54 protein-coding genes and 1 riboswitch (2 of these 55 running past the window's edge) are annotated in these 56,641 nt (G+C 73.1%); of the genes, 31 read left to right on the top strand and 23 right to left on the bottom strand.

All coding sequences use genetic code 11. The features are described from left to right. On the top strand, positions 1-470 hold the 3' portion of the coding sequence (gene serB, locus OIE51_RS23315; RefSeq protein WP_326599745.1) for a phosphoserine phosphatase SerB. The gene continues 751 nt to the left of window position 1, outside the view; only the last 470 of its 1,221 coding nucleotides appear in the window; its start codon lies off the left edge, out of view; its stop codon occupies positions 468-470. 27 nt (positions 471-497) lie between these two features. Here serB and OIE51_RS23310 read toward each other — a convergent pair whose 3' ends face one another. From OIE51_RS23310 to OIE51_RS23290, 5 genes are all read right to left on the bottom strand, one after another. Next, positions 498-1,016, bottom strand: a complete 519-nt coding sequence (locus OIE51_RS23310; RefSeq protein WP_326599744.1) for a SixA phosphatase family protein — start codon at positions 1,014-1,016, stop codon at positions 498-500. A 73-nt stretch (positions 1,017-1,089) separates the two neighbouring features. Next, the gene (locus OIE51_RS23305) at positions 1,090-1,275 is read right to left on the bottom strand and encodes a hypothetical protein (RefSeq protein WP_326599743.1); all 186 of its coding nucleotides are present in this window, start codon (positions 1,273-1,275) and stop codon (positions 1,090-1,092) included. Between the two features lie 164 nt (positions 1,276-1,439). Next, positions 1,440-1,556 (bottom strand): SGM_5486 family transporter-associated protein, encoded by a 117-nt coding sequence (locus tag OIE51_RS23300; RefSeq protein WP_326599742.1) that lies wholly within the window; start codon positions 1,554-1,556, stop codon positions 1,440-1,442. Between the two features lie 17 nt (positions 1,557-1,573). Beyond that, positions 1,574-1,897: a hypothetical protein gene (locus OIE51_RS23295; RefSeq protein WP_326599741.1), complete on the bottom strand. Its 324-nt coding sequence runs from the start codon at positions 1,895-1,897 to the stop codon at positions 1,574-1,576. A gap of 16 nt (positions 1,898-1,913) precedes the next feature. Then, the gene (locus OIE51_RS23290; RefSeq protein WP_326599740.1) at positions 1,914-2,156 is read right to left on the bottom strand and encodes a hypothetical protein; all 243 of its coding nucleotides are present in this window, start codon (positions 2,154-2,156) and stop codon (positions 1,914-1,916) included. A gap of 149 nt (positions 2,157-2,305) precedes the next feature. On the opposite strand from OIE51_RS23290, the gene OIE51_RS23285 reads away from it, so the two are divergent. Beyond that, positions 2,306-2,992: a FadR/GntR family transcriptional regulator gene (locus tag OIE51_RS23285; protein WP_326599739.1), complete on the top strand. Its 687-nt coding sequence runs from the start codon at positions 2,306-2,308 to the stop codon at positions 2,990-2,992. Positions 2,993-3,079: 87 nt separating this feature from the next. Here OIE51_RS23285 and fabI read toward each other — a convergent pair whose 3' ends face one another. Together fabI and fabG are read right to left on the bottom strand one after the other, a co-directional pair. Beyond that, entirely contained in the window at positions 3,080-3,859 is a 780-nt protein-coding gene (gene fabI, locus OIE51_RS23280) for an enoyl-ACP reductase FabI (RefSeq protein WP_326599738.1), read from the bottom strand. A 2-nt stretch (positions 3,860-3,861) separates the two neighbouring features. Next, positions 3,862-4,581 (bottom strand): 3-oxoacyl-[acyl-carrier-protein] reductase, encoded by a 720-nt coding sequence (gene fabG, locus OIE51_RS23275; RefSeq protein ID WP_326599737.1) that lies wholly within the window; start codon positions 4,579-4,581, stop codon positions 3,862-3,864. Between the two features lie 703 nt (positions 4,582-5,284). Here fabG and rph point away from each other — a divergent pair. After that, positions 5,285-7,897, top strand: a complete 2,613-nt coding sequence (rph, locus tag OIE51_RS23270) for a rifamycin-inactivating phosphotransferase (RefSeq protein ID WP_326599735.1) — start codon at positions 5,285-5,287, stop codon at positions 7,895-7,897. 340 nt (positions 7,898-8,237) lie between these two features. Here rph and OIE51_RS23265 read toward each other — a convergent pair whose 3' ends face one another. Continuing rightward, on the bottom strand, positions 8,238-9,131 hold the full coding sequence (locus tag OIE51_RS23265) for a phosphorylase family protein (RefSeq protein WP_326599734.1): 894 nt from the start codon (positions 9,129-9,131) through the stop codon (positions 8,238-8,240). A 1,438-nt stretch (positions 9,132-10,569) separates the two neighbouring features. On the opposite strand from OIE51_RS23265, the gene OIE51_RS23260 reads away from it, so the two are divergent. From OIE51_RS23260 to OIE51_RS23250, 3 genes are all read left to right on the top strand, one after another. Next, entirely contained in the window at positions 10,570-12,093 is a 1,524-nt protein-coding gene (locus tag OIE51_RS23260) for a TldD/PmbA family protein (protein WP_326599733.1), read from the top strand. Continuing rightward, entirely contained in the window at positions 12,090-13,487 is a 1,398-nt protein-coding gene (locus OIE51_RS23255) for a metallopeptidase TldD-related protein (RefSeq protein ID WP_326599732.1), read from the top strand. The genes OIE51_RS23260 and OIE51_RS23255 overlap by 4 nt, the downstream gene beginning before the upstream one ends. A 140-nt stretch (positions 13,488-13,627) precedes the next feature. Next, positions 13,628-14,362: a hypothetical protein gene (locus OIE51_RS23250; RefSeq protein WP_326599731.1), complete on the top strand. Its 735-nt coding sequence runs from the start codon at positions 13,628-13,630 to the stop codon at positions 14,360-14,362. A gap of 149 nt (positions 14,363-14,511) precedes the next feature. Here the strand turns inward: OIE51_RS23250 and OIE51_RS23245 are convergent, their stop codons facing one another. Next, positions 14,512-15,492, bottom strand: coding sequence for a threonine ammonia-lyase (locus OIE51_RS23245; protein WP_326599729.1), 981 nt, complete (start codon positions 15,490-15,492; stop codon positions 14,512-14,514). Positions 15,493-15,752: 260 nt separating this feature from the next. On the opposite strand from OIE51_RS23245, the gene OIE51_RS23240 reads away from it, so the two are divergent. The 3 genes from OIE51_RS23240 to OIE51_RS23230 all read left to right on the top strand — a co-directional run bounded on the left by OIE51_RS23240 (position 15,753) and on the right by OIE51_RS23230 (position 16,958). After that, positions 15,753-16,139: a hypothetical protein gene (locus OIE51_RS23240; RefSeq protein ID WP_442812002.1), complete on the top strand. Its 387-nt coding sequence runs from the start codon at positions 15,753-15,755 to the stop codon at positions 16,137-16,139. Further along, a complete protein-coding gene (locus tag OIE51_RS23235; RefSeq protein ID WP_326599728.1) occupies positions 16,136-16,468 on the top strand; it encodes a DUF3099 domain-containing protein in 333 nt (110 codons plus the stop codon). The genes OIE51_RS23240 and OIE51_RS23235 overlap by 4 nt, the downstream gene beginning before the upstream one ends. 226 nt (positions 16,469-16,694) lie before the next feature. Then, entirely contained in the window at positions 16,695-16,958 is a 264-nt protein-coding gene (locus tag OIE51_RS23230) for a hypothetical protein (protein ID WP_442812001.1), read from the top strand. Here OIE51_RS23230 and moaA read toward each other — a convergent pair. After that, entirely contained in the window at positions 16,941-17,930 is a 990-nt protein-coding gene (gene moaA, locus OIE51_RS23225; protein WP_326599726.1) for a GTP 3',8-cyclase MoaA, read from the bottom strand. The two genes, OIE51_RS23230 and moaA, sit on opposite strands and share 18 nt — an antisense overlap. A 147-nt stretch (positions 17,931-18,077) precedes the next feature. On the opposite strand from moaA, the gene OIE51_RS23220 reads away from it, so the two are divergent. After that, positions 18,078-19,112 (top strand): DEDDh family exonuclease, encoded by a 1,035-nt coding sequence (locus tag OIE51_RS23220; protein WP_326599725.1) that lies wholly within the window; start codon positions 18,078-18,080, stop codon positions 19,110-19,112. 25 nt (positions 19,113-19,137) lie between these two features. Next, positions 19,138-19,953, top strand: coding sequence for an SURF1 family cytochrome oxidase biogenesis protein (locus OIE51_RS23215; RefSeq protein WP_326599724.1), 816 nt, complete (start codon positions 19,138-19,140; stop codon positions 19,951-19,953). 28 nt (positions 19,954-19,981) lie between these two features. On the opposite strand, the gene amaP is transcribed toward OIE51_RS23215, so the two are convergent. From amaP to OIE51_RS23190, 5 genes are read right to left on the bottom strand one after another with little or no spacing between them, the layout of a single operon-like run. Then, positions 19,982-20,578, bottom strand: a complete 597-nt coding sequence (gene amaP / locus OIE51_RS23210; protein WP_326599723.1) for an alkaline shock response membrane anchor protein AmaP — start codon at positions 20,576-20,578, stop codon at positions 19,982-19,984. Between the two features lie 40 nt (positions 20,579-20,618). Beyond that, the gene (locus OIE51_RS23205) at positions 20,619-21,332 is read right to left on the bottom strand and encodes a DUF6286 domain-containing protein (RefSeq protein WP_442812000.1); all 714 of its coding nucleotides are present in this window, start codon (positions 21,330-21,332) and stop codon (positions 20,619-20,621) included. Further along, entirely contained in the window at positions 21,329-21,733 is a 405-nt protein-coding gene (locus tag OIE51_RS23200) for a hypothetical protein (RefSeq protein ID WP_326599722.1), read from the bottom strand. Before OIE51_RS23200 ends, OIE51_RS23205 begins: the two co-directional genes overlap by 4 nt. Beyond that, on the bottom strand, positions 21,730-21,927 hold the full coding sequence (locus tag OIE51_RS23195; protein ID WP_326599721.1) for a hypothetical protein: 198 nt from the start codon (positions 21,925-21,927) through the stop codon (positions 21,730-21,732). Before OIE51_RS23195 ends, OIE51_RS23200 begins: the two co-directional genes overlap by 4 nt. A gap of 27 nt (positions 21,928-21,954) precedes the next feature. After that, positions 21,955-22,431 carry an Asp23/Gls24 family envelope stress response protein gene (locus OIE51_RS23190; protein ID WP_442811999.1) on the bottom strand — a complete coding sequence of 159 codons (477 nt, stop codon included), beginning with the start codon at positions 22,429-22,431 and terminating at the stop codon, positions 21,955-21,957. A gap of 206 nt (positions 22,432-22,637) precedes the next feature. Between OIE51_RS23190 and OIE51_RS23185 the strand changes: the two genes are divergently transcribed. After that, on the top strand, positions 22,638-23,357 hold the full coding sequence (locus tag OIE51_RS23185; RefSeq protein ID WP_326599720.1) for a nucleopolyhedrovirus P10 family protein: 720 nt from the start codon (positions 22,638-22,640) through the stop codon (positions 23,355-23,357). Between the two features lie 234 nt (positions 23,358-23,591). Here the strand turns inward: OIE51_RS23185 and OIE51_RS23180 are convergent, their stop codons facing one another. The 6 genes from OIE51_RS23180 to OIE51_RS23155 all read right to left on the bottom strand — a co-directional run bounded on the left by OIE51_RS23180 (position 23,592) and on the right by OIE51_RS23155 (position 30,457). Beyond that, positions 23,592-24,371, bottom strand: coding sequence for an enoyl-CoA hydratase/isomerase family protein (locus OIE51_RS23180; protein WP_326599719.1), 780 nt, complete (start codon positions 24,369-24,371; stop codon positions 23,592-23,594). Between the two features lie 68 nt (positions 24,372-24,439). Next, on the bottom strand, positions 24,440-24,664 hold the full coding sequence (locus OIE51_RS23175; RefSeq protein ID WP_326599718.1) for a helix-turn-helix domain-containing protein: 225 nt from the start codon (positions 24,662-24,664) through the stop codon (positions 24,440-24,442). Positions 24,665-24,965: 301 nt separating this feature from the next. After that, positions 24,966-26,564 (bottom strand): ABC-F family ATP-binding cassette domain-containing protein, encoded by a 1,599-nt coding sequence (locus OIE51_RS23170; protein WP_326599717.1) that lies wholly within the window; start codon positions 26,562-26,564, stop codon positions 24,966-24,968. Between the two features lie 197 nt (positions 26,565-26,761). Then, positions 26,762-28,150, bottom strand: coding sequence for a hypothetical protein (locus OIE51_RS23165; protein WP_442811998.1), 1,389 nt, complete (start codon positions 28,148-28,150; stop codon positions 26,762-26,764). Positions 28,151-28,326: 176 nt separating this feature from the next. Then, positions 28,327-29,472 (bottom strand): alpha/beta hydrolase, encoded by a 1,146-nt coding sequence (locus tag OIE51_RS23160; protein WP_326599715.1) that lies wholly within the window; start codon positions 29,470-29,472, stop codon positions 28,327-28,329. Positions 29,473-29,776: 304 nt separating this feature from the next. Then, positions 29,777-30,457, bottom strand: a complete 681-nt coding sequence (locus OIE51_RS23155) for a class II aldolase/adducin family protein (RefSeq protein ID WP_326599714.1) — start codon at positions 30,455-30,457, stop codon at positions 29,777-29,779. A 70-nt stretch (positions 30,458-30,527) separates the two neighbouring features. Here OIE51_RS23155 and OIE51_RS23150 point away from each other — a divergent pair, with 70 nt between their 5' ends. The 17 genes from OIE51_RS23150 (at position 30,528) to cobC (ending at position 51,775) form a co-directional block, all read left to right on the top strand. Next, positions 30,528-31,796, top strand: coding sequence for an inorganic phosphate transporter (locus OIE51_RS23150; protein WP_326599713.1), 1,269 nt, complete (start codon positions 30,528-30,530; stop codon positions 31,794-31,796). After that, positions 31,793-31,984 (top strand): hypothetical protein, encoded by a 192-nt coding sequence (locus OIE51_RS23145; RefSeq protein WP_326599712.1) that lies wholly within the window; start codon positions 31,793-31,795, stop codon positions 31,982-31,984. Before OIE51_RS23150 ends, OIE51_RS23145 begins: the two co-directional genes overlap by 4 nt. 84 nt (positions 31,985-32,068) lie before the next feature. Continuing rightward, positions 32,069-32,195: riboswitch (cobalamin riboswitch) on the top strand. 133 nt (positions 32,196-32,328) lie between these two features. Further along, positions 32,329-33,264 (top strand): cobalamin biosynthesis protein, encoded by a 936-nt coding sequence (locus OIE51_RS23140; RefSeq protein WP_326599711.1) that lies wholly within the window; start codon positions 32,329-32,331, stop codon positions 33,262-33,264. 212 nt (positions 33,265-33,476) lie between these two features. Continuing rightward, complete coding sequence (locus OIE51_RS23135) at positions 33,477-35,003, top strand: cobyric acid synthase (protein WP_326600757.1); 1,527 nt, start codon at positions 33,477-33,479, stop codon at positions 35,001-35,003. Then, on the top strand, positions 35,000-38,617 hold the full coding sequence (gene cobN / locus OIE51_RS23130; protein ID WP_326599710.1) for a cobaltochelatase subunit CobN: 3,618 nt from the start codon (positions 35,000-35,002) through the stop codon (positions 38,615-38,617). The genes OIE51_RS23135 and cobN overlap by 4 nt, the downstream gene beginning before the upstream one ends. Beyond that, positions 38,614-40,611 (top strand): putative cobaltochelatase, encoded by a 1,998-nt coding sequence (locus OIE51_RS23125; protein ID WP_326599708.1) that lies wholly within the window; start codon positions 38,614-38,616, stop codon positions 40,609-40,611. Before cobN ends, OIE51_RS23125 begins: the two co-directional genes overlap by 4 nt. Next, positions 40,611-41,207, top strand: a complete 597-nt coding sequence (gene cobO / locus OIE51_RS23120; protein ID WP_326599707.1) for a cob(I)yrinic acid a,c-diamide adenosyltransferase — start codon at positions 40,611-40,613, stop codon at positions 41,205-41,207. Before OIE51_RS23125 ends, cobO begins: the two co-directional genes overlap by 1 nt. Positions 41,208-41,211: 4 nt before the next feature. Beyond that, positions 41,212-42,600: a cobyrinate a,c-diamide synthase gene (locus tag OIE51_RS23115; protein ID WP_326599705.1), complete on the top strand. Its 1,389-nt coding sequence runs from the start codon at positions 41,212-41,214 to the stop codon at positions 42,598-42,600. Further along, positions 42,597-43,337 carry a precorrin-2 C(20)-methyltransferase gene (gene cobI, locus OIE51_RS23110; RefSeq protein ID WP_326599704.1) on the top strand — a complete coding sequence of 247 codons (741 nt, stop codon included), beginning with the start codon at positions 42,597-42,599 and terminating at the stop codon, positions 43,335-43,337. Before OIE51_RS23115 ends, cobI begins: the two co-directional genes overlap by 4 nt. A gap of 287 nt (positions 43,338-43,624) precedes the next feature. Then, positions 43,625-44,440, top strand: coding sequence for a precorrin-4 C(11)-methyltransferase (gene cobM / locus OIE51_RS23105; RefSeq protein WP_326599703.1), 816 nt, complete (start codon positions 43,625-43,627; stop codon positions 44,438-44,440). Further along, positions 44,433-45,605: a cobalt-precorrin-5B (C(1))-methyltransferase gene (locus tag OIE51_RS23100; protein ID WP_326599702.1), complete on the top strand. Its 1,173-nt coding sequence runs from the start codon at positions 44,433-44,435 to the stop codon at positions 45,603-45,605. Before cobM ends, OIE51_RS23100 begins: the two co-directional genes overlap by 8 nt. After that, positions 45,602-47,170 (top strand): precorrin-6y C5,15-methyltransferase (decarboxylating) subunit CbiE, encoded by a 1,569-nt coding sequence (gene cbiE, locus OIE51_RS23095; RefSeq protein ID WP_326599701.1) that lies wholly within the window; start codon positions 45,602-45,604, stop codon positions 47,168-47,170. Before OIE51_RS23100 ends, cbiE begins: the two co-directional genes overlap by 4 nt. Next, the gene (gene cobJ, locus OIE51_RS23090; protein WP_326599700.1) at positions 47,167-48,855 is read left to right on the top strand and encodes a precorrin-3B C(17)-methyltransferase; all 1,689 of its coding nucleotides are present in this window, start codon (positions 47,167-47,169) and stop codon (positions 48,853-48,855) included. Before cbiE ends, cobJ begins: the two co-directional genes overlap by 4 nt. Then, positions 48,843-49,112 carry an indolepyruvate ferredoxin oxidoreductase subunit alpha gene (locus tag OIE51_RS23085; RefSeq protein ID WP_326599699.1) on the top strand — a complete coding sequence of 90 codons (270 nt, stop codon included), beginning with the start codon at positions 48,843-48,845 and terminating at the stop codon, positions 49,110-49,112. Before cobJ ends, OIE51_RS23085 begins: the two co-directional genes overlap by 13 nt. Then, positions 49,109-49,729, top strand: coding sequence for a precorrin-8X methylmutase (locus tag OIE51_RS23080; RefSeq protein ID WP_326599698.1), 621 nt, complete (start codon positions 49,109-49,111; stop codon positions 49,727-49,729). Before OIE51_RS23085 ends, OIE51_RS23080 begins: the two co-directional genes overlap by 4 nt. Further along, positions 49,726-50,664: a sirohydrochlorin chelatase gene (locus tag OIE51_RS23075; RefSeq protein WP_326599697.1), complete on the top strand. Its 939-nt coding sequence runs from the start codon at positions 49,726-49,728 to the stop codon at positions 50,662-50,664. Before OIE51_RS23080 ends, OIE51_RS23075 begins: the two co-directional genes overlap by 4 nt. Beyond that, positions 50,648-51,775, top strand: coding sequence for an Rv2231c family pyridoxal phosphate-dependent protein CobC (cobC, locus tag OIE51_RS23070; protein WP_326599696.1), 1,128 nt, complete (start codon positions 50,648-50,650; stop codon positions 51,773-51,775). The genes OIE51_RS23075 and cobC overlap by 17 nt, the downstream gene beginning before the upstream one ends. Positions 51,776-51,894: 119 nt before the next feature. On the opposite strand, the gene OIE51_RS23065 is transcribed toward cobC, so the two are convergent. Beyond that, complete coding sequence (locus OIE51_RS23065; protein WP_326599695.1) at positions 51,895-52,926, bottom strand: SCO1860 family LAETG-anchored protein; 1,032 nt, start codon at positions 52,924-52,926, stop codon at positions 51,895-51,897. Positions 52,927-53,109: 183 nt separating this feature from the next. Further along, positions 53,110-54,201: an amidohydrolase family protein gene (locus tag OIE51_RS23060; protein WP_326599694.1), complete on the bottom strand. Its 1,092-nt coding sequence runs from the start codon at positions 54,199-54,201 to the stop codon at positions 53,110-53,112. A gap of 579 nt (positions 54,202-54,780) precedes the next feature. On the opposite strand from OIE51_RS23060, the gene ectA reads away from it, so the two are divergent. Beyond that, positions 54,781-55,323 carry a diaminobutyrate acetyltransferase gene (gene ectA, locus OIE51_RS23055; RefSeq protein WP_326599693.1) on the top strand — a complete coding sequence of 181 codons (543 nt, stop codon included), beginning with the start codon at positions 54,781-54,783 and terminating at the stop codon, positions 55,321-55,323. Between the two features lie 118 nt (positions 55,324-55,441). Next, positions 55,442-56,641, top strand: the 5' portion of a protein-coding gene (ectB, locus tag OIE51_RS23050) for a diaminobutyrate--2-oxoglutarate transaminase (RefSeq protein WP_442812076.1). Its footprint extends 63 nt past the window's final position; 1,200 of the gene's 1,263 nt are visible here — the first part of the coding sequence; its start codon is at positions 55,442-55,444; the stop codon falls past the right edge of the window.

Genomic DNA, 56,641 nt, shown 5'->3' with positions numbered 1-56,641 from the left:
ACAAGGTCCGCGCCGAGGTCCGGCTGACGCCCGGGGCGCGGACCCTGATCCGGACGCTGAAACGGCTCGGCTGTCAGGTCGGCGTCGTCTCCGGCGGCTTCACCCAGGTCACCGACGCGCTGCGGGACCACCTGGGCCTGGACTTCGCCGCCGCCAACACGCTGGAGATCGTCGACGGCAAGCTGACCGGCCGGGTCACCGGGGAGATCGTGGACCGGCCGGGCAAGGCGCGGCTGCTGCGGCGGTTCGCCGCCGAGGCCGGGGTGCCGCTGTCGCGGACGGTGGCGATCGGCGACGGCGCCAACGACATGGACATGCTAAACGCGGCTGGGTTCGGCGTCGCGTTCAACGCCAAGCCCGTGGTGCGGGAGGCGGCGCACACCGCGGTGACCGTTCCGTTCCTGGACACCGTGCTCTATCTGCTGGGAATCACCCGCGAGGAAGTCGAGGCCGCGGACGCGCAGGGTTGAGCCCCGCGCGGCCTCGGGCGTGCGACCTCAGGCGTGCGGCGCCCAGAACGCGGAGAGGTCGGCGACGCCGTGCTCCACGGACTTCCAACCGCCGGTCAGGGTCAGCACCGCGACGGCCGAGGTGGGGAAGCCGCCGCGGGTCATCCGGGCCAGGGCGTCCCCCTCGGCCCGGCCCGCGAGGGCGTCGGCCAGGCCATGGATCGCCGGGTTGTGCCCGACCATCATCACGTCCCGCACCTCGTCCTCGACGTCGTTGATCACGGCGATCAGCTCGCCCACGGACGCCTCGTAGAGCCGCTCGTCGTAGACGGTCCTGGGCCGCCTCGGCAGTTCGGGGGCGCACAGCTTCCAGGTCTCGCGAGCGCGGACCGCGGTGGAACAGAGAGTCAGCTCCGGACTGAGGCCGGCCCCGGCCAGCCAGCGTCCGGCCACGGGGGCGTCCTTCCGGCCCCGCTCGGCGAGCGGCCGGTCGTGGTCGGACACCTCGGGCCACTCGGCCTTGGCGTGTCGGAGGAGAACGATCCTGCGAGGGGCTTCGACGCTCATGTGCCCCAGCTTCGCACGAAAGGTGCCATGGGGCGCGGGGGGTTGGGGCATCTCGCCGGGGCTCCGGCGGGGATCAGGAGAGCCAGCTCTGCCAGACGTGGTCGACCAGCTCGGTCACGGGCTGCCGGTCGCCGGCGGCACGCGCCTCGGCGCCGGCGACCTGGAGGGCCAGCAGGGCGGCGAAGGCGAGTGCGGGGAGGGCGAGGACCCACCAGCGGACCTGGATCTCCGTGTCGGATCGGGGGGCGCGGGCGGTCATGTGATCGTCTCCATCCGTGGCTTCGGACCATCACTGATGAACCTACGGACACGGGGCGCCGCCGCCCATCCGGTGACCCACCCAGTCGGCCCTGAACCTGACCCCCTAGGGGACGGTGGGGTTAGCCCCACCCCTGTCCGCGCCGGGCCGCCGCCCCCGACGGGTCAGGGAGCGGCGACGCTGGCGACGATCGCGATGAGGACGGTGATGGCGAGCATGGCGCCCAGGACGAGGAGCAGCTTGCGCTGACCGCCGGTCGGGTTGGGCTCAAGGACTGGCATGGGGGGAATTCTCCCACTCACCGGCCGTCCTCGATGCACCGGTTCCGCCCGGCGCGCAGGCCGACCGCGATCTGCGCGACCATCTGCGCGACCATCAGCGCGAGCGGCGCGTGCCAACCGCCGGTGGTCTCGTCGAGCGTACCGACGAGCAGCGGGCCCGGGACGCGGAGGAGGTACCCGACGCTCTGCGCGAAGGCGGACAGCCGGTCGCCCGCCGCGCGGGTGACCGGGATGGTGAGCGCGGCGGCGGACGCGGTACCCAGCGCGAACGCCGTGGCGTACCGGCCGGTGACCGGACCGGCCCGGTCGTCGGGGAAGTACCGCTGGACGAGCACCGGCATCACACGTTCCCGACGGCTATGCCCGCGCCAGCACGGTGGTGGCGAGCAAGAGGGGCGTGGAGCCGGCCAGCGTGCGCGGCGCGCGGCCCGCGCTGACGGCCGTCAGCCCGGCGACCACGATGGCGACCGGGCCGAAGCGCACGGCCAGCCGGGGCGCGGCGATATCCAAGAGGCGAAGCAGCGCGGGCACCGAGGTCAGCAGACCGGCCACGGCCCCGTTCATGCCGAGGTTGAACGCCGCCTGGATCAGCCCAGCCACGACAAGCCACCCCGCCGCGCTGTGCCGGGGGGCCGTCGAGCGGGCAGTCTGCTGGAGAGTACGGTCGTCCTTCGTCGACACCGCGGACATCATCATAGAATCATGGGATGAAACCCTCTCCGGAGGGATGTGGAGATCCCGGGAGAGTTATGTCACTGACCGCGCCCCGCCGTTCCGCCCTGGCCGACCAGGTGATCGGTCAGCTGCGCCACGAGATCACTTCCGGCACGTGGCCGGTCGGCTCGCGCATCCCCACCGAGCCGGAGCTGGTCGAGCAGCTGGGGGTCGCCCGGAATACGGTGCGGGAGGCGATCCGCGCGCTGGCGCACAACGGGCTGCTGGACATCCGGCAGGGCTCGGGGACCTATGTGATCGCCACCAGCGAGCTGGCCGGGGTGATGCACCGCCGTTTCGCGGAGGCCCGGCCACGCGATGTCGCCGAGGTGCGCAGCACCCTGGAGGCCGCGGCGGCGCGACTGGCCGCGCTGCGGCGCACGCCGGGCGAGCTGCGGCAGCTGGAGACGCTGCTCGGGCGGCGGGACGCGGCGTGGGCGACGGGCGACGTGGAGCGCTTCGTGGCGGCGGACACCGCGTTCCACATGGCGGTCGTCAGGGCGTCGCACAACGAGGTGCTGACCGCCCTCTACGCGGACCTGGGCACGGTCGTGAGCGAGGCCGTGCGGCAGGACGTCGGCGACGAGCTGCGGCCGGGCGACCACGTGGACCACGGCCGGCTGGTGGCGGCGATCCGTGCCTCGGACGTGGACACCGCGGGGGCGGAGGCGGGCTCGTACGCCCTGCTCTGTCGCGCGCCCGCCCCGCACGTCACCGTCTGAGGACGGGACGCGCGGGGCGGGCTTCCGCGTGCGGCGGCTCCGGCGGGGCGGGGCGGGCTTCGCCGGGGCGGCGCGGGCTTCGCCGGGTCAGGCACCCATCATGTGGACGCCGCCGTCGACGTGGACGATCTCGCCCGTCGTCTTGGGGAACCAGTCGGACAGCAGCGCCACCACGCCGCGCGCCGCCGGGTCCGGGTCGGCGAGGTCCCAGCCGATGGGCGCGCGGGTGTCCCACACGTCCGCCAGCTCCTCGAAGCCGGGGATCGACTTGGCGGCCATCGACTTGATGGGGCCGGCCGAGATGAGGTTGACCCGGATGTTCTTGTGGCCGAGGTCCCGTGCGAGGTAGCGCGAGGTGGCCTCCAGGGCGGCCTTGGCCACGCCCATCCAGTCGTATTTGGGCCACGCCACCTGCGCGTCGAAGTCCATGCCGACGACCGAGCCGCCGCGCCGCTCCAGCAGCGGAAGCAGGGACATGGTCAGCGACTTCAGCGAGTACGCCGAGACCTCGACCGCCGTGGCGACCGAATCCCAGCCGGTGTTCAGGAAGTTCCCCCCGAGGGCGTCCTGCGGCGCGAACGCGACGGAGTGCACCACGCCGTCCAGGCCGATGCCCTCGCCGAAGTGCTCGGAGACGCGGGCGGCGAGGGTGTCCAGGTGCTCCTGGTTCTGCACGTCCAACTCGATGACGGGCACCGGCTTCGGCAGCCGCTTGGCGATCCGCTCCACCAGGCTCACCCGGCCGAAGCCGGTCAGGAGGATCTCGGCTCCCTCCTCCTGCGCCAGCCTGGCGGTGTGGAAGGCGATCGAGGATTCCAGGAGCACCCCGGTGACGAGGATGCGTTTTCCGGCCAGCAGTCCACTCATGTTCAGTGCCCCATGCCCAATCCGCCGTCAACGGGGATGACGGCTCCAGTGATGTACGCGGCCTCTTCCGAGGCCAGGAAGCGCACCGCGGCGGCGATTTCCTCGGCCTGGGCGTAACGGCCCAGGGGGACCGCGGCGACGATCTCCGCGCGCCGCTCCTCGCCCAGCGCCCGGGTCATCTCGGTGTCGACGAAGCCGGGGGCGACGACGTTACAGGTGATGCCACGGGATCCGAGCTCGCGGGCGACGGAGCGCGCGAAGCCGATCAGACCCGCCTTGGCCGCGGCGTAGTTGACCTGCCCCGCCGAGCCCAGCATGCCGACGACGGAGGAGATCAGCACGATACGGCCGGCGCGGGCGCGCAGCATGCCGCGCGAGGCCGCCTTCACGACACGGAAAGTGCCGGTCAGGTTGGTGTCGAGGACGGCGGTGAAGTCCTCCTCGCTCATGCGCAGCAGCAGTTGGTCGCGGGTGATGCCCGCGTTGGCCACCAGCACCTCGACCCGGCCGTGCGCGGCCTCGATCTCCTTGTACGCCTGGTCGACCTGCTCCTGGTCGGTGATGTCGCACTTCACCGGCAGGCAGCCCAACTCGGTGAGCTCCTTGGGAGGTTCGCCGGTGCGGTAGGTGATGGCGACCTTGTCACCGGCCTCCGCGAGGGCGCGGGCGATGGCCATACCGATCCCGCGGTTGCCTCCCGTGACGAGTACCGAGCGGCTCAAGGGACCACCTTCTCTCTGCGTTGTGCGTCGATCTCTCCGCGTCGTTCGCTTCGCACAAACGCTATCCGTCCGGTCATGGCGATGAGAAGCGGGTCCGTTACAGGGGGCCCGGCGTGGCCCTGTGGGATCTCTACAGGGTGCCCGGCGGTGGCCGGCGCCCCTCGGTCACCGGCGACGACGTCCACGGCGACGGCCCGCCGTGAGGATCAGCCCGGTGGTGAGGACCGGCCAGGGGATACCCCTGGCGCCGCACAGGGTCCATGATCAATGGATTCCGCCGGTTGTGACCCAAGCAGGGGACGGCACATGGCAAAGGCAAGGAGAGCTCTCTCCTTGCCACTCTCAACGTATAGCGCCCTGGGGGGCTTGCCGCAAGACCCGGGTCGCGGCGCAGAATCGTCGGCCGATGCCACTGCCTGCGGAATTGGGGGCACGGCGTGCGTGTGTCGTTGTCGACGCTTGGGGGACGCGGTGACGTCGAACCAGTGGGGGGACCGGCGGTGCGGTTGTGGTTGCGGGTGCTCGGCGCGGAGGTGCGGGGGTGCGCGCCGACCGACTGGGCGGAGCGGCCGGCCGACTTGTCAGAGGGAAGGCAACCAGGGATGAGCACGTGCTCGACGAGAGGTTCGACAGATGTGGAGGCGCCGGTGATTCGATCGGCCACCGCAGTGCGACGGAGCACGGCTGCCTCGGAGGTATCGCGATGATGGAGCGGTATGTGTGGGGTCTTCACGAGGTTGACGAGACGCAGGTCGCGGTCGTTGGCGGCAAGGGCGCGCACCTGGGCGGGCTGTCGCGGATCGAAGGCGTCCACGTGCCGGGCGGCTTTTGCGTGACGACGGACGCCTTCCGGCGGATCATGGCGGAGGCGCCGTCGATCGACGATCGGCTCGATCAGTTGTCGCGCTTGAACCCGGACGACCGGGAGGCGATCCGCACGCTCAGCGCGCGGATTCGTCGGACCATCGAAGGGATCGCCATCCCGGGCGATCTCGCGGCGGCGATCACCCGCGCGCTCGCCCAGCTCGGCGAGCAAGCCGCCTGCGCCGTCCGATCCAGCGCGACGGCAGAGGACCTGCCGACGGCCTCCTTCGCCGGCCAGCAGGACACGTACCTGAACGTCGTGGGGCCGACGGCGATCCTCCAGCACGTCAGCCGGTGCTGGGCCTCGCTGTTCACCGAGCGGGCCGTGACCTACCGCCAGCGGAACGGCATCGACCACCGTACGGTCCACATGGCCGTGGTCGTGCAGCAGATGGTCTTCCCGCATGCGGCCGGCATCCTGTTCACGGCCGACCCCGTCACGGGCAACCGGAAGGTCGCCACTGTGGACGCCAGCTTCGGCCTCGGCGAGGCCCTGGTCTCCGGCCTGGTGAACCCGGACGTCTTCACGGTGCGACACGGCGAAGTCGTCGCCAAGGCGATCGCCGCCAAACAGCGTGCCGTTCACGCCCTGCCGGCCGGCGGTACGCGGGACGTGGCGATCGACTCGCAGCGGCAGGAGCAGCCGGCGCTGACGGATGCGCAGGTCGTGCGGCTCGTGCGGCTCGGGCGGCAGATCGAAGCGCACTTCGGCCGCCCGCAGGACATCGAATGGTGCCTGGTCGACGAGGGCTTCCAGATCGTTCAGAGCCGGCCGATCACGACGCTGTTCCCCATCCCCGAGACCGGCGACCAGGAGAATCACGTCTACGTCTCCGTTGGTCATCAGCAGATGATGACCGACCCCATGAAGCCCCTGGGGCTCTCCGTGTGGCAGCTGACGGCCATGGCACCGATGCACGAGGCCGGTGGGAGGCTGTTCGTCGACGTCACCCGGCGCCTGGCCTCGCCCGCGAGCCGCGCCGGCCTCCTGGACGTCATAGGGAGAGGCGATCCGCTGATCAGGGACGCTCTGGAGACCGTCCTCGACCGCGACGAGTTCGTCCCCTCGCTCCCGGACGCGGGTCCCGGCGGACCGCCGACCAGCGGTGCGTCCGCCCCGATCGAGACCGATCCGGCCATCGTCACCGAGCTGATCAAGCGCAGCCAGGCGTCCATCGCCACCCTGAAGCGCGACATCCGGACGAAGACCGGACCGGCGCTGTTCGACTTCCTGCTGGATGCCTTCGAGGAGCACAAGCGAGTCCTCAGTGATCCGCTGAACCTTCAGGCGATCATGGCGGGGATGGAGGCCACGTGGTGGCTCAACGACAAGCTGCGGGAGTGGCTGGGCGAGAAGAACGCGGCTGACACGCTCACGCTGTCCGCCCCCGACAACATCACGTCGGAGATGGGACTGGCGCTGCTCGACGTCGCGGACGTGATCCGCCCGCATCCGGAGGTGGTGGCGTTCCTGCGGGGCGTCGAGGACGTGGGCTTCCTGGACGAGGGCTTCCTGGACGAGTTGGCGAAGCTCGCGGGCGGGACCGACGCGCGCGACGCCATGGATGCCTACCTCGACCGGTACGGCATGCGCTGCGTCGGCGAGATCGACATCACGAGGCCACGTTGGCGCGAGCGCCCCACCACGCTCGTGCCCGTGATCCTCGACCACGTCAGGAACTTCGAGCCGGGCGCCGCCGAACGGCGCTTCGAGCAAGGGCGGCAGAGGGCGCGGAAGAAGGAACAGGACGTGCTGTCACGCTTGCGGACCCTGCCGGACGGGGACCGGAAAGCCGACGAGGCCAAGCGGATGATCGACCGGGTCCGAACCTTCATCGGGTATCGGGAATACCCGAAGTACGACATCGTCAGCCGCTCCTTCGTCTACAGGCAGGCCCTGCTGGAGGAGGCCGAGCGCCTCATGCGGGCCAACGTGCTTCCTGACAAGGAGGACATCTTCTACCTCACGTTCCAGGAACTCCACGCCGTCGTGCGCTCGAACCAGGTGGATGACCAGCTCATCCAGCAGCGCAAGGACGCGTTCCGGTCGTACCACGCGCTCACCCCGCCCCGGGTGCTCACCTCGGATGGTGAGGCCGTCACCGGGGCGTACCGGCGCGACGACGTGCCGGCCGGCGCCCTGATCGGCCTACCGGTCTCCGCCGGGACCATCGAGGGAAGGGCCCGCGTCATCCTTGACATGGCTGAGGCCGATCTCGAAGCGGGCGACATCCTGGTCACGACCTTCACGGACCCCAGCTGGTCGCCGCTGTTCGTCGGAATCGCGGGCCTGGTGACAGAGGTGGGCGGCCTGATGACCCATGGCGCAGTGATCGCCCGGGAGTACGGCTTGCCGGCCATCGTGGGCGTGGAGCAGGCCACCCGGCTGATCCGGGACGGGCAGCGGATCCGTGTGCACGGAACCGACGGGTACATCGAGATCCTGCCGTGACCGACCACACCGAGAAGCCCCATCCGTAGCTTCCGACCAAGACGAACTCATGACCGGTCGCGCCATCACTGTCGATCGCCGACCGCTGGACAAGCACGCGAAGCTCCTGGCAGACATAGGTGATCTTGGTCGTGAACCCGTCTACCAGGAGCTTCGTCGTTCGCCGCCGTCAGGGTGCCCCAACCAGCCCGACGCATGACCGGGTCGGGAAGAGATGACTGGCTGCTCTCAAACCCTTTTCGACGTACTGCGGTCGGCCGGTCACCTCGCAGCGGAGGCACTCACCGTGATGTTCTGGTGCGGCGCACCGAGCTGACCGTCCCGCCGAGCGCAGTCGTCGTCAGGCGAGTTGTTCCGCGAAGCGCGGGATGCAGGATATGACGATGTCACGCGACACCGGATGCACCGTCGCGTAAACATCCCGCTCGCCGGAATCCTCCCAATCACCCAGGCCCTCGGCCGGATTGGAGATGACCATAATGCAGGAGTAATCAATCCCCAGCATGCGGGCGTACGACATTTCCGTACCGACGCTCAAGGTGACCATGTCGCAGCCGACCATCTTCATCATCCTGATCTCGGCCTTGGTTTCGAAGCGCCATCCTGCGGCCTGCGCCACAACGCCACCCTCGTGAAGGGTGATGTCTCGCAGGCTTCCATCCTGCCTCAGGCGCCTCTCGGCCTCCGCGATGACGATCGCGTCGGTCCACTGCGTGGTAGCGGTGGGGGAATAACGCGCCAGACCCGTGTGGGGCAGTCCGCGGGGCCGATCGACGTTGAAATCGATGAAATCGTCCGGAATGATGAAGTCACAGACCTCCATCCTTCGGTTGAGCCAGCCCGCGGTCCCACCGCCGATCACCGCGCGCACACCCAGCTCCCGGAGCGCCAACCATGTGGAGGGGTACCGCCCGCCGCCGTGGTCATGCACGTAGTAGAAGGGCGTGCCTCCCGTTTCACCGCGCCGGATCTGACCGGACTCGCCGTACTCCGTGTCGACAGTGAAGTACTCGTCCTCCACGAACTCGGAGTTCAGCAGCTCATCACCCACGAAAGTGCCGCCCACCACCGCGATGTCGATGCCGGAAGGCAACGCTCCACTGGCCGTCGTCGCCTGCGCGCCCGCCTCGCTTGCCGCCGCCACCCCAGAACCGCCCGTAGTGGCGACTCCGGCAAGGGCTCCCGCGCCGACGATGCCCGTCAGGACGTTGCGGCGATTCATGTTTCCTGCCATTTCATACTCCCAGGTAGTAGGTATCGAACTCTGGCGCCATCACCGGCCGACCGCCTTGGGCCGACGCGGTGCCCGACGAATGGGAGGGGCGAATCCTCTGGATCGACTCAGGGTTCTCGCCGCCGGATCAACATTTTGTTGATCCTGGTCGAGCGCCATCACCTTGCGATTTCCGCTTGGTAAAACTGGAGTTTTGTATTCCGTTCAAGCTCCGATCTCGGCGTCACCCCGGGCGCAAGCCCGCGGGAGGCGGGTCGGCCCCGACGCCCTCGTGCGCGCGGAGGAGTCGGCCGCCGGGTGGTGACGGCCGGTTTCCGCAGGGGTGACCGTGCCGACACGCGCGGGCAGGTCGACGGGCGAGTGTGCGAGTAGGTGGTCCGCCGCGGTGGAGCCCACGAGGTAGGCGCGGTTCACGCACGGCAGGTACGCCCCCGAGTCGGCCTGAAGGTGGCCCTTCGGCCCTGGCCGGGGTACGGCTGGTCGAAGTTGCCGGCGGTGCGCAGGCTGAGGTAGCGGCCCGGATATCCGCGCCGCGCCAGGACGGCGGCGGTGGCGTTGTCCTCCATGTCGTGCGGTACGTGCCCTTGTCGCCGGTCCGCGGGTCGGTGATGTACCGCGCCTTCTCCGACTCGACACCGCGCCGATGGACCGCCGGGGTGAGCGCGGTCGCCTTCCGGTCAGGCGCCCTCACGCGGGTGCGGCGTATCAGGCGCAGGCCGCCGATGACGCAGGGGCAGTTGGTGACTGCCCTTCAGCTCCCGCCACCTCGGGGTCATGCGGCCGGGGTGGGAGCGCACATGACACCGCCCGCCCCCGGACAGGCGCGGCGAGAGGTGGTGCCGTCGAGTCGCCGGACCCCGTTGGGCCGAACCCTCAACATTTTGTTGACTCCAAAATCCTGCGGCGCCCACATGACCGTCAGATTTCCGCTCAGTGAAATACTGATTCCGAGACGGCGTCTCGTGGCACTCTGCCGCTCGATTCGCCGCGGGGGTGAGGTCGGGTCGGTAATGCTCTCTGGTACGGCCGTTGTCCTGTCGTGTGGCCGTGGAGATGGTGCGGGTGTCGGCGTGGCGCGGCTCCCCCGCCGCCTGGGCGAACGGCGACGACGAAGCAGAGGACGAAGAACAACTCCACGGGCGTGGCGGCCCGGTGCGGGACGCCCGGGTCGTGCTCGGTCATGTGGCGCACCACGGTATGCGGGGTCCGCCCAGCCGCGGTGCTGTGGTCCGTGGTGCGCTCGTGCGCTCTGTGGTCGCACGGCGAGCGTGCCAAACGGGGGGCCGGAAGCGGGAGATCGTCCGGCGCACCGCGAAAAAGCGGACGCGGCGCGGGCCCGGCGGCCCTGTGCAGGGCCGGGTCCGGAAAGGCATGATCGTATTCGGGGGGCGCACGCCCACCGCCCCCGCCACCCTGATGGCTACGGACAGGAGACACCGTGCCCAGAACCATCGATGAATCGTTCCTCTCGCTCCCCCTGCGCCAGTTGGCCGACGCCGCCCTGGCCCGGGCGCGGGCGTTGGGAGCGGACCACGCCGACTTCCGTCTCGAACGGGTCCGCAGCGCCACCTGGGTCCTGCGCGACGCCCGCCCGGCCGGTGCCGAGGACACCACTGACACCGGCTACGCGGTGCGCGTGGTGCACGGCGGCAGTTGGGGGTTCGCGGCGGGCGTCGACATGACCATGGACGGCGCCGCCCGCGTCGCCGCGCAGGCCGTCGCGATGGCCAAGCTGTCCGCGAAGATCATCGCCGCCGCCGGCTCCGACGAGCGCGTGGAGCTGGCCCCCGAGCCCGCCTACGGCGAGCGGACGTGGATCTCCTCCTACCGGACCAACCCCTTCGACATCCCCGACGGCGACAAGACCGGCCTGCTCACCGAGTGGAGCGAACGGCTGCTGGCGGCCGACGGCGTCAGCCACGTCGACGCCCGGCTGTGGGCCGTGCAGGAGAACAAGTTCTACGCGGACACCGCCGGGACCGTCACCACCCAGCAGCGGGTCCGCGTCCTGCCCGAGCTGACCGCGACCGCCGTGGACACGGAGAGCGGCCGGTTCGACTCGCTGCGCACCCTCGCCCCGCCCGCCGGGCGCGGCTGGGAGTACCTGACCGGCACCGGCTGGGACTGGGACGCCGAGCTGGCCGCGATCCCCGAGCTGCTGGCCGCGAAGATGGCCGCGCCGTCGGTCGAGGCGGGCACGTACGACCTGGTCGTGGACCCGTCGAATCTCTTCCTCACGATCCACGAGTCGATCGGCCACGCCACCGAGCTGGACCGGGCGCTGGGCTACGAGGCGGCGTTCGCCGGGACGTCGTTCGCCACCTTCGACCAGCTCGGCACGTTGACGTACGGCTCCGAGATCATGAACGTGACCGGTGACCGGACCGTCGAACACGGCCTGGCCACCATCGGCTGGGACGACGAGGGGGTCCGCACCCAGTCCTGGGACCTGGTGAAGGACGGCACCCTCGTCGGCTACCAGATGGACCGCCGGATCGCCCGGCGGCAGGGCTTCGAGCGCTCCAACGGCTGCGCGTTCGCGGACTCGGCCGCACATGTGCCGTTGCAGCGGATGGCCAACGTCTCGCTCCAGCCCGCGCCGGGCGGACCGGACACGGAGGAGCTGATCGCGGGCGTGGACCGAGGCATTTACGTGGTCGGTGACGGTTCGTGGTCGATCGACATGCAGCGGTACAACTTCCAGTTCACCGGGCAACGCTTCTTCCGGATCGAGAAGGGGCGGCTGGCCGGGCAGCTGAGGGACGTCGCGTATCAGGCCACGACGACCGACTTCTGGGGCTCGATGGAGGCGGTCGGCGGCCCGCAAACCTACGTGCTGGGCGGGTCGTTCATGTGCGGGAAGGCCCAGCCGGGCCAGGTGGCGGCCGTCTCGCACGGCTGCCCGAGCGCGCTGTTCCGTGGCGTCAACATCCTCAACACCACCCAGGAGTCGGGCCGATGAGCGTCAGGAGAAGCAACGCGCCACACGAGATCGTCGAGCGGGCCCTGGAGCTCTCGCGGGCGGACGCGACGGTGGTGATCGCGGAGGAGGACTCCACCGCCAACCTGCGCTGGGCGGCCAACGCCCTGACCACGAACGGCGTCACGCGCGGGCGCCGGGTCACCGTCATCGCCGTGGTCGGCGCCTCGTCCGGTGTGGTGTCCCGGACGGCGGTGACGGTGGAGGAGCTGGAGCCGCTGGTGCGGGCCGCCGAGGAGGCGGCGCGGCAGTCGCCGTCCGCCGAGGACGCCCGACCGCTGATCGAGGGCGTGCCCGCGTCGCCGGACTTCACCGCCCCACCGGTCGAGACCTCGTCCGACGTCTTCATGGACTTCGCCCCGGCGCTGGGCGAGACGTTCGCGCGGGCGCGGGCGGAGGGCCGCGAGCTGTTCGGCTTCGCCAGCCACGCGGTCGTCTCGACGTATCTGGGCACGTCGAGCGGCCTGCGCCTGCGGTACGACCAGCCCGCGGGCAGCGTCGAGCTGAACGCCAAGTCCCCGGACCGGGCGCGTTCTTCGTATGTGACCGTGCCGACGGACGACTTCCGGGACGTGGACCCGGCGGCGTTGGACGCCGATGTGGCGACGCGGTTGCGGTGGGCGGAGCGCCGGATCGATCTCCCGGCGGGCCGCTACCAGACGCTGCTGCCACCGACATCGGTGGCCGACCTGCTGATCTACCAGCACTGGACGGCCGACGCCCGCAACGCGCACGAGGGCCGCACGGTGTTCAGCAAGCCGGGCGGCGGCACCCGGGTGGGCGAACGCCTGACGGCGCTGCCGCTGACGCTCTACAGCGACCCGGCGGCGGCGGGCGTGGAGACGGCTCCCTTCACGGTGGCGCGTTCCTCGGCCGACTTCTTCGCGCCGGCGACCTCGGTGTTCGACAACGGCCAACCGCTGGCGCGCGCCGACTGGATCGAGGACGGCGTGCTGCGCCGCCTCCCGACGACGCGCCACACGGCCGAACTGACCGGCCTGCCCGGCGCTCCGCTGGCCGACAACCTGGTGCTGGAGGGCGGCGGCCCCGGCTCGCTGGCGGAGATGGTCGCGGCGACGGAACGCGGGCTGCTGATCACGTCGCTCTGGTACATCCGGGAGGTCGACCCGAAGACGCTGCTGGTGACCGGGCTGACCCGGGACGGCGTCTACCTGGTGGAGAACGGTGAGGTGACGGGCGTGGTGAACAACTTCCGCTTCAACGAGTCCCCGGTCGACATCCTCGGCCGCGCGACGGAGGCCGGCCGGACGGAACGCTGCCGCTCCCGCGAATGGGGCGACTTCTTCTCCCGCACGGCGATGCCGGCGCTGCGCGTGCCCGAGTTCAACATGAGCTCGGTGAGTCCGGGCGTGTGAGACACGCGCCGCTGTGCGCTCCTCCCGGCATCCGCCGCGACCTACCGGGAGGAGCGCGCTCCGACACCGGGGGTTGCCGTTGGGCATCGGTTCCCTGATTCCTGTCCGGCGTGGCGAGCCCAGCTGCTTGGCTGCCGTCCATGGAGCTTCTGACGCCGGCGGTGCGTGTCCTTCAAGTCGTGGTCCCGGTCGCGGGTTTGCTGATCTCCACGATCACCCTGATTCAAGTGAGGAGGCACCGTGGGCTCTTCTACGCGCTGCCCGCGTGCGTGTCCTTGAAGGGGGTGGGGGGCGGGAGCACCCTTGCTCCCGAAGTGGTGCGGAAGGCGAGGGCCGTCGCGGAGCCACGCCTGTTGCTCATCTCCCTGCGCGTGAGAGGGATGAAGGACATCCGAGCCGATGACTTCAGCAAGGGTGAGCCACTGGTTCTCGGCTTAGGGGCACGTGTGGTCATGGTGGTGACGGTGGACGCCGCGGGCGCCAGCAAGCCGGATGTGCGCAAGGCCGGAACGACTCTGGAAATCCAGCCGAGCCTGCTCCGCAGAGGGAAACGGCTCCTGCTCCATGTCCTCGTCGACGGACCCAAGCCCGCGCTCACGTGCGAGGTGTCGCCGTTGGCGGATGTGCGGGTGCGGCCGGCACCCGCCGACGAACCCGGGCCGATCGTCAGATGGGCCCCGACCGCCGGGCTCGTCGGCGCCTTCCTGACGGCTGCGCGCTATCCCGACGGGCACATCACGGGATGGCCGCTGGTCGGAGTCATCGCGTCATTGGTGTGCATCTGGATCCTCGCCGTCGTCTGGATCGGCAAGCTCATCCGGAAGTTCGGAGAGGTGCGCGACCTCAAGCGGCGCCTCGGTTCCGAGACCACCTGAGGGGAGCCGCCGAGTCGGAGGTCACCGGGCGGACGGCTCAGTACGGTGGATCGGGACCCACCGAGGAACGCTGATCACGGAAGGCCATGGGCGACGCATGCCCCGGTGGACGCGGCCCGGGTCGCCGCCGTACAGCGCGGGAGCAATGGTCAAGACCTGTGGTGGGGAGCCGCACCGACCCAGCGGTGATAGGCGTCCACGTCGACGTTGCCGCCGCACACGATGGTGACGACGTGTCGGCCGGCGAAGCGGTCACGGTCTTCGAGGATCGCCGCGATGCCGAGCGCGGCCGATGGTTCGACGACGAGGCCGGCGTGGTCGAGGAGCATCCGCATACCGGCGATGATCGACGCCTCCTGGACCAGGACGGCGTCGTCAGCGACCAGGAGGAGGTCGTCCAGGACGGCCGGGATGGGGCGCCGGCCGGCGACGCCGTCGGCGATGGTGTCGGTCGAGTCGGTGGTGACGACGCGCCGTTGGCGCCACGAGTGTGTCATCGCCGGCGCGCCCAGCGGCTGGACGCAGATCACCTCCACTTCGGGCGCCCATGCCTTCACCACATGCCCCACACCGGTGGCCAGCGCCCCGCCGCCGAGAGCGATCAGGACGGCGTCGAACGACGGCGCGGTGTCGACCAGCTCCAGCCCGATGGTCGCCGCGCCCTCGCAGGTCTCGATGTCCAGGCTGTCTTCGACCAGCCGGATGCGGTCGTACCGCGCGACGGCCGCCGCCCGCTCGCGAGCCATGTCGAAGTCGCCGTCCACCAGCTCCAGCCTGGCGTCCAACGCGCGGATGCGATCAAGCTTGGCCGCGGGCGCGAAGCGGGATGCCACAACGGTGACGTCGAGCCCCCGGCCGCGACCGGACCAGGCGAGGGCTTGGCCGAGGTTGCCCGCGCTGGCGCACACCACGGCTCGCGAGCCGTCGTCGGCGAGCGAGCTCGCGACGACCTCGGTGCCGCGGGCCTTGAAGCTGCGGACCGGGTTCGCCGTTTCGAGCTTGATGCTCACCGCGCACCCGAGGCCGGGGTCCAGCGCCTCGCAGCGGTACAGCGGGGTGTCGAGAAAAATCGGGTCGATTACCCGGCGAGCCGCCCGGATCCGAGCGGTGTCGAGGCGTGTCTGTGGCACGACACAGCAGCGTAGCGCCGCCGGCGCTGTTCCCTCGCGGTTTTCCCGCTCCCGGCGAGGCCGTGAGACGACCCGTTGGGGTCCGCCAAGGCCCGCTCGGCCCGCATCGTGGCGCGATGGTCGACCGGCTCGTGCGCGGCCAGGTCGAAGCTGATGCAGGCGGCGTCCAGGGGACAGGGGAGCGCTCGGGGCGGGGCCTCGTTCGGGGCGACGCTGACCATGGTCGCGGCGCTGCTCGCCCTCGGGGTGCAGGTGCGGCGATGGCGGCACGGGCCGGGTTCAGCGCGCAGTCCTCGCGGAAGAGCTTCACCGACGTCACCACGCTGCCCGAAGTGGACCTGGCCGAGCACGGCGCCGAGGGCATCGCGACAGTGCTGACCAAGGTGCTGGCGTTCACTCCCAGCGCCTCGGCCGCCCGGCGGCTGGCCGAGCAGAACGGGCTCCGCCTGGTCCTGGAGACCGGCGGGGAGCAGACCTCGGCCGTACTGCCGGAGGCCGACGCGCTGCGCCCGCTGGGCGACGTGGTCGCCGAACACCTGGCCGCCACGGACAGGACGCCGGAGGGGATCCATGTGAAGGCCGGGCGCAAGCTGGCTCTGGTGCGAGGGCTAGCCTGGACACGGAGGGCGGTGGTGGCATGGCAATGAGCCTGCGACGCAAGGCGGCGGCCGACGGGACGGTGTACCGGATCACCGAGGCCCGGCAGAGCCTGGACGATGATGTGCGCGGGCGGCAGCGCCGTTACATCATCTCGATGCTGATCCGCACCGTGGCGGTGCTCCTCACGGTCCTGCTGTGGCACGTGAGCACGCCGCTCGCCGCCGTGACGCTGGTGCTGGGCGCGGTGCTGCCGTATGTCGCCGTCGTCATCGCCAACGCGGGCCGCGAGAACGTGCCCTCCCTGCCGTCCACCTTCCTCCCCGGAACCGCCGGGCGGTCGCTGCCTCCGGGCGACTCCGAGGGTGAAACCCGATGATCACAAGCGGAGTTCGGAGTTCCGACCGGAGGGCCGCGCTCCGGCCGTCAGGGGCGCGCCAAGCTCAAGAAAAGCTCAGTTCAATTCGGACCATCGGGTGCATCGGTGGGTGCATTGCATGTCATACTTCAAGAGCGCTCCGTATCCCCCGTCGGAGCGACGGACCGACGCCGGGCGGCTCCCCCCGTGGCTGCCCGGCGTCGCCCTTTTCTCGTGATGATGTTGGATGGATTCCGTGTCGGATGTGACGAACGAATCCCCACGTGACCCGCTGATCTGCTCGGCCAAGGGCTGTCGCGAGACCGCCGCCTGGGTGCTGGCCTGGAACAATCCGAAGCTGCACACGCCCGAGCGCCGCAAGACCTGGCTGGCGTGCGAGGGGCACCGCGAGCACCTTTCCCAGTTCCTCGGGGTCCGGGGCTTCCTGAAGGACGTCGTGCCGCTCGCGGAGTGGGAAGAGACCGAGGCCGGGTCAGCCGCCGATCGCTGACATGGGCCGGGTCGGCTGGACGAACGACGGGTCGTCCAGGCCCGAGCCCGCCTTCTTGCCCCACATCGCGACCTGCCACCGCCGGGCGATCTCCGCGTCCTCCGCGCCGGAGCGCAGGGCGCCGCGCAGGTCGGACTCCTCGCGGGCGAACAGGCACGTGCGCACCTGCCCGTCGGCGGTCAGCCGGGTGCGGTCGCAGGTGCGGCAGAACGGGCGGGTGACGGAGGCGATGACGCCGACGCGGTGCGGGCCGCCGTCGACCAGCCAGCGTTCGGCGGGGGCGGAGCCGCGCTCCTCGTCCTCCTCGGGGGTGAGGGTGAAGCGGGTGCGCAGCGACTCCAGGATGTCCCCGGCGGTGATCATCTCCGTGCGCTGCCAGCCGTGCTGGGCGTCCAGCGGCATCTGCTCGATGAACCGCAACTCGTAGCCGTGGTCGATCGCCCAGGCCAGCAGCTCGGGGGCCTCCCCGTCGTTGAGCCCGGGCATCAGCACCGCGTTGACCTTGACCGGGGTGAGCCCGGCGGCCCTGGCGGCGGCCAGGCCGCGCAGCACGTCGCCGTGGCGCCTGCGGCGGGTGATGCGCTCGAAGACGGCGGGGTCGGTGGTGTCCAGTGACACATTGACCCGGTCCAGGCCGGCCGCGCGCAGGGCGGTGGCCGTGCGCTCAAGCCCGATGCCGTTGGTGGTCAGCGACAGCCGGGGCCGGGGCCGCAGCGCGGCGCAGCGCTCGACGATGCCGACCAGCCCGGGGCGCAGCAGCGGCTCGCCGCCGGTGAACCTGACCTCGGTGACGCCGAGCCGCGTGACGGCGATCCGCACCAGACGGACGATCTCGTCGTCGGTGAGCAGGTCGGGCTTGGCCAGCCAGGACAGCCCCTCCTCCGGCATGCAGTACGTGCAGCGGAGGTTGCACCTGTCGGTCAACGAGACCCGCAGGTCGGTGGCGGTCCGCCCATACGTGTCAAGCAGCATGTCAGGCAGCGTACGCGACGCGCGGCACCGGCCGGGAGTCGATCGACGACGGGCGGGATGACAAGGGCTCCGCATGAGACCCGACCGTGGCTCAACTCCGGTCAGTGGGACGGCCGCTGTCGGTCCCGGGACGTATCCTCAGTGACCATGCTCGAAGACCATCAGGCGGCCGTGGCCCACGTCCCAGCGCAGCAGTCCGACGACCGGCCGCCCCGGCCCCCGGAGCCGTGGCCCCCGGAGTATCCGGGCGGATACGCGGTGGTGGACGTCGAGACGACGGGGCTGGCCCGCGAGGACCGGATCGTGTCCGCCGCGGTCTACCGGCTGACGGCCACCGGAGAGGTCGAGGACCACTGGTACACGACGGTGAACCCGCGCCGCGATCCCGGGCCGACCTGGATCCACGGCCTGACCGCCGCGATGCTGGCGGACGCGCCGCTCTTCCCGGAGATCGCCGCGGAGTTCGGGGAGCGGCTGGCGGGCCGGGTGCTCGTCGCGCACAACGCGGTGTTCGACTGGTCGATGATCGCGAGGGAGTTCGCCCGGGCGTCGCTGACCGCGCCCGTGGAGCAGCGGCTGTGCACCATCGCCCTGTCGAAGGCGCTGGCGCTGCCGCTGCCGAACTTCAAGCTGGAGACGCTGGCCGCGCACTTCGGGGTCACCCAGCGCCGCGCGCACCACGCGCTGGACGACGCGCGGGTGCTGGCGGAGGCGTTCCGGCCGAGTCTGCACCGGGCGGCGGCGCGGGAGCTGCGGCTGCCGCTGCTCGTGTGCCGCCCGATCACCGAGTGGACGGAGTCTCCGGTCGCCGGGGAGGGCGCGGGGCCGGGCCGGACCGCGTGGCGGCCCGGCTGGCGCCCGGCGCGGCGGCGTCCGCCGTGCCCGCACCCCAACCCCGGGCGGTACCAGCCGGGCGGACGGCTGACGCAGGGCATGCGCGTCGCCTTTTCGGGTGACACGTCGGTCGAGCGCGAGTTGCTGGAGGACCAGGCCGTCGATGCGGGTCTGCACGTGGCGACGAGCGTCTCGCGGCTGACCAGTCTGCTGGTCAGCAACGATCCGGAGGCCGCCACCGCGAAGGTCGCGCGGGCGCGGGCGTACGGCACGCCGATCCTGGACGAGGCGGCGTTCACGCAGCTCCTGCGGGACGTCGCCCCGGCCGCCCCGGGGACCGGGCGCTGAGGCCGCTCCGGTACCGTCGGGAGGCGTGTACCGGTTTCTGCTGTCCCGGCAGTGGGTGCTCCTCACCCTCGTCGCCCTGGCCATGATCCCGTGCCTCATCTGGCTCGGGTTCTGGCAGCTCCACCGCCACGAGCAGCGGGTGGAACGGAACGATCTGATCGGCGACAGCCTGGCCGCCGATCCGGTGCCGATGAGCGAGCTGACAGCGCCGGGCGGCGCGCCCGACCCCGACGACCGGTACCGGCCGGTGACGGCGACCGGCGTCTACGACACGGACGACCAGGTGGTCGTCCGGAACCGCACGGGCTCGAACGGCGCGGTGGGGTACTACGTGCTCACGCCGCTGGTCGAGGCGGACGGCACGGGCGTGCTGGTGAACCGCGGCTTCGTGCCCGCCGGGAGCGACTACACGCGGGTGCCGGACGTGGCGGAGCCGCCGACCGGCGAGGTGACGGTCACCGGGCGGCTGATGGCCGACGAGAGCACCGGCACCACGGGGATCAGGGACCGTGACGGGCTGCCGGACGGCATGATCATGATGATCAACAGCCAGGAGCGGGGCGAGGCCGCGGGACTGCCGATGCTCGGCGGGTACCTGGAGCTGACCGAGACGTCCCCGGCCCCGAGGGACGCGGAGGAGCAGCCGGAGCCGCTGCCCGAGCCGGACCACACGGGCATCGGGTCGCACTTCGCCTACGCGATCCAGTGGTGGATGTTCGCGGGTGGCGTCCCGGTGGGCTGGTTCCTGCTGCTGCGCCGCGAAGTCCAGGACCTGAAGGCGGCCCGCGGCAAGAAAGCCGCGTCCACCCCCACCGAGCCGGTCGAGGTGGCGTCGGTCTGACGTCCGCCCGGTCCGGCCTTCGCGCGGCTCAGCTCACGCGCTCGGGTGAGTGCTTCGCCGGGCGGAGACGGGCCTCCGTGGGGAGAGCGGAAAGGCCGGCCGAGGTGCGGGCGTGGTCGACGGCTTCCGTGCGCAGGCGGTGGACCACCTCGTCGGGGCTGGCCTGGGGAGCCAGCAGAAGGCCGATCCTTATGCGGGGCTGACCGCGGCGGCCGATCAGGGTGACGCGGGCGCGGTCGATGCCCGGCAGGGCCTCGGACTCGGCGGCCACCACGTCCTCCATGGCCCGTCCGCGCAGCAGGGCACCCACGCCGTCACCGCTGTCGACCAGGATCTCGGTGAGGCGGCGCCTGCGCAGCTGGGCCAGCGCCCACCAGAGGGAGAGCAGCACCAGCAGCGCGAGGCCGCCGATGACCACCGGCCACCACCAGCTCTCGCCGCGCCACTGCGTGCGGTCGGTGTGGGTCAGCAGCACGTCCTCGGGGGCGCGCCAGGACCAGCCCGACGGCATGCCGACGCCCAGGCGGTGGGGCAGGTCGGCCGCGGCGACGACGGCGGCCAGGCCGGTGCCGAAGAGGAGCAGGCCCGTCAGGCCGATCAGGACCCGGTTCACGATCCGCAGCATGGTTCCGTTCCCTCGGTCGTCTTCTTCGCGTTCTTCGCGCTCAGTGCTTCGGGGGGCGGCGGACGTGCACGGTCAGCGCGGGCTGCCTGGCCAGGCCGAGCTCCCTTATGCCCTGTTCGAGCACGGCGTCGAGGTCGGACCGGACGGCGTCGAGCTCCCTGAAGTGCGCCTCGGTCAGGACCCGGATCCGGCGGCGGCCGACCGTGACGCGGACCGTCTGGACACCCGCGACCTCCATCGCCCGGTCGCGCAGCACCACGGCGGCGGCGGACCGTTCGATCCCGGCGCGCATCTCGTCGCTGTCCCGCCGCATCGGCAGCAGGGCGCGCAGCCCCGGCGTGACCGCGATCGCCATGAGCCAGCTCCCGATCAGCATGGCCGCGGCGGCGCCGGAGACGACCCACGGGTCGTCGAACTGGCGGGTGGCGAGCTCGTCGGCGAGGGAGCGGCGCCACTCGGCGGCCCGGCGCTCGGCCCGCACGTTCGCGATGTCGTACAGCAGCACGCCGGACGCCCCGAGCAGCACGACGGCGACGAGGGTGGCGGGCACCCGGCGCACGGACCAGAAACGGCCGGCGGGTCCGTCGTTCGCGCGGTCCGGCTCGAAACGCGCGGCGGAGGTGGACTGGGCCATGCCCCCCGCGTCGGCGTCCCCGCCCCCGCCCCCGGCACCCGCGCCCGGGTCCGCGTCCTGGCGCTTCTCCAGGGTGGGCGAGCCCGTGCCCTCCCCGGGCTCGCCGCCGGGCTCGCTCACCGCACCCTCCCGGAGGCGGTGTCGCCGCCCGCGTGGACGGAGTGCAGCCGCTCCACGGCGACGAGCACGTCGGACGTCTCCATCCCGGCCAACTCCCGGACTCTTTCGGCGATATGACGGCGAACGGAGCGGCATTGGGCTCCGATGTCGGAAGGGTAGCCGAGCTCGACGGCGACCCTGATGCTCGCCAGACCGCCCGTGCCGTCACCGCTGGGCGGGCGACTGATCACGGCGGTGGCCTGGGGGCCGCCACCACGGCGGTGCGGCACCGGTGGTGCCCCGGCCTCGGCGCGCAGCGCCTCCCGGGCCGCCTGGACCGCGAGCCTCGCCACGACGCGCTCGGCGATGCGCGTCACCCCGCGGTCCGCCGCGGGCACCACCGGCTCGACCACGTCGGTCACCGTCGCCGGTCGTGTTCGTCGCGGTCCCGGACCCGGAAGAAGTCGCCCGGCTCCAGGTCCCCGTCGACGAAACGGCCGGCGAAGAACCCGATGGTGCCGAGCGACGCCACCAGCAGGAAAGCTCCGAAGCCGCCGAAATAGCCGGCGAAACCCAGCGCCATGCCGGCGATCATGCCGACCACAGCCATGCTCATGATGTGCTCCTGCTCCGCTGCCGGCCGCTACTGCAGCGGGGGCCGCTCGTCGTCGTCCTCTTCACCTTCGGGCAGATTCACGTCGCCCACATTGATGTTGACCTCGACGACTTCCAGACCGGTCATGCGCTCCACGGCCGAGATGACGTTCTCCCGTACGGTACGGGATACATCGGCGATGGAAACGCCGTATTCCACAACGATTTCGAGATCGAGAGCCGTCTGCACCTCGCCTACCTCGGCCTTGACGCCGCGCGTCGCGGACTTGCTCGCGCCGGGCACCCGGTCGCGCACCGCGCCGAACGTGCGGGCCAGCCCGCTGCCCATGGCGTGCACGCCGACGACGTCGCGCGCCGCCATACCGGCGATCTTGGCGACCACGCCGTCCGCGATGGTGGTCCGGCCCCGGGTGGCCGGATCCCCGCTGCCCCGACGCGCCACCTGCGGCTTACCGGGACCGTCGATGGTGGTGGTGCTGGTCCCCTCCGTACTGGTGTCGGTCACTTCGCCTTCGCCCCTTTCCTGGCGGCGGTCAGCCCCGCCGCCCCCATGCCACCCTAAGCGTGCGCACGGACGCGCCACGCGGTCACGCGCCCCGAACGGGTGGCGGCGTGCGACGAACCCGCGTCCGGGCGGCCCCTGCGTACGAGATGCTGTGTACCCCACTCCGGCCGGTTGAGTGCGGCCGGGGTAGACGAAGGTGGGCACACATGGGTTCGGACCCGCTGTTGCGGGAGGTGCGGCGGCAGTTGAGCCTCGGCAGGCTGCTGCCGCTCGGGACGCCGGGGGACGGCGCGTGGGTGGCGGAGAGCGCGGCGGCGGCGGTGCTGGCGCGGGCGGTGGCGGCGGCTCCCGGGGTGCGGGGGGAGGGTCTGCGGATCGGGCCGGCGGGTGAGGCGTTCGCCGCCCCCGACGCGGCGGGGGCCGTCGTGCCGCCGCCGAGCGGGCTGCCGCCAGGGCCGCTGCGGATCGAGGCGAGCGTCGCCGTGCGCGCGGACCGGCCGCTGACCGACTCGGCCGACGAGGTGCGCGCGGTGCTGACGGCGGCGGCCGGGGAACGGCTGGGGCTGGACGTCGCGGCCATCGACGTGGAGGTGACGGCGCTGCTGCCGGACCCGACGCCTGGGGCGGCCGACCCGCCCGCGCCTCCGGCGCTTCCGCCCGGCACCGCACCCGACTCGGAACCGGGCGCGTCGGTGGCGGCGGCGGTGCTCGCCGTCCCCGGCGTGCTGTCGCTGTCCGGCGCCCTCGGCGGCCCGTCCCGGGCGGTGGAGGTGACGGACGACGTGATCCGCGTCCAGCTCACGATCGCCCCGGACCACCGAGCCCTGGACGTGGCCCGCGCCGTCTCGGCGGCGATCGCGCGGGCGACATCCCCGGAGCCGACGCGGGTATCGGTCCTGATCGCGGAGATCCACGCCCCGGAATAGACACCGGTACGAGCTGCGGTGACAGGCGGTTCGGCGGCGTGGGCGCGGTGATCGCCGTGGGAACCGGAGGCGAGCACGGCCACGGAGGGCCACCGGGCCGAGCCGCGCGTCCTGAACGGGTCCAGCCCCGCCCAGGCGAAGTGACCGCGACAGCGCCGGGAGCACCACCGGGGCGAATCCGCGGCGGGGTGGGGGTGGTCAGGGAGCGTTCGGACCGGCCCGGGGACGGAAGGGCTATTCGGAGAAGCCGGCCAGGTCGCGGAGGCGGCGGGCCTGGGCGGCTCGTTCCGCCGCTCGTTGGGCGTCGTAGGTGCGGTCGGGAGCGGCGCGGAGGAGGGCCTTCGTCTCGATCAGGGCGTTCCGGGGGGCGGCGACGAGGGCAGCGACCAAGTCGTCCGTCGCGGCGTCGAGTTCGGCGGTGGGGACCACGATGTTGGCCAGGCCGACACGTTCGGCCTCGGCCGCGTGCACGAAGCGGCCGGTGGCGCAGATCTCCAGAGCGCGGGCGTAGCCCACCAGGGAGACGAGGGGCTGGGTACCGGTCAGGTCGGGGACCAGGCCGAGCGCGGTCTCGCGCATCGCGAACTGGGCGTCCTCGGCGCAGACCCGCAGGTCGCAGGCGAGGGCGAGCTGGAAGCCGGCGCCGACCGCGTGGCCCTGGACCGCCGCGACGGTCACCAGGTCGTTCCGGCGCCACCAGGTGAACGCCTCCTGGTACGTGGCGATGGCGGCGTCGAGGTCCTCGTCGTTGGCGCGGGCCAGCTCGATGAAGTTGAGCTCGCCGTCGATGCCTTCCGGCGTGAACGCGCGGCGGTCCAGCCCGGCCGAGAAGGAGACGCCCTCGGCGCGGAGCACGACGACGCGGACGTCGCCGGGCAGCAGCCGACCGGTCTCGGCCAGGGCCCGCCACAACGCCGGGGTCTGGGCGTTGCGCTTGTCGGGATTGGCGAGCGTGACGGTCGCCACGGCCTTCTGGACGGTGACGCGCACGCCGTCCCTGTCGAGCAGGCTCATCGGGCCCTCCGTGGGTTACTCGGCGGTAATTTACGTCCGCAGAGTAACCCCTCGGCGTGCGTGCCGTGTCAGGGGGTCGGAGCCGGCTTCTTGCCGCGTGTGGCGCCGCCCCGGCCGCGCAGGGTCACATCGGCCTCGCTGAGCATGCGGTGCACGAAGCCGTACGACCGGCCGGTTTCCTCGGCGAGCGCCCGGATACTCGCGCCCGATTCGTACTTACGCTTCAGGTCCGCGGCGAGCTGCTCGCGCGCGGGGCCGGTCACCCGGCTGCCCTTCTTCAGAGTCTCGGCCACCCGTGCCTCCTCGTGGAAGTGCGCTCTGGACTCTCATGATCACCCCTATCCATCTTCCTGGCCACCCATTCGTCTACGTCCGTACGACAAGCGGACCGCAGCCGGGCGGGCAGGCCGGGACAAACGGACCCAGAGCCCCCCGCCCGGGATGCGAAAAGCGCAGCTCAGAAGCGGTCGACAGCCCGTTCCCCGCACCGCCGCCGCGACACGCCGGGATACGACAGCTCTCACTCAGATGAATGATCAAGCGTCGGCCGAATGATCCACCGGGCATGATCACAAACGACTGCCCCGGTCGGGCTCAGGCGAGGGCGACCAGGTCCGCGTAGTCGGCGCTCCACAGGTCCTCCACGCCGTCCGGCAAGAGGATGATCCGCTCGGGCTGGAGCGCGTCCACCGCGCCCTCGTCGTGCGTGACGAGGACGACCGCGCCCGTGAAGCCGCGCAGCGCGCCGAGGATCTCCTCGCGGCTGGCGGGGTCCAGGTTGTTCGTCGGCTCGTCCAGCAGCAGCACGTTGGCCGAGGAGACCACGAGGGTGGCCAGCGCCAGGCGGGTCTTCTCGCCGCCGGAGAGCACTCCGGCCGGCTTGTCGACATCGTCGCCGGAGAAGAGGAACGAGCCGAGCGTCTTGCGCACGTCCACCATGTCCAGGTCGGGGGCGGACGAACGCATGTTCTCCAGCACGGTGCGGTCCGGGTCGAGCGTCTCGTGCTCCTGCGCGTAGTACCCCAGCTTGAGGCCGTGGCCCGGCGTGACCTGGCCGGTGTCGGGCTTCTCGGCGCCGGCGAGCAGCCGCAGCAGCGTCGTCTTGCCGGCGCCGTTGAGGCCGAGGATGACGACGCGGGAACCCTTGTCGATGGCGAGCGAGACGTCGGCGAAGATCTCCAGCGAGCCATAGGACTTGGACAGGCCCTCGGCGGTCAGCGGGGTCTTGCCGCACGGCGCGGGGTCGGGGAAGCGCAGCTTGGCGACCTTGTCGGACTGGCGCTGGGCCTCCAGGCCGGAGAGCAGCCGCTCGGCACGACGCGCCATGTTCTGCGCGGCGACGGCCTTGGTGGCCTTGGCGCGCATCTTGTCGGCCTGGGTGTTGAGGGCGGCGGCCTTCTTCTCGGCGTTCGCGCGCTCGCGCCTGCGCCGCTTCTCGTCAGCCTCGCGCTGGACCTGGTACTGCTTCCAGCCCATGTTGTAGACGTCGATCCGGGACCGGTTGGCGTCGAGGTAGAACACCTTGTTGACCACGGTCTCGATCAGGGCGATGTCGTGGGAGATCACGACGAGACCGCCGCGGTACGTCCGCAGGAAGTCCCGCAGCCAGACGATGGAGTCGGCGTCCAGGTGGTTCGTCGGCTCGTCGAGCAGGAGCGTGTCGGCGTCCGAGAAGAGGATGCGGGCCAGCTCGACACGGCGCCGCTGGCCGCCGGAGAGGGTGTGCAACTGCTGGCCGAGGACGCGGTCGGGCAGTCCCAGGCTGGCGGCGATGGTGGCGGCCTCGGCCTCGGCCGCGTAGCCGCCCCGGGTGAGGAACTCGGTCTCCAGGCGCTCGTACTTCTTCATCGCGCGGTCGCGGACCGAGCCCTCGCCGCTGGCCATCAGCTGCTCGTTCTGGCGCATGCCGCGCAGCACGCTGTCCAGGCCGCGCGCGGCGAGGATGCGGTCGCGGGCGAGGATATCGAGGTCGCCGGTGCGCGGGTCCTGCGGCAGATAGCCGACCTCGCCGCCCCGGGTGATGGTCCCGGCGGCCGGGACGCCTTCACCGGCCAGGCACTTGGTCAGGGTGGTCTTCCCGGCGCCGTTGCGGCCGACGAGACCGATGCGGTCGCCGGTGGCGATGCGGAAGGAAGCGGATTCGATGAGGACGCGGGCTCCGGCGCGCAACTCGATGCCGGTGGCGGTGATCATGGACGGACTCCAGAGGCGGGTGGGGCGGGACGTACGGGCCGGCGGGCGGTGCGGCTACGTCCGCTACGCGAGGAGCGGTGTGTCCGTGTCCATACGATTCATTCTAACGGCGCGGCGCAATGTGTTTTCCGCGCCGTTTTCCGCACCGTTTTCCGCGCGCGGCGACGCCGGCGGGCACGGGGCGGTGGCGCGCCGCATCAGGCTCCCCCGTTATGCACCTGGAACGCGGCCCGGCGGACCCGTTTGGCGAGGGCCGGGTCGGGGTGGGCGGCGGCCAGGGCCAGCAGCACCTGGACGGTGCGCGGGTGGCCGCAGACGCGGATCTCGTCAATCAGCTCGGTGACCGAGGGCTGCGGGGCGGCGTCGAGATGGTCGAGCAGCAGGCGTTCGGCGCCGTGTTCATGGGCGGCGGAGGCGGTGTCGACCCAGAGCCAGGTGGCCTCGGTGCGGGTGAGCACGCCGAGCGGGTCGTCGGCTGCGTCGCGCGGGTCGCCCGCCTCGTGGTCGGCCAGCCACAGCAGCGCGTAGGGGCGCAGCACGGGCTCGACGGCGGCGTCCCTTATGGCGGGCAGGGCGGGCGCGCCCACCACGCGCAGGGCCTCGAAGGCGAGGCCCCGGATCAGCGCGTCCTCGCCACGGGCGGCGTCGAGCAGCTCGGTGACGGCCGGGCCGGTGGGGCGGGCGGCGAGCCAGGCGCGGTACTCGGCACGGGCCGGGCCCGGCGTGAGGTGCGTGCAGCCGCGCAGCATGCCCACGGCGGACTGCTCGATGTTGCCGGCCGGGCTCTGGGCGGCGATGCAGATGTGCTCCAGCTTCGTCCACATGGCCCAGCTCCCCAGCTCGGTGAGGCGGGCCCGGACGGGCTGCCGTCCGCGCGCGTGGAGGGTGAGGGCGCCGACCGAGGCCAGGGCGTCCAGGGCCCAGCCGAGGAGGCGGACGAGCTCGGGGGTCTCCTGGGGGCGGGCCGCGCCGGCCGGGGGCGTTATGCCCCGGGGGTCGGACGTCCGGGGGGCGTTGTCCTGGGCGCTGTCGGTGGCTTGGTCCTCGGTGGCCGGGGCCTCGGTGGTGGCTTGGTCCTCGGTGGCCGGGGCCTCGGTGGTGGTGGCCGGGTCGCGGTCGGCGCGGAGCTCGGTGATGCGCTGGAGCAGCAGGTCGATCAAGCCGGCCGCCGTCACCGGGCCGTCGGAGAGCCGCATGACGGACAGGAGCTGCGGCACGGCGGCCACGACATCGGCCACCGTGCCCGGGTCGGCGTCCGGCGGCGCGGGCCGGGCCAGGGACCAGGCGTCGAAGAGCGCGACCCAGCCGCGCAGGGCCGCCGTGTCGTCGCGGTGCCAGGCGCGCAGTCGCCAGCCGGCGCGGACGCCGCCGCTGTCCGGGGCGTCCGGCGCCTGCTCGATCAGCCCGGCGAGGCGGGCGCGTCCCCAGTGGTCACGCACCGCGTGCCGGGTCAGTCCCAGGTCCGCCGCGGCCTCCTCGGCGGCGGCCTCCGGCGAGCGGCCGGTGCGCTGCGCCCAGTGGGCGAGGCGGACGGCGTCGGCCAGGAGCGCGCGGGCCTGGCGGGCGAGCTGGTCCTGCGGGGCCACGCCGCGCGGCGGCGGGGCGGGAGTACGTCTACCGTGGGGCGTACCCCGGTGCGCGGCGGCGCGCTGTTGAGGCGTTTGTGGGACAAGTCGCAACCGGGGCTCACGCGGAGTTCGGAACGTCACCTGAGCAGTTTCACCGCTGGGGCAGTGAAAGCCCAAACCTCGGCTTCGGCGGCTCACATGAGCGGCGTGAGGAAGCGGCGCAGGCGCTCCTCGTAGGCGGCCGGATCGGCGTTCCACATGGCGGCGTGCCCGGCGTTCGGGACGGTGTGGAGCGTGACGCTCTCGGGGTGCTCGGCGGCCAGTTCCCGGGATGCGCGCCAGGGCGCGACGCTGTCGTCGGGGCCGTGGAAGATCATGACGGGGAGCGGCGCGCCGCCGTGGCCGGTGGGGTGGCCGGGAGGGCGTTCGTCCGTGTCGAGGCCGAAGCCGCCGTTGGCCGCGCCGAGCGCGAACGGCAGCAGCCGGGCGGGCACGCCGTGGTCGGCGGCCAGGGAGCGGAAGGTGGCGGCGGGCTCCAGGACGGGCGAGTCGAGGACGAGGCCGGCGACCTGGGCGTGGAGCGGCGACCGGACGGCGGCGCGCAGGGCCATGGCGCCGCCGGCGGACCAGCCGTAGAGGACGACGCGCTCGGCGCCGTAGCGGACGGCGTACCGCACGGCGGCCTCGGCGTCGCGCCACTCGTCGGCGCCGAGGCGGTTGACGCGGTCACGGGAGCGGGGGGCGCCGGGGTCGCCCCGGTAGACGGGGATGAGGACCGGGAAACGCTGCTCGCGCAGGAACGGCAGGAGGTTCAGGGGGTGTTCGCGGGTGGCGCCGAGACCGTGCAGGGCGATGACCCAGGTGGTGCGAGGGCCGGGCACGAACCAGGCGGGCAGCGGGCCGCTCTCGCCGGGGACGGACACGTCGGTGAACGGGATGCCGAGGGCGGTGCGCGGATCGCCGGTGTGGATCTGGGGGGTGAGCTCGACGGTGGTGCCGGGGGCGAGATCACCGCCGACGACGCGCTCCAGCTTCCGCACGACGGTGTCGGGGCCGCCGAACACGTCGTCGAGGACGGGCCCGACGACCGCGTGGCGACCACGGGCGGTGAGGCCATAGGTGCCCGGGCGCCGGGACCCGACGGACCGGGTGAGGGTGACGCGGCCGGGGCCGGTGGCGTGCACGGCGAGCCGTTCCCCGCCGAACCCGGCGGGCCGGGGTCGCCGCGAGGACCCCAGTGCGGCTCCCACGGCCCAACGTCCGGCGGCGACCGTGGCGACGGCCGCTCCGGCTCCCAGCAGGGTGGTGGCGGCCATGGCCGCCGTCGTGTGCCGACGCATGCCTTCCAGCATGGGCGCGATGGCCCAGTACCGCCATTCGGGCGGCGAGAAGCGGGCCGCGAGCGGCGGCCGGGGCCTGCCGTGGCCCGATCTGCGGGGATCGGGCCACGGCTCGTCCGTGGCCGTACGGGCGCGGCGCGGCGGCGCGGCGGCGCGCCCCGGGGAGCGTCGTGGCCCCGCGAAGATCCGGACGAGAGACCCGGCCGGTGCTCGGGGTCGGAGGTTCTCCGGTTGGTTCGCCGCGCGACGGGCGGCGCCGACGCGCCCCCGTCCCGGACCGGCGGGGAATCTCCGGCTCGGGACGCTAACGCTGGCCGTAGGTGCGGAGCTTGGTGGCGACCTTCGTCAGCTCTTCCGGCGGCAGCAGGGTCGGGGTGCGGCCCGGGACGGCGGTGGCGGTGAGCCACAGACGGCACATCCACTCCAGCTGGGCCGTGTTGTCGTACGCCTGGCGCAGGCTGCGGCCGTGAACGATCGTGCCGTGGTTGCGCAGCAGGCAGCCGGTGCGGTCGCGCAGGGCGGCGAGCATGTGGGTGGCCAGCTCCTCGCTGCCGTAGGTGGCGTACGGCGCGACGCGGACCGGGCCGCCGAGGGCGGCGGTCATGTAGTGGATGGCGGGCAGCTCGTCCACGAGGGTGGAGACGGCCGTCGCGTGCACCGCGTGGGTGTGGACGACGGCGGTGGCGTCCGTGGCGCCGTAGATCGCCAGATGCATCGGCAGCTCGCTGGTCGGGGCGAGGGAGCCGGCGCGGGGGCGGCCGGTCAGGTCCACGGCGAGGAGGTCGGCCGGGCCGAGGCGTTCGTAGGGGACGCCGGTGGGGGTGACCAGGACGGTGTCGTCCACGCGGACCGACAGGTTTCCCGAGGTGCCGACGACGAGGCCGTCCGTCACCGTCCGGCGTGCCCGGTCGATCAGCTCGCGCCACGCCTCGCGCCACGTGGACGGAACGTTTCGGCGCAGGACGATCCGATGCCGCCAGTTCATCTTTCGTTCACCTATTCACCTTACGTTAACGGCGTTTGTCCCCCCGCCCGCCGAGCGATTGTCCGGGTACATGGAACACATAACGCTGTTGATCACGATCGTGCTCATCACGGCTTTGGCGTTCGATTTCACCAACGGCTTCCACGACACGGCCAACGCCATGGCCACCACGATCTCGACCGGTGCCATGCGGCCCAAGGCCGCCGTGGCCATGTCGGCGGCGCTGAACCTCCTCGGCGCCTTCCTCTCGGTCGAGGTCGCGCGGACGATCTCCGGCGGCATCATCGACGAAGAGGCGGGCGTCCAGCCCGAAGTGATCTTCGCCGGGCTGGCCGGGGCCATCGTATGGAACCTGCTCACCTGGCTGGCCGGCCTCCCCTCCAGTTCGTCGCACGCCCTCTTCGGCGGCCTGATCGGCGCGACGCTCGCCTCGGTCGGCTCGGGCGCGGTCAACGGGGACGCCGTCGTCACCAAGGTCCTGGTACCGGCCGTGGCCGCCCCGCTGGTCGCCGGGCTCGCGGCGCTGCTGGCCACCCGGCTGACCTACCGCGTCACGCGCGGCGCCGACGAGAAGACCGCGGCCAAGGGATACCGGACGGGACAGATCGCCTCCGCCGCGCTCGTCTCCCTCGCGCACGGCACGAACGACGCGCAGAAGACGATGGGCGTCATGACGCTGGCACTGATCGCCGGCGGCACGCTGGACCCCGGCTCGGACCCGCCGCTGTGGGTGATCGGCTCCGCCGGGGCCGCCATCGCGCTCGGCACCTACCTCGGTGGCTGGCGCATCATCCGCACCATGGGCAAGGGCCTCACCGACATCCGGCCGCCGCAGGGCTTCGCCGCCCAGACCAGCGCGGCCACCACGATCCTCGCCTCCTCGCACATGGGGTTCGCGCTGTCCACCACGCAGGTCTGCTCGGGCGCGGTGATGGGCTGCGGCCTGGGCCGCAAGGGCGGCGTGGTCCACTGGTCCACCGCTTCGCGGATGGTCCTGGCGTGGGGCCTGACCCTCCCGGCGGCCGGGCTGATCGGCGCCGCCGGGGCGCTGCTGGCGGACCGGGGCGACTGGGGTGTGGGCGCGGTGGCGGTGCTGCTCGTCACGGCCGGGGTCGCGAGCTGGGCGCTGGCCCGCCGCCGGCCGGTCGACCACTCCAACGTCCTGGACACGGAGGTGGACGCGGGCAGGGAGATGGACCCGGGCACGGGGATGGACCCGGGCACGGCCCAGGAGCGGGACGCGGTCGGGGCCGTGCCCGGTCCGGTGCGCGTCGTCATCGCCGCGCCCGCCGCTACCGCGGCTCCCGCCGCCACTCCCGCTCCCGAGGTGTCGCTGTGAACATCGACTGGGCCGTTCTCGGCCAAGTGATTGTCGTCTCGGTGCTGCTGACGCTGGCCGTGGTCGGCCTGTTCTCGGTGGGCATCCGCACCGGGTCCGCCAAGTCGGCGGTGCGCTCGGCCGGTTACCTGTGTTTCACGGCGTGCGCGGCGGCCGTGGGCTACGGCATCTGGATCGTCGCGACGTAGTCCACGGGCCGGGAGCGGCTTCAACAGGGAGTTGACGCCGCTTCCGGCCCATGGTGGACTCAACGATGCCAAACGGCGGCAGGAGAGGAAGCCGGTGCGAATCCGGCGCGGTCCCGCCACTGTCACCGGGGAGTGCTCCCCCACCGAACGTCACGGTCCCGTCAGGGGCTGGAAGGCCGGGGGAAGCGCCGATCCGGGAGCCAGGAGACTCTCACCGCCGGTCACGTCGAACCAGGGCGCGGACCCTGAGTGAGGACATACCGCCATGACTGGCTCCTTCCTGCCCCCGCCACATCCGCACCGCGCCGCATCCGCACGAGGTACCACAACGGCCGGCTGACGTCATGCGCGCATCGCACGCGACGGCGTACGGCCTGGCCCTCGGCTACCTCGGCGATCTCCTCACCGGCGACCCGCGCCGGGGTCATCCGGTGGCCGCCTTCGGCCGTGCCGCCGCCGCCCTCGAACGCCGTCTGTGGCGCGACCACCGGGCCGCCGGTGTGCTGCACACCGCGCTGTGCGTCGGCGGAACGGCCGCGGGGGCGGCGGCACTCGCCGGGCTCACGCGGGGACACGCGGGGCGCGGCGCGGTAACGGCCATGGCCGCCTGGGCCGTTCTCGGCGGCACGAGCCTGGCGCGGGAGGCGCGCGGCCTCGGGGACGCGCTGGCGGCCGGAGACGTCGCGCGGGCACGGGAGTTGCTGCCCCGGCTCTGCGGGCGCGACCCGTTGTCGCTGGACGAACCGGCGCTGGCGCGGGCCGTCGTGGAGTCGGTCGCGGAGAACACCTCGGACGCGGTCGTCGGCGCGCTCGTCTGGGGCGCGATCGCCGGAGTGCCGGGGCTCGCCGCGTTCCGCGCGGTCAACACGCTGGACGCGATGGTCGGCCATCTCTCGCCGCGCTACCGCCGGTTCGGCTGGGCCTCGGCCCGGCTGGACGACCTGGCGGGCTGGCCGGGCGCCCGGCTCACCGCCGTCCTGGCCACCGTGGCCGGCCCCCGGCCGCGCGCCGCCGCCCGCGTGTGGCGGGCCGACGCGCACCGCCACCCGAGCCCCAACGCGGGCCCGGTGGAAGCCGCGTTCGCGGGCGCGCTGGGCGTCCGCCTCGGCGGCACGCTCTCCTACGGCGGACGGGTGGAGCACCGTCCGGTGCTCAACGCCGCTGGTCGCCCAGTGGATTTCGCCGACATCGACCGCGCGATCCGCCTCTCACGCCGCATCGGCACCCTGACCCTGGCCGCCTGCTGCGCGGCGAGCTACGCACGGGAGGCCCGAAGGTGAACGACCCGTACGAGCTCCCGCACCCCTCACTCGCGCCCCAGCGGGACGGGACCGAGAAGCCCACTCCGACGCCCGACCCGGGCGGCGACGCCGCCGGCGCGGCCCCGGACCCGCACGAACCCGCACCACGCGGCGCGGTCAACCGACCGGCGGACGCCGGCCCGGGCGAAGCCCCGCTCCCTCCCGCCCTGCCGTCCCCGCGGCACGGTCCAGTGCGGCGCGGTCCGGTACGGCGCGGGGGGGCGTTGCTCGTCGCCGGGACCACGTCCGACGCGGGGAAGAGTGTCGTCACCGCCGGGATCTGCCGGTGGCTCGCGCGGAAGGGAGTGCGGGTGGCGCCGTTCAAGGCGCAGAACATGTCGCTCAACTCCTTCGTCACCCGCGACGGCGCCGAGATCGGACGGGCGCAGGCCATGCAGGCCGCCGCCGCCCGGGTCGAGCCGAGCGCGCTGATGAATCCCGTGCTGCTCAAGCCCGGCAGCGATCGCGGGAGTCAGGTCGTCCTGCTGGGGCGGCCCGTCGGGGAGGTCACGGCACGCGGCTACCACACCGAGCGCCAGACCCGGCTGCTGCCGACCGTCACCGACTGCCTGGACCGGCTGCGCGCCGAGTACGACGCCGTGATCTGCGAGGGCGCGGGCAGTCCCGCCGAGATCAACCTGCGGCGCGGCGACATCGTCAACATGGGCCTGGCCCGCGCCGCCGGGCTGCCCGTCGTCATCGTCGGGGACATCGACCGGGGCGGCGTCTTCGCCTCCTTCTTCGGCACCACCGCCCTGCTGGCCGCCGCGGACCAAGCGCTGGTCGCGGGCTATGTCGTCAACAAGTTCCGTGGCGATCAGAGCCTGTTGACCCCGGGCCTGGACATGCTGCGCGGGCTGACCGGGCGGCCTGTGCTCGGGGTCCTCCCGCACCGGCACGGCCTGGGCATCGACGAGGAGGACGGCCTGCGGATGTCCCTGCGCGGCACCGTCCGCGAGGCGAGCGCCGCCCCGCCGCACGGCCGGGACGTGCTGCGGGTCACCGTCGTCGCCATCCCGCTGATGTCCAACTTCACGGACGTGGACGCACTGGCCGCCGAACCAGGGGTCGCCGTCCGCTTCACCGACCGGCCCGAGGAGCTGGCCGACGCCGACCTGGTGGTGATCCCCGGCACCCGGGGCACCGTGCGGGCGCTGGCCTGGCTGCGTGAACGCGGCCTGGCCGACGCCCTGTCGCGGCGCGCCGCCGAGCGGCGGCCGGTGCTGGGCATCTGCGGCGGCTTCCAACTCCTCGGCGAATCCATCGAGGACGACGTCGAGTCCCGGGAGGGCCGCGTCGACGGACTCGGCCTGCTGCCCGTCCACGTGCGGTTCGCCACCGGCAAGACCCTGGCCAGGCCCACCGGTCACGCGCTCGGCCACCCCGTCGAGGGCTACGAGATCCACCACGGCGTCGCGGATGTCCGGGGCGGCGAGCCGTTCCTCGACGGCTGCCGCGTCGGGGCCGTGTGGGGCACCCACTGGCACGGCTCGCTCGAAAGCGACGGATTCCGCCGGGCGTTCCTGACCCGGATCGCGGCGGACACCGGCCGGGCCTTCGTCCCGGCCCCGGACACGGGCTTCGGCGCGCTGCGCGAGGAGCAACTCGACCGGCTGGGCGATCTCATCGAGGAACACGCCGACACCGCCGCCCTGATGCGGCTCATCGAGGAGGGCGTCCCCGACGGCCTCCCCTTCATCCCGCCGGGAGCGCCATGACGACCGTGCTGCTGCTGTCCACCGCCGACACCGACCTGCTGGCCGCCCGCGCCTCGGGCGCCTCCTACCGGATCGCCAACCCGGCCCGGGTGGACACCGCTTCGGAGCTACCCGCGCTGCTCGCGGGCGCCGATCTCGTCGTGGTGCGGCTGCTGGGCGGCCTGCGCGCCTGGGAGGACGGGGTGGCCGCCGTCACGCGCTCCGGGCTCCCGGCCGTGCTGCTCGGTGGTGAGTCGACGCCGGACGCCGAGCTGATGGCCGCCTCCACCGCGCCCGCCGGGGTGGTCGCCGAGGCGTTGGCCTACCTGGTCGCGGGCGGCTCGGACAACCTCGCGGAGCTGGCGCGTTTCCTGTCCGACACCCTGCTGCTCACCGGCCACGGCTTCGCGCCGCCCCGGCCGATGCCCGCGTTCGGCACGCATGGGGCCCGCGCGCACAAGCCGGACCGGCCGACCGTGGGCGTCCTCTTCTACCGGGCGCACGAACTGGCGGGCAACACCGCGTTCGTGGACACTCTGTGCGACGCGCTGGAGGAGCGCGGTGCCAACGCCCTGCCCGTGTACTGCGGTTCGCTGCGCGGCGCCGACCCCGCGCTGTACGAGCTGCTCGGCCGCGCGGACGCGCTGATCGCGGCCGTGCTGGCGGCGGGCGGCAAGAGCGGTGGCGACGACGAGACATGGGACATCGGCGCGCTGGCCGAGCTCGACGTGCCCGTGCTCCAGGGCCTGTGCCTGACCGGCTCGCGCGCCGCCTGGGACGAGTCGGACGCGGCGCTGTCCCCGATGGACGCGGCGATGCAGGTCGCCATCCCGGAGTTCGACGGACGGCTGATCACCGTGCCGTTCTCCTTCAAGGAGGAAGGACCCGACGGCGTGCCCGTGTACGTCGCGGACCCCGAACGGGCCGGGCGGGTGGCCGGGATCGCCGTCCGGTACGCGGCGCTGCGGCACAAGCCGAACGCCGGGAAGCGCCTCGGCCTCGTCTTCACCGCCTACCCGACGAAACACGCCCGTGTCGGCAACGCCGTCGGTCTGGACACCCCCGCCTCAGCCATCCGGCTGCTGGCCGCGCTGGCGGAGGCCGGTTACGCGGTCGGGGACCACCCGGACCACGGTGACGAGCTGATCCACCGGCTCATCGCGGCCGGCGGCCACGACGTCGAGTGGCTCACCGAGGAGCAACTGGCCGCCGCCCCGGCCCGGGTGCCGCTCGCCGACTACGTCACGTGGTTCGAACGGCTCGACCCCGGGCTGCGGGAGGCGATGCGGGAGCACTGGGGCGAGCCACCGGGTTCGCTGTACGTGGACGGCGACGACATCGTGCTGGCGTCCCTGCGGTTCGGCGATGTCGTGCTGATGATCCAGCCGCCGCGCGGCTTCGGCGAGAACCCGATCGCGATCTACCACGACCCCGATCTGCCGCCCTCCCACCACTACCTGGCCGCCTACCGCTGGCTCGACCACACCTTCGGCGCCGACGCGGTGGTGCACCTGGGCAAGCACGGCACCATGGAGTGGCTGCCGGGCAAGGGGCTCGGCCTCTCGCGGGGCTGCGCGCCCGACGCCGTGCTCGGTGAACTGCCGCTGGTGTACCCGTTCATCGTCAACGACCCCGGCGAGGGCACGCAGGCCAAGCGGCGCGGTCACGCCACGGTGGTGGACCACCTGGTGCCGCCGATGGCGCGCGCCGACTCCTACGGCGACCTGGCGAAGCTGGAGCAACTGCTCGACGAGTACGCCCTGGTGAGCGATCTCGACCCGGCCAAGGTGCCCGCCGTGCGCGGCCAGATCTGGACGCTGGTACGGGCGGCGGAGCTGCACCGGGACCTGCATGTCGAAGACCAGCCGGACGAGGACGACTTCGACGAGTTCGTGCTCCATCTCGACGGCTGGCTCTGCGAGATCAAGGATGTCCAGATCCGCGACGGCCTGCACATCCTGGGCATGGGCCCGGAGGGCGAGGCGCGGGTCAACCTGGCGCTGGCGGTGCTGCGTTCGGCCCAGATATGGGGTGGCGTGGCCGGGGCGCTCCCCGGGCTGCGGGCGGCGCTGGCCGCGCATTACGAGCTGGTCGAGGCTGAGTTGCTGGCCGAGCCGGGCGCACGGCTGGCGGTCCCGGCGGCGCTCGGCGATGGCCGCACGGCCTCCGACGCCGTCGACCTGCTGGAGGGGCTCGCACGGCGGCTCGTGGAGACGATGGAGGCGCGCGGCTGGGCCCGGGAGGCGGCCGAACCGGCGGTGGCCGAAGTGGTCGGCGCCGAGGTGCCGGAGGCCGCGCGGGTGCTGGAGTTCGCCGCCGACGAGGTGATTCCGCGCCTGGCCCGGACCACCGACGAGATCACCCATGTGCTGCACGCGCTGGAGGGCGGCTACGTGCCGGCCGGGCCGTCCGGCTCGCCCACTCGTGGCCTGGTCAACGTGCTGCCGACCGGCCGGAACTTCTACTCGGTCGATCCGAAGGCGATCCCGTCGCGGCTGTCGTGGGACGTCGGCAGCGCGCTGGCCGACTCGCTGCTGGCGCGGCACCTGGCCGACCACGGCACGTATCCGGCGTCCGTGGGACTGACGGTGTGGGGCACCTCGTGCATGCGCACGCAGGGCGACGACATCGCGGAGATCCTGGCGCTGCTGGGCTGCCGGCCGGTGTGGGACGACGCCTCGCGGCGGGTGACGGGCTTCGAGGTGGTGCGGCCGGCGGAGTTGGGGCGGCCCAGGATCGATGTCACGGTCCGGATCTCGGGGTTCTTCCGGGACGCCTTCCCGCACGTGGTGGCGCTGATCGACGACGCGGTGCGGGCCGTCGCGGAGCTGGACGAGCCCGCGGACCAGAACTTCGTGCGGGCGCACGCGGATGAGGACACCGCCCGGCACGGCGACCGGCGGCGGGCCACGTCGCGGATCTTCGGCTCCAAGCCGGGCGCGTACGGCGCGGGCCTGCTGCCGCTGATCGACGCGCGGAACTGGCGGGACGACGCGGACCTGGCCGAGGTGTACGCGGTCTGGGGCGGCTACGCCTACGGCCGGGGCCTGGACGGCCGCCCGGCGCGCGGCGACATGGAGACGGCGTTCCGGCGGATCCAGGTGGCGGCGAAGAACGTCGACACGCGCGAGCACGACATCGCGGACGCCGACGACTACTTCCAGTACCACGGCGGGATGGTCGCCATGGTCCGCCATCTGACCGGGGAGTCCCCTGAGGCGTACATCGGCGACAGCGCGGTGCCGGACCAGGTCAAGACGCGGACGCTGAGCGAGGAGACCCACCGGGTGTTCCGGGCTCGCGTGGTCAACCCCCGCTGGATGGCGGCGATGCGGCGGCACGGCTACAAGGGCGCCTTCGAAATGGCCGCGACCGTCGACTACTTGTTCGGCTACGACGCGACGGCGGGCGTCGTGGACGACTGGATGTACGAGAAGTTGGCGGCGGAGTACGTCTTCGACCCCGAGAACCAGGCGTTCATGCGGAAGTCCAACCCGTGGGCGCTGCGCGGCGTCACGGAACGCCTGCTGGAGGCCGCGGACCGGGGCCTGTGGGCCGAGCCGGACCAGGAGACGCTGGACCGGCTCCGGCAGACCTACCTCGATCTCGAAGGCGACCTGGAGGGTGACTCATGACCAGCCCCTATCCGTTCACCGCGATCGTCGGGATGGACGACCTGCGACTCGCCCTGCTGCTCAACGCGGTCTCCCCCGCCGTCGGCGGGGTGCTCGTCCGGGGTGAGAAGGGGACCGCCAAGAGCACTGCGGTACGGGCGCTTTCGGCCCTGCTGCCGGAGGTGGAGGTGGTGTCGTGGTGCCGGTTCTCCTGCGATCCGGCCGCGCCCGATCCCGCGTGCCCGGACGGCCCGCACCCCGTCGGGGACGGCACCACGCGGCCGGCCCGGCTGGTCGAGCTGCCGGTCGGGGCGAGCGAGGACCGGCTCGTCGGCGCGCTCGACATCGAACGGGCCCTGGCGGAGGGGGTGAAGGCGTTCGAGCCGGGGCTGCTGGCGCACGCGCACCGGGGGGTGCTCTACGTGGACGAGGTGAACCTGCTCAGCGACTTCCTCGTGGACTCGCTGCTCGACGCCGCCGCGATGGGCACCGCCTACGTCGAACGCGAGGGCGTCTCGGTCCGGTACGCCTCCCGCTTCCTGCTGGTCGGCACCATGAACCCGGAAGAGGGCGAGCTGCGCCCGCAGTTGCTCGACCGGTTCGGGCTGACCGTCGAGGTCGCCGCGTCGCGCGAGACCGACGAGCGGGTGGAGGTCGTGCGCCGGCGGCTCGCCCACGACGACGATCCGGCCGGGTTCGCCGCCCGGTGGGCGGACGAGGAGGAGGCGCTGCGGCAACGAATCGCCGCCGCACGGGCGTTGCTGCCGAGCGTGCGGCTGGGCGACGCGGCGCTGCGGCAGATCGCGGCCACCTGCGCGGCGTTCGAGGTGGACGGCATGCGCGCGGACATCGTGATGGCCCGCACGGCGACCGCGCTCGCCGCTTGGGCGGGACGGACCGACGTGCTGGCCGAGGACGTCCGGCAGGCCGCGCTGCTCGCGCTCCCGCACCGCAGGCGCCGTTCGCCGTTCGACGCGCCGGGGCTGGACCAGCAGAAGCTCGACGAGACGCTGGAGCGGGAGCGGGGCGAGGGCGGCGGCGGGGACGACGATCCCGAGCCCACTCCCCCGGACGACGACGGCGACGGCGGCGGGGACGGGGACAGGGACGGCGGTCAGGACGCGGACGGACCGTCGCCGGGCCAGGAGCACTCCGACGCCGACACCGACGGCACGGGCGGCGGCGGGGAGCGGACGCCCGCGCCCGCCGGGAAGCCGTTCACCGCGCGGGCGTTGACCGTGCCCGGGGTCGGCGAGGGCGCGGCCGGGCGACGCTCCCGGGCGCGGACCGCGCAGGGCCGCACCACCGGCGACCGGCGTCCCCAGGACGCCCTCGGCAAGCTGCACGTGGCCGCGACGCTGCGCGCCGCCGCGCCGCACCAGCGGGCGCGCGGGCGGTCCGGGCCGGGGTTGGTGATCCGGCGCGACGATCTGCGGGAGGCCGTACGCGAGGGCCGTGAGTCGAATCTCGTGCTGTTCGTCGTGGACGCCTCCGGCTCGATGGCCGCGCGGCAGCGGATGAGCGCCGTCAAGGGCGCCGTGCTGTCACTGCTGCTCGACGCCTACCAGCGACGCGACAAGGTGGGGCTGGTGACGTTCCGCCGCTCGGCGGCCGACCTGGTGCTGCCGCCCACGTCCTCGGTGGACGCCGCCGCCGCGCGCCTGGAACTGCTGCCGACCGGCGGCCGTACGCCGCTGGCCGAAGGGCTGCTGCGGGCGCGCGAGGTGCTGCGCGTGGAGCGGCTGCGCGATCCGGCGCGCCGCCCGCTGCTCGTCGCCGTCACGGACGGCCGGGCCACGGGCGGGCCCGAGCCGGTGGAACGGGCCCGCCGCGCGGCGCGCCTGCTGGCGGCCGAGGGCACCGCGTCGGTAGTGGTCGACTGCGAGTCCGGCCCGGTGCGGCTCGGCCTCGCCGGCGCGCTCGCCCGCGAACTCGGCGGACCGGCCGTCACGCTCGACGAGTTGCGCGCGGACACGGTGGCCGCGCTGGTCAACAACGTGAGGAGGGCCGCCTGATGCCCCAGGGACAGCCGTCCGTCGTGCCGGACGACGGACTCACCACGCGGCAGCGCCGCAACCGTCCGCTGGTCGTCGTGCACACCGGCACCGGCAAGGGCAAGTCGACGGCCGCGTTCGGGCTCGCGCTGCGCGCCTGGAATCAAGGCTGGCCGATCGGCGTGTTCCAGTTCGTCAAGTCGGCCAAGTGGCGCGTCGGGGAAGAGCGGGCGCTGCGCGTGCTCGGCGCGAGCGGCGAGGGCGGCAGCGTGGCGTGGCACAAGATGGGCGAGGGCTGGTCGTGGGTACAGCGCGACATCGCCTCCAGCGAGGACGCCGCCCGCGAGGGCTGGGAGCAGGTGAAGCGGGACCTGGCGGCGGAGACGTACCGGCTGTACGTGCTGGACGAGTTCGCGTATCCGATGCACTGGGGCTGGGTGGACACCGACGAGGTGGTCTCCGTGCTACGGGGCCGGCCGGGCACGCAGCACGTGGTGATCACCGGGCGCAACGCCCCCGCCGCGCTGCTCGACGCGGCGGATCTGGTCACCGAGATGGGCAAGGTCAAGCACCCGATGGACGCCGGGCAGAAGGGTCAGCGAGGCATCGAATGGTGAGCTCATGATGACCGTCCCCCGGCTGGTGATCGCCGCGCCCGCCTCGGGCAGCGGCAAGACCACCGTCGCCACCGGCCTGATGGCCGCGTTCGCCGCGCGCGGGATGGCGGTGTCCGGCCACAAGGTCGGCCCCGACTACATCGATCCGGGCTACCACGCCCTGGCCACCGGCCGCCCCGGCCGGAACCTGGACGCCTTCCTGTGCGGCCCCGAGCTGATCGCGCCGCTGTTCGCGAACGGCGCGGCCGGGGCCGAACTCGCCGTGATCGAGGGCGTGATGGGCCTGTTCGACGGCGCGGCCGGCGAGGGCGAGCTGGGATCGACGGCGCAGGTGGCAAAGCTCTTGCGGGCGCCGGTCGTGCTGGTGGTGGACGCCTCGTCGCAGTCCCGTTCGGTGGCCGCGCTGGTGCACGGCTTCGCGTCCTGGGACCCGGAGGTGCGGCTGGCGGGCGTGATCCTCAACAAGGTCGGGTCCGAGCGGCACGAGGAGCTGCTGCGCGAGGCGCTGGACCAGTCCGGGGTGCCGGTGCTGGGCGCGCTGCGCCGCGCCCAGCAGGTCCGGACTCCCTCCCGTCACCTGGGACTTGTACCGGTGGCCGAGCGGGAGGCGGATGCGGTGACCGCCGTCGGGGCGCTGGCCGGGCAGGTCCGCGAGGGCGTGGACCTGGACGCGGTGCTGGCCCTGGCGCGCGACGCGCCGCCGTTGCCCCTGCCGGCGGGTGCCGCGTGGACGCCGCCCGGGCCCGGACAGAAGCGCGCGCGGCGGCCGGTGATCGCCGTGGCGGGCGGGGCGGCGTTCACGTTCTCCTACGCCGAGCACACCGAGGCGCTGCGCGCGGCGGGCGCCGAGGTCGCCGTGTTCGACCCGCTGCGTGACGAGACGCTGCCGGCGGGCACGGCGGGGCTGGTCATCGGCGGCGGGTTCCCCGAGGTGTACGCGGCGGAGCTGTCCGCGAACGAGCCGTTGCGCGCGGCCGTGGCCGGACTGGCGGCGGACGGGGCGCCGGTGGCGGCCGAGTGTGCCGGACTGCTGTACCTGGCACGGTCGTTGGACGGGATGCCGATGTGCGGGGTGCTGGACGCCACGGCCCGGATGTCGGAGCGCCTGACGCTTGGGTACCGGGCGGCGGTGGCCGTCCACGACAGCGCGCTGGCGGCGGCCGGAACGCGGGTGCGGGGACATGAATTCCACCGGACCGTGCTCGAACCGGGCGCGGGCGAGCGGCCCGCGTGGGGCGTGACGCGGCCGGAGCGCCGCGTCGAGGGTTTCGTGCGGGACGGCGTGCACGCCTCGTACCTGCATGTGCACTGGGCCGCCGTGCCATCGGCGGCCGGGCGGCTGGTGGCGCACGCCGCCGCCGCTCGCGACGTCAAGACAGGAAGTATCGGATGAGCACCGCACAGCGCCTCCTGACGGGAGTCGGCGTAGGACCGGGCGACCCCGAACTGGTCACCGTGAAGGGCGTGAACGCGCTGCGCGGCGCGGCCGTCGTCGTCGTTCCCGTGCTGGACACGGGCGAACGGGGGCGGGCCGAGGCGACGGTGCTGCACTACGTCCCGCCCGAGCGGGTGGTGCGGGTCGTCTTCGCACTGAACGAGCGCAGCGACCGGGCGCGGCGGGAGGCCGCGTGGGACGCGGCGGGCGAGCGTGTGGCCGAACTGCTGCGCGGGCACGGGTCGGTGGCGTTCGCGACGATCGGTGATCCGAACGTGTACTCGACGTTCACGTATCTCGCCCAGACGGTGGGCGAGTCGGTGCCGGGGCTGCGGGTGGAGACGGTGCCGGGCATCACTGCCATGCAGGACCTGGCGGCGCGCGGCGGTGCCGTACTGACCGAGGGCACCGAGCCGTTGACGCTGGTCCCGGTCACGGCCGGGGCCGAGGTGCTGCGGGAGGCGCTGCGCGGGCCCGGCACGGTCGTGGCGTACAAGTTCGGCCGGCTGGCGGGCGAGGTGGTCGCCGCGCTGCGCGAGACGGGCCGGGCCGAGGGCGCCGTGTGGGGCTCGTCGCTGGGCCTGCCGGAGGAGTCGATCCGCCCGGCCGGGGAGCTGCCGGAGAGCGGCGAACTTCCCTACCTGTCCACGCTGATCGCTCCGGCGCGCCGGAGCGGACGGGGAGAGAAACTGTGAGCGACGACCGCGCGGCCACCCAACCGCACCCCACAACGATGCCCACACCCAGCCACGCGAGCGGAGAAGCTCACCAAGAGGACACCGTGAGCGACGACCGCGCGGCCACCCAACCGCACCCCACAACGATGCCCACACCCAGCCACGCGAGCGGAGAAGCTCACCAAGAGGATGCCGTGAGCGACAACCGCACGGCCACCCAACCGCACCCCACAACGATGCCCACACCCAGCCACGCGAGCGGAGAAGCTCACCAAGAGGATGCCGTGAGTGTTGCGGAGGGAGCCGTGAACGGCAGGGTGACGTTCGTGGGGGCCGGGCCGGGGGCGGCGGATCTGTTGACGTTCCGGGGTGCCCGCGCCATCGCGGAGGCGGATGTCGTGATCTGGGCGGCGAGCCTGGTCCATCCCGAGGTGATCGAACATGCCCGCCCCGGCGCGGAGATCATGGACTCGGCGGCCATGTCGCTGGAGGACGTGATCGCCGTCTACGAGCGGGCCGCGCGTGGCGAGGTCGCGCGGATCGCCCGCGTGCACTCCGGGGATCCGGCCCTGTGGGGCGGCACCCAGGAGCAGATCGACCGCTGCGAGGCGCTGGGCGTCGAGGTGGAGGTCGTGCCGGGCGTGTCGGCGTTCTCGGCCGTCGCGGCTCTGGCGCGGCGGGAGTTGACCATCCCCGAGGTGGCGCAGTCGGTGATCCTGACGCGGCTCGGCGGCGGGAAGACCCCGATGCCGGCCGGGGAGGAGGTCCGGGAGTTCGCGCGGCACGGCACGACGATGGCGCTGTTCCTGTCGGCGGCGCGCTCCGGGCAGTTGGCGCGGGAGCTGCTGGCGGGCGGATACGCGCCGGACACCCCGGTGATCGTCGCGTACCGGGCGACGTGGCCCGACGAACTGCTGCTGGACTGCACGGTGGAGACGCTGGAGGAGACGGTCAAGGAGCACCGGCTGTGGAAGCACACGCTGTTCCTGGTCGGTCCGGCGCTGGCCGCCTCCGGCACCCGTTCGCACCTTTACCACCCGGGCCACTTCCACGGGTACCGCCGGGCCGAGCGCGTGGCCCGGGGCGCACTGCGGGCGGCGAGGGCGACGCCCGATGAGTGAGCCCACCCCGCCCGAGGGCCCCGAGCTGCGCGAACCGGATCTGCCGAGGACGGCGAAGACCCGGCAGCGCGCGCTGCGCACCGGCTGGACGACGGGCACCTGCGCGTCGGCGGCGGCGCGGGCCGCCGCGCTGCACCTCGCGACGGGCGAGCCGCAGCGGTGGGTGGAGGTGGCGCTGCCGTCGGGGCAGCGGGTGACGTTCGCCGTGGAGCGCGCCGAACTGCTGCGGCCGGGGCGCGCCGAGGCGGTCGTCGTGAAGGACGCGGGCGACGACCCGGACGTGACGCACGGGTCCTCGCTGACGGCGACGGTGAGTTGGCGGGAAGGGCCAGGGCTGGCGCTGCACGGCGGGGTCGGCGTCGGCGTGGTGACCCGGCCGGGACTGGGCCTTGAGGTGGGCGGCCCGGCGATCAACGCGGTGCCCCGCCGGATGATCGACCAGGCGGTGCGGGAGGTGATCAACGTCGGGGCGCGCGGCGTCGATGTGACGATCAGCGTCCCGGACGGCGAGATGCGGGCGCGGAAGACGACGAACGCGCGGCTCGGCATCATCGGCGGGATCTCGATCCTCGGGACGACGGGCATCGTGCGGCCGTTCTCCACGGCGTCGTGGCGGGCGAGCGTGGAACAGGCGGTGGCGGTCGCGGCGGCGCAGGGCGTGCCCGCCATGGTGTTGTGCACGGGCGGCCGGACCGAGCGGGGCGCGATGCGGTCGCTGCCGTGGCTGCCGGACGTGGCGTTCGTGGAGGTCGGCGACTTCACGGGCGCGGCGCTGCGGCGGGCGGTGGAGGGCGGGCTGCCCCGGGTGGTGTTCGTCGGGATGGTCGGGAAGCTGACGAAGCTGGCGTCCGGTGTGCTGATGACGCACTACACGCGGTCGAAGGTGGACACCGGCGTGCTGGCCGAGGTCACCGAGGCGGTGGGCGGCCCGGCGTCGCTGACCGACGCGGTGGCGGCGGCGAACACGGCCCGGCACGCTTACGAACTCTGGGAGTCGGCTGGTTTGTTGGCGACGGCGGGCGAGGAACTGTGCGGGCGGGTGGCGCGCGTGCTGGAACGCTTCACGGACGGTCGGGTGGCGACGGAGGCCGCGATGGTGGACTTCACCGGCGAAACGCTGGTGGCCGCCGCCCCACCGGGCGGACTGCTGCGGGAGGCACGGTGATCACGGTCCTCGGCGTGGGAACGGTCGGCCCCGGCGCGGTCGTCCACGACGCGACCCTGGTGGTCGGCGCCCGCCGCCACCTGGCGGCGGCCGAGCTGCCACCGAACGCGGAACGCATCGAACTCGGCCCACTGGCCCCGGCCTTGGCGGCGATCGAAACCCACCTGGGTCTGCGCCGAACTTCTGCGGCGCCCCGGGCAGATGCCACCAGCGGACCGCGCGGAACGGAGCCCCCGGCCACCGACGGCCAGCCGGACAGCGCGACAGCGTCGGCACATGCCCCCAAGGGGCCGCACGGCACAGACGCCATACCCCCCACCCACCGACCGAACAACGGTCAAGTCTCAACAGCCGACGGCCACACCGACACAGGACCGGACACCACACCGACCCCCGCGACCAACCGCACCGCCAACGGCGGGATGACGCCGACGCATGCCACCGCCCACCGGCCTGGCGGCACAAGCACTTCGGACACGGCGCCGGGCACCGCCGCCGCCCGTCGGCGGGTTGTCGTGTTGGCGTCCGGGGATCCGGGGTTCTTCGGCATCGTGCGGGCGCTCGCCGAGCGGTTCGGGGTGGGGGTGCTCGATGTGCGGCCTTCCGTGCCCGCCGTGGCCGTCGCGTTCGCGCGGGTCGGGTTGCCGTGGGATGACGCCGTCGTCGTCAGCGCGCACGGGCGGGACCCCAGGATCGCCGTCAACGTCTGCCGGGCGCGGCCCAAGGTGGCCGTGCTGACCGGGCCGGGGGCCGGGCCGGCCGAGCTGGGGGCCGCGTTGGACGCGGCCGGGGTGCCGCGCGCGCTCGTCGTGGCCACCGCCCTGGGCGATCCCCACGGCGGCGAGCGCGTCGTGCGGGTGACTCCCGCCGGGGCCGCCGCGCGGGACTGGCCGGACGGCGGGCACGTCGTGCTGTGCCTGGACGAGGCTCGGATGCTCGCGCCCGCGCAGCGGACCATCGGCGGGCCGCCGCCCGGACCGGCCGGATGGGCGCTGCCCGAGGCCGCGTTCGAGCACCGGGACTCCATGGTCACCAAGTACGAGGTGCGGGCGCTCGCGCTGGCCCGGCTCGGGCCCCGGCTCGGGGACCTGGTGTGGGACGTCGGCGCAGGCTCCGGTTCGGTCGCCGTGGAATGCGCCCGGCTCGGCGCGGCGGCGATCGCCGTGGAGCGGACCGGGGACGGCGCCGCGCGTTGCCTGGCCAACGCCGCCGCGCACGGCGTCGACATCCAGGCCGTACACGGCGAGGCGCCCGCCGCGCTGGAGGAACTTCCCGACCCCGACGCCGTGTTCGTCGGCGGCGGGGGCGCGGAGCTGCCCGCGATCGTGGCCGCCTGCGCACGCCGCGCACGCCGCGTGATCGTGGTCACGCTGGCCGCCCTGGACCGCGTGGCGTCGGCGCGCGAGGCGCTGGCGGCCGGGGGCCTGGTCCCGGACGGGGTGCTGCTCCAATCCGCCCGGCTGGCTCCGCTGCCGGGTGACGTGACGCGGCTGGCCTCAGTCAACCCCGTTTTCGTTCTGTGGGGTTCGCGCCCCGGCACGCAAGAAGAAGGAGCACACTCGTGATCGGCCTGATCTCCGCCACCGCGGCCGGTGCCGCCGCCCGCGACCGGCTGGCAACGGTGTGGCCGGACCGCACCCGCGTCTACGAGGGGCCGGTCGGGGACGCGGTGCGGCGCGCGTTCGGCGAGTGCGAGCAGCTCGTCTGCTTCCTCGCCACCGGTGCCACCGTGCGGCTCATCGCGCCGCTGCTCGCCGACAAGTCGGCCGACCCGGGCGTGGTCTGCGTGGACGAGGCGGGCCGCCACGCGGTCGCCCTGCTGGGCGGCCACGCGGGCGGCGCCAACGAGCTGGCCCGCGCGGTCGCGGAGGCCCTGCCCGACTGTCTGCCGGTCGTCACCACGGCGACGGACGCGGCCGGGGCGCCGGGGCTGGACACCCTGGGCCGGCCGGTCGAGGGCGCCGTCGCGGCCGTCTCGCGGGCGATGCTCGACGGCGAGCCGGTGACGCTGGCGGCCGACGCCGTCTGGCCGTTGCCCGCGCTGCCGCCCAACGTCCGCCCGAACAGCGGCGGTTCGTGGACTCTCGCGATCACCGACCGGCTCGTTCCCCAGGAGGATGGGACCACCGCCGTGCTGCGTCCGCCCTCCCTCGTGGTGGGCGTGGGCGCGAGCCGGGGCGTGGCGGCGGACGAAGTCCTGGCGCTGGTCGAGGAGACGCTGACGGCGGCGGGTCTGTCGGTGCGCAGCGTGGCCGCGTTGACGACCGTGACGGCCAAGGCCGACGAGGCCGGGCTGAACGAGGCGGCGGAACGGCTCGGCGTCGGCCTGCGCGTGTTCCCGGCCGAGGAGTTGGCCGCGGTGTCCGTGCCGAACCCGTCCGCCGCGCCGCTCGCCGCCGTCGGCACGGCGTCGGTCGCGGAGGCCGCCGCGCTGCTCGCCGCCGGGCCGGGTGGCCGACTGATCGTCGAGAAGCGGAAGTCGGCGATGGCCACCTGCGCCGTCGCCCGGCGGCGTCCGCGCGGACGGCTGGCCGTGGTCGGCCTCGGGCCGGGCGCCCGGGACCTGTTGACGCCGCGCGCGGCCGACGAGCTGCGACGGGCGGGCGTGGTGGTCGGCCTCGACCAGTACCTGGACCGCGTCCGCGACCTGGTGCGCCCCGGCGCGCGGGTGCTCGCATCCGGCCTCGGCGCCGAGGAGGAACGGGCCCGCACCGCGGTCGCCGAGGCGCGGGCCGGGCACGCGGTCGCGCTGGTCGGCAGCGGGGACGCGGGCGTGTACGCGATGGCATCGCCCGCGCTGGCCGGGGCGTCGGACGACATCGACGTGGTCGGGGTGCCGGGCGTGACGGCCGCACTGGCCGCGGCGGCGGTGCTGGGCGCGCCGCTGGGGCACGACCACGTCTCGATCAGCCTCTCGGACCTGCACACGCCATGGGAGGTGATCGAACGCCGGGTGCGGGCGGCGGCATCGGCGGACTTGGTCGTGACGTTCTACAACCCGCGTAGTCGGGGCCGCGATTGGCAGCTCCCCAAGGCGCTGGAGCTGCTGGCCGCGCACCGGGCGCCGGACACACCGGTCGGGGTGGTCCGCAACGCCTCGCGCCCCGACGAGTCCTGGGCACTGACCACGCTCGCCGAACTCGACCCGGGGACGGTGGACATGATGACGGTGGTGCTCGTCGGCAACTCCGCGACGCGGACGGTCGCCGGGCGCATGGTGACCCCGAGGGGCTACCGGTGGCAGGCGTGAACACCGCGCCCGTGCGGGTCACCGACCGCTGCGCGGGCTGCGGCGCGTGCCTGCTCACCTGCCCGGCCCACGCCATCCGCCCGTACGGCGGCACGCTGCTGATCCGGGCCGACCTGTGCACGGGGTGCGTCGAGTGCGTCGAGATATGCCCCGTGGACGCCATCGACATCGTCGCCGAGCAGGGCGGGAAAGCCGAGCAGGCCGGGAAAGCCGAGAAGACCGAGCAGGCCGAGCAGGCCGAGCAGGAGGCACCGTGACCCGTGTCGTTCATCCCATCGAGGAGGAGTCGTACCGCATCCTGCGCTCGCGCGTGGACACCTCCGGGCTGCCGCCGCTGACCCGCGCGGTGGTGGAGCGGGTGATCCACGCCAGCGCGGACCCCGACTACCTGACCGACCTCGTCACCGACGAGGCCGCCCTGCGCGCGGCACACCACGCGCTGCACGAGGGGGCCGCGCCGGTCGTCACGGATGTGGAGATGGTCGCGGCCGGGATCACCCGGCGGGCCACCGTCTGCCGGCTCGCGCAGGCCAAGGCCACGCCGGGGCTCACCCGTTCGGCACACGCCGTGCGGCTCGCACTCGCCGAGGTCGGCCCCGGCGCGGTGTGGGTGATCGGCTGCGCGCCCACCGCGCTCTTCGAGCTGATCGCTCTCGACGCCGCGCCGGCCCTGGTGATCGGGCTGCCGGTCGGCTTCGTCGGGGCGGCCGAGAGCAAGCAGGCGCTGCGCGACAGCGGTCTGCCGGCGGTCAGCAACGTCTCCGAGAAGGGCGGCTCGGCCGTGGCCGCCGCCGCCCTCAACGCCCTGCTCTACTCCCCCGCGCCCGCGCTCTCACCCGCACCCGCACCCGCTCGTCACGAGGAGTCCCAGTGAATCCGTCAGATCCGTCCGCGCCCGCCCTGCTCGTCGTGGGCCACGGCACCCGGGACGACGAAGGGGCGCAGGCGTTCCGCTCGTTCGTCCAGGACCTCGCCGTGCGGCACCTCCCGCGGGTGCCGGTCGCGGGCGGGTTCATCGAGCTGTCGCCGCCGCCGCTCACCGAGGCCGTGGCCGGACTGGTGGAGCGGGGCGTGCGGCGTTTCGCGGCCGTCCCGCTGATGCTGGTGGCGGCCGGGCACGCCAAGGGCGACATCCCGGCCGCGCTGACCCGCGAGAAGCTGCGGCAGCCGGGCGTGTCGTTCGCCTACGGCCGCCCGCTGGGCCCGCACCCGTCCCTGCTGGACGTGCTGGAGCGGCGGGTGGACGAGGCTCTGGGCGGGGACGGCGGCCGGGCGGGGACCACCGTGCTGCTGGTCGGGCGCGGCTCGACCGATCCGGACGCCAACGCGGAGGTGTTCAAGGCGGCCCGGCTGCTGTGGGAGGGGCGCGGCTACGCGGGCGTGGAGACCGCGTTCGTCTCGCTGGCCGCTCCCGACGTCGCCGCCGGGCTGGAACGCTGCCGGGCGCTGGGCGCCCGCCGCGTCGTGGTGCTGCCGTACTTCCTCTTCACCGGCGTGCTGCCGGAGCGGGTGCGGGAGCAGGCACGGGCGTGGGCGGCGGACCGGCCGGAGACGGACGTCCGGTGTGCCGATGTCATAGGCCCCACGGAGGAGTTGGCGGGTCTGGTGGTCGCCAGATACCGGGAGGCCATCGAGGGCGACATCCGGATGAACTGCGACGCCTGCGTCTACCGCGTCGCGCTGCCGGGCTTCGCCGACAAGGTCGGCATGCCCCAGCAGCCGCACCACCACCCCGACGACGACGGCCACCACGGCCATGGGCACGGTCACGGACACCACCACGAGCACGGTCATGCCCACGCCCACTGAACCCACCGATCCCACCGGACCGGCCGAACCCACCGATCCCACCGAACCGGCCGAACCGGCCGGACCCACCGACCTCGGGCACCACGGAGACGCCGAACTGCGCGACACCGGTGGGGCGAAGCTGGTGGACCTCGCGGTCAACGTGCGCGCCGGGACTCCCCCGCCCTGGCTGCGGGACCGGATCGCCGCCTCGCTCGACGACCTCGCCGCGTACCCGGACGGCCGGGCGGCCCGCCGCGCGGTGGCCCGGCGGCACGGCCTGCCACAGGAGTGCGTGCTGCTGACGGCCGGCGCCGCCGAGGCGTTCGTCCTGCTCGCCAGGGCGCTGCCGGTCAACGGCCGACGGGTCGTGGTGCACCCGCAGTTCACCGAGCCGGAGGCGGCGCTGCGGGCGGCCGGGCACGAGGTCGGGCGGGTGATCCTGCGCGCGGCGGACGGCTTCCGGCTGGCTCCGGACGCCGTGCCGGAGGACGCCGGGCTCGTCGTGGTGGGCAACCCGACCAACCCCACCTCCGTGCTGCACCCCGCCCCGGACATCGCCGAACTGGCCCGGCCGGGGCGGGTGCTGGTGGTGGACGAGGCGTTCATGGACGCGGTGCCGGGCGAACGGGAGTCGCTGGTACCGGCCGTCGGGTCGCTGCCGGGCCTGGTCGTGCTGCGCAGCCTGACCAAGACGTGGGGGCTGGCGGGCCTGCGGATCGGATACGTGCTGGCCGCCCCGGAGTTGATCGAGGCACTGGCCCACGGCCAGCCGCTGTGGCCGGTGTCGGCGCCCGCGCTGGCGGCGGCGGAGGCGTGTTCGTCGGAGCGGGCGCTGGCCGAAGCGGCGGAAGCCGCCCGCGAGACGGCCGCGGACCGTGCCCATCTCCTGGCCCGGCTCGGCGCGTTCGCCTCCGTACGTATGGCCACCGCGTACTCCGCCGGGCCGTTCGTCCTGGCGCACCACCCCGACGGGGCGGCGTTGCGGCTGCGGCTGCGCGAGTTGGGCTACGCCGTGCGGCGCGGTGACACGTTCCCGGGGCTGAGCCCCGGCTGGCTGCGCCTGGCGGTCCGCGACCGGGCGACGACCGACGCCCTCATCGCGGCGCTGGCCCGGGCGGGCACCCGCTGACGGGACCCCACGGGAACCGACGGAGAACGGACGGGAAAGCAGTCAGGGGGGACCCGATGGTGCCGGGTCCCCCCTCAGCGTGCGTTACCGCGGTGCGGCCGTCAGCTGTCCGTCAGCTGTCAGCCGGCGGCAGTGGTGCGAGCGGCACGGCGACGGGCCAGGAACAGGGCCCCGGCGCCCGCGCCGAGCAGCGCCACGGCGCCACCCGCGAGCAGCGGCATGTTGGAGTCGCTGCCGGTCTCGGCGAGGTCGGTACCGTCGCCATCGGCGCTGCTGCCACCGGAGACGGACTGCGTGTCGTCCCCGTCGGTGCCCTCGCTGGCGGAGCCGGCGTCGTCACCGTCAGTGCCCTCGGTGGCGGTACCGGCGTCCGAACCCTCGGTGGCCGAGCCCTCGGTGGCCGAGCCACCGGAGGCCGAACCACCCGTGCCGGCCGCGGTGGTGCACTCGGCCTCGGCGAGGGTGATGTGACCGTCGACCGTCGCGACGTTCAGGTTGGCCGGGTTGATCGACACCATGAGGTCCAGGGCGGTGGCCGCGGCGGTGGTGTCGGTGGTCTCCGTCTTGGACAGCGCCAGGGTCACCTGGCCCACACCGGGCACGGTGACCTCGGTGGTGCCCTCGACGGTCAGGTCGACGTGCTGGCCGAGCACCAGGGCCTCGGCCCCGAAGTCGGCCTCAGCGACAGGCGCCTCCCCCGTGGCGCAGATCGCACTGGCGGTCACCGCTTCGAGCTCGATCACCGACGTCAGCGGAAGTCCGGGAACGTGGACCTTCGCTTCGGCCAGCGTGACCTCGGCGCGGGAGCCCGCCTCGTCCGACTCGGCGCTGGCGGCGGCCACATCGGCCCGCAGCACCTCGAAGGACTCGCCGTCCTGGACACCGTCCAGGCTGGCGCTGAGCACGGTTTCACTTTCGCTCTCCGGAGCGGTCACCTCGTTGAGCGTTACGTTGAGCGGCACCTGAGCGGTGCCGCTCAACAGCGAGACATCCAGACCGGTGCGTAGCACCGCGGCGCTCGCCGTGCCCCGTTCATCCTGGTCACCGTCGTCCGCGAGAGCCGGGGAGACGGACCCCAGCAGCGCGGCGGTGGTGGCGACCAACACCGCCGACCGGCGTGAACCGAGTCGGCGGTAGGCAGAGTTGTACACGTGTGGAACCCCTTGATATGGCATGACGTCACCGGGGCGACCGGACAGGGGAATCCAGGCACCGGTAACAGGGACGCGGCCATCATCGACGTTTAAACGCTCAAACGTCAGTAGTCTCCTGTAACTTCACACAATCAGGTGAGTTTTAATCACATGGTTGACAGGGGGCAATCGCGCCGCTTATCAGAACATGCGTCCCCTGAGCACCACATGACTCGGCTCCGCCAGAATGCGCACGTCCTGTCTCGGGTCGGCCGCGTACACGACGAGATCCGCGGGGGAGCCCTCGGCGAGTCCCGGCCGGCCCAGCCAGGCACGCGCGCGCCAGGTCGCGGCGCCGAGCGCGTCCTCGACCGGGATGCCCGCGGCGACCAGCTCGGCGACCTCCTGGGCGATCAGCCCGTGCGGGAGCGAACCGCCCGCGTCGGTGCCGGTGAAGATGGCGATCCCGGCGTCGTGGGCGGCCCGCACGGTGTCGTACCGGCGCTCGTGCAGCCGCCGCATGTGGTCCGCCCAGCGGGGGAACCTGGCCTCGCCGCCCGCCGCGAGCCGGGGGAAGGTGGCGATGTTGACCAGGGTGGGCACGATGGCGACGCCGTGCTCGGCGAAGAGCGGGATGGTGTCCTCGGTCAGCCCGGTGGCGTGCTCGACGCAGTCGATCCCGGCCTCGACCAGGTCGCGCAGCGAGTCCTCGGCGAAGCAGTGCGCGGTGACGCGGGCGCCCTCCTCGTGGGCGGCGGCGATGGCCGCGCGGGCGGTGTCGGCGGGCCAGCAGGGCGTGAGGTCGCCGTGCTCGCGGTCTATCCAGTCCCCGACGATCTTGACCCAGCCGTCGCCGCGCCGCGCCTCGCGGCGCACGGTGGCGGCCAGGTCCGCCGGCTCGATCTCGTGTGCGAAGTTGCGGATGTAACGCCGGGTCCTGGCGATGTGTCGCCCGGCCCTGATGACGGGCGGCAGATCCGCACGGTCGTCGATCCACCGGGTGTCGGCCGGCGAGCCCGCGTCACGGATGAGCAGCGTGCCCGCGTCCCGGTCGGCCAGCGCCTGCTTCTCGGTGGTGGCCTCGTCCACCGCGCCGTGCGCGTCCAGGCCCACGTGGCAGTGCGCGTCGACGAGGCCGGGCAGCACCCAGCCGTCGAGCGTGGTGACGTCCCGGGCCGCTGCGGGCCGTTCGTGGCTGATCCGCCCGCCGATCACCCACAGTTCGTCCCGCACGTCGTCCCCGGGGCCGACGAGGACTCGTCCCTTGATGTGCAGTACAGACACGCGCCCCATCGTCACATGCCCGCCCGTCGGGGTCACCGCCGCGGTCCCCGAGCAAAACGTTTCTTCACCTTCGCCACCGTTTCGTCACGCGAAGAGGTCCCACTCGGGCGCTCCCGGCTCGGCTGCCGCCGGGACGCGAGCCGGGCGACCACGCGGTGCGCTGGGCACCGACCGGAGCGTGCCCGACCCCGCCGGAGGGGAAATAGTCCGAACTCCCCCGGGGCGCCCGGCCGCAGCCTTTCCCGCACTCTCGTCGCCCCCGCGTTCCGCTCGTTCCCCTCGTTTCCACGCGCAATTCGGCGCGGGTTTCCCCAGCGTGCCGGGACACACTGCGCGGGCGGGCTTCTGCCCGCTTTCCCGGCGGCCAAACGGGGATTTCACGGAATCCACGGAGATCACAACGGAGTTACGTCGGTGTGACGCACTCCACATCGGCGCCCGCTTTGTCCGGTAACTAACGGCCAGAGTGGGGCGTTTCGCCGTACGCGGCGCCGGAACCCCGCACCCGCGCGGTAACACACCGACCCCTGTTCTGTTAACCCCTGAGGACGGTGCGATTCGAATGCTCGGTGGGTAGGTTGAATCGACATGACCGCCGCCCACGATTTGCTGGAAATTCCCGAAGGACTCACGCTCGACAGCCCCCGTCCCGGCGACGGGGCCGCCATCTGGCGCATCGCCCGGGACTCGCGGGTCCTGGACCTCAACTCGTCGTACAGCTATCTGCTGTGGTGCCGCGACTACGCGCACACCTCCCTCGTGGCCAGGGACGCGGACGGCGTCCCGGTCGGCTTCATCACCGGATACACCCGGCCCCGCGTCCCGCGCACGCTGCTGATCTGGCAGGTCGCGGTCGACCACGGGCGGCGCGGGCACGGCCTGGCCGCCGCGATGCTGGACGCGCTGACGCGCCGGGCGACCGGCGAGCTGGGCGTGCGCGCCGTCGAGACCACCGTCACGCCGGACAACGCCGCGTCCGACCGCCTCTTCGCCTCCTTCGCCGAACGGCACCGCGCGCCCCTGACCCGCGAGGTGCTGTTCGAGGCCGCCGCCTTCCCGGAGCGCGGGCACCAGCCGGAAGTGCTGTACCGGATCGGACCGTTGGCTCCCGCGCCCGCGTCGGCGCCCTGACGCCTCGGCGCCCCAACGCCCCCGCTCCGGTCACCCCTGCCCCGTTCGCCCCGCCACCCCGCACCGAAAGACCCTGATCCAGGAGAACGCCGTGACCATCGCCCAGACCGAGCCCAGCGTGTTCCAGACCGAGCCGAGCGTCTTCACGACCCTGGAGTCGGAGGTGCGCAGCTACTGCCGCGGCTGGCCGGTCGTCTTCGACCGCGCGCGCGGCAGTTACCTCTACGACGAGGACGGCCGCCCCTTCCTCGACTTCTTCGCGGGCGCCGGCTCGCTCAACTACGGCCACAACAACCCGGTCCTGAAACGGGCCCTGCTCGACTACCTGGAGCGCGACGGCATCACGCACGGCCTGGACATGTCGACCACGGCCAAGCGCGCGTTCCTCGAATCCTTCCGCGACCTCGTGCTGCGCCCGCGCGGCCTGGACCACAAGGTGATGTTCCCCGGTCCGACCGGCACCAACGCCGTGGAGGCCGCGCTGAAGCTGGCCCGCAAGGTGAAGGGCCGCGAGTCGATCATCTCGTTCACCAACGCCTTCCACGGCATGTCGCTGGGCGCGCTCGCCGTCACCGGCAACGCCTTCAAGCGCGCCGGGGCCGGCATCCCGCTCGTGCACGGCACCCCGATGCCGTTCGACGACTATCTCGACGGCCGCACCCCGGACTTCATCTGGTTCGAGCGGCTGCTGGATGACGCCGGCTCCGGGCTCAACAAGCCCGCCGCCGTCATCGTCGAGACCGTGCAGGGCGAGGGCGGCGTCAACGTCGCCCGGCCCGAGTGGCTGCGCGGCCTGGCCGACCTGTGCCGACGCCACGACATGCTGCTCATCGTCGACGACATCCAGATGGGCTGCGGGCGTACCGGGCCGTTCTTCTCCTTCGAGGAGGCCGGCATCGTGCCCGACATCATCACGGTGTCGAAGTCCATCAGCGGCTACGGGCTGCCGATGTCGCTGACGCTGTTCCGGCCGGAGCTGGACATCTGGGAGCCCGGCGAGCACAACGGCACCTTCCGGGGCAACAACCCGGCGTTCGTGACGGCCGCGGCGGCGCTGAATGTCTACTGGGCCGACGGGCAGACCGAGAAGCAGACCATCGGCCGCGGCGAGCAGACCGAGGCCGCGCTGCGCGTCATAGCCGCCGAGCAGGCGCACGCGGGCGGCGCGTACCGGGGCCGGGGACTGGTCTGGGGCCTGACGTTCGACGATCCGGCGCGCGCGGAGGCCATCTGCCACCGGGCGTTCGAGCTGGGGCTGCTGCTGGAGACCTCGGGACCGCGCGGCGAGGTCGTCAAGCTGCTCCCCGCCCTCACCATC

Origin of the sequence: Streptomyces sp. NBC_01803, from assembly GCF_035917415.1 — a bacterium.
Classification (GTDB): Bacteria; Actinomycetota; Actinomycetes; order Streptomycetales; family Streptomycetaceae; genus Streptomyces.
The sequence above is the reverse complement of the archived record's forward strand: the minus strand, read 5'-3'. Positions and strand labels throughout refer to the sequence as shown.

Bases quoted from the DNA above. Each gene is read 5' to 3' on its own strand.
- OIE51_RS23125 (WP_326599708.1), top strand. From the start codon at position 38,614: ATGACCAGCCCCTATCCGTTCACCGCGATCGTCGGGATGGACGACCTG.
- OIE51_RS23060 (WP_326599694.1), bottom strand. From the start codon at position 54,201: ATGGGGCGCGTGTCTGTACTGCACATCAAGGGACGAGTCCTCGTCGGC.
- OIE51_RS23250 (WP_326599731.1), top strand. From the start codon at position 13,628: ATGGAGCTTCTGACGCCGGCGGTGCGTGTCCTTCAAGTCGTGGTCCCG.
- OIE51_RS23240 (WP_442812002.1), top strand. From the start codon at position 15,753: ATGGCGGCACGGGCCGGGTTCAGCGCGCAGTCCTCGCGGAAGAGCTTC.
- OIE51_RS23265 (WP_326599734.1), bottom strand. From the start codon at position 9,131: ATGGCAGGAAACATGAATCGCCGCAACGTCCTGACGGGCATCGTCGGC.
- OIE51_RS23230 (WP_442812001.1), top strand. From the start codon at position 16,695: ATGGATTCCGTGTCGGATGTGACGAACGAATCCCCACGTGACCCGCTG.
- cobC (WP_326599696.1), top strand. From the start codon at position 50,648: ATGCCCACGCCCACTGAACCCACCGATCCCACCGGACCGGCCGAACCC.
- OIE51_RS23195 (WP_326599721.1), bottom strand. From the start codon at position 21,927: ATGAGCATGGCTGTGGTCGGCATGATCGCCGGCATGGCGCTGGGTTTC.
- OIE51_RS23255 (WP_326599732.1), top strand. From the start codon at position 12,090: ATGAGCGTCAGGAGAAGCAACGCGCCACACGAGATCGTCGAGCGGGCC.
- OIE51_RS23235 (WP_326599728.1), top strand. From the start codon at position 16,136: ATGAGCCTGCGACGCAAGGCGGCGGCCGACGGGACGGTGTACCGGATC.
- ectA (WP_326599693.1), top strand. From the start codon at position 54,781: ATGACCGCCGCCCACGATTTGCTGGAAATTCCCGAAGGACTCACGCTC.
- OIE51_RS23115 (WP_326599705.1), top strand. From the start codon at position 41,212: ATGATGACCGTCCCCCGGCTGGTGATCGCCGCGCCCGCCTCGGGCAGC.
- OIE51_RS23100 (WP_326599702.1), top strand. From the start codon at position 44,433: ATGAGTGAGCCCACCCCGCCCGAGGGCCCCGAGCTGCGCGAACCGGAT.
- cobI (WP_326599704.1), top strand. From the start codon at position 42,597: ATGAGCACCGCACAGCGCCTCCTGACGGGAGTCGGCGTAGGACCGGGC.
- OIE51_RS23155 (WP_326599714.1), bottom strand. From the start codon at position 30,457: ATGAACTGGCGGCATCGGATCGTCCTGCGCCGAAACGTTCCGTCCACG.
- cobO (WP_326599707.1), top strand. From the start codon at position 40,611: ATGCCCCAGGGACAGCCGTCCGTCGTGCCGGACGACGGACTCACCACG.
- OIE51_RS23310 (WP_326599744.1), bottom strand. From the start codon at position 1,016: ATGAGCGTCGAAGCCCCTCGCAGGATCGTTCTCCTCCGACACGCCAAG.
- OIE51_RS23300 (WP_326599742.1), bottom strand. From the start codon at position 1,556: ATGCCAGTCCTTGAGCCCAACCCGACCGGCGGTCAGCGCAAGCTGCTC.
- OIE51_RS23220 (WP_326599725.1), top strand. From the start codon at position 18,078: ATGCTCGAAGACCATCAGGCGGCCGTGGCCCACGTCCCAGCGCAGCAG.
- rph (WP_326599735.1), top strand. From the start codon at position 5,285: ATGATGGAGCGGTATGTGTGGGGTCTTCACGAGGTTGACGAGACGCAG.
- OIE51_RS23285 (WP_326599739.1), top strand. From the start codon at position 2,306: ATGTCACTGACCGCGCCCCGCCGTTCCGCCCTGGCCGACCAGGTGATC.
- cobN (WP_326599710.1), top strand. From the start codon at position 35,000: ATGACGACCGTGCTGCTGCTGTCCACCGCCGACACCGACCTGCTGGCC.
- OIE51_RS23140 (WP_326599711.1), top strand. From the start codon at position 32,329: ATGCGCGCATCGCACGCGACGGCGTACGGCCTGGCCCTCGGCTACCTC.
- OIE51_RS23305 (WP_326599743.1), bottom strand. From the start codon at position 1,275: ATGACCGCCCGCGCCCCCCGATCCGACACGGAGATCCAGGTCCGCTGG.
- OIE51_RS23180 (WP_326599719.1), bottom strand. From the start codon at position 24,371: ATGAGCCTGCTCGACAGGGACGGCGTGCGCGTCACCGTCCAGAAGGCC.
- OIE51_RS23160 (WP_326599715.1), bottom strand. From the start codon at position 29,472: ATGCGTCGGCACACGACGGCGGCCATGGCCGCCACCACCCTGCTGGGA.
- OIE51_RS23295 (WP_326599741.1), bottom strand. From the start codon at position 1,897: ATGCCGGTGCTCGTCCAGCGGTACTTCCCCGACGACCGGGCCGGTCCG.
- fabI (WP_326599738.1), bottom strand. From the start codon at position 3,859: ATGAGTGGACTGCTGGCCGGAAAACGCATCCTCGTCACCGGGGTGCTC.
- moaA (WP_326599726.1), bottom strand. From the start codon at position 17,930: ATGCTGCTTGACACGTATGGGCGGACCGCCACCGACCTGCGGGTCTCG.
- OIE51_RS23150 (WP_326599713.1), top strand. From the start codon at position 30,528: ATGGAACACATAACGCTGTTGATCACGATCGTGCTCATCACGGCTTTG.
- amaP (WP_326599723.1), bottom strand. From the start codon at position 20,578: ATGCTGCGGATCGTGAACCGGGTCCTGATCGGCCTGACGGGCCTGCTC.
- OIE51_RS23170 (WP_326599717.1), bottom strand. From the start codon at position 26,564: ATGATCACCGCCACCGGCATCGAGTTGCGCGCCGGAGCCCGCGTCCTC.
- OIE51_RS23185 (WP_326599720.1), top strand. From the start codon at position 22,638: ATGGGTTCGGACCCGCTGTTGCGGGAGGTGCGGCGGCAGTTGAGCCTC.